Source organism: Pseudoflavonifractor sp. MSJ-37 (assembly GCF_018917965.1).
Classification (GTDB): Bacteria; Bacillota; Clostridia; order Oscillospirales; family Oscillospiraceae; genus Pseudoflavonifractor_A.
In genome coordinates, this window is sequence record NZ_JAHLPP010000001.1 from 458688 (window position 1) to 516358 (window position 57671).

51 protein-coding genes, 2 tRNA genes and 1 other RNA gene (2 of these 54 cut by a window edge) are annotated in these 57671 nt (G+C 58.1%); 41 read left to right on the forward strand and 13 right to left on the reverse strand.

Translation table 11 applies throughout. The annotated features are described in order from the left end of the window. Window positions 1-829, forward strand: the 3' portion of a protein-coding gene (locus tag KQI12_RS02105) for an MFS transporter (protein WP_002584949.1). Its footprint begins 392 nt before the window's first position; 829 of the gene's 1221 nt are visible here — the last part of the coding sequence; the start codon falls outside the window, past its left edge; it ends in the stop codon at window positions 827-829. A gap of 80 nt (window positions 830-909) precedes the next feature. On the opposite strand, the gene KQI12_RS02110 is transcribed toward KQI12_RS02105, so the two are convergent. Together KQI12_RS02110 and KQI12_RS02115 are read right to left on the reverse strand one after the other, a co-directional pair. Further along, the gene (locus KQI12_RS02110) at window positions 910-1710 is read right to left on the reverse strand and encodes a helix-turn-helix domain-containing protein (RefSeq protein ID WP_002575858.1); all 801 of its coding nucleotides are present in this window, start codon (window positions 1708-1710) and stop codon (window positions 910-912) included. 78 nt (window positions 1711-1788) lie between these two features. Beyond that, window positions 1789-2052 (reverse strand): hypothetical protein, encoded by a 264-nt coding sequence (locus KQI12_RS02115; protein ID WP_002575859.1) that lies wholly within the window; start codon window positions 2050-2052, stop codon window positions 1789-1791. 228 nt (window positions 2053-2280) lie between these two features. On the opposite strand from KQI12_RS02115, the gene KQI12_RS02120 reads away from it, so the two are divergent. From KQI12_RS02120 to KQI12_RS02180, 13 genes are all read left to right on the forward strand, one after another. Next, window positions 2281-2694, forward strand: coding sequence for a cysteine-rich VLP domain-containing protein (locus tag KQI12_RS02120; protein WP_002575860.1), 414 nt, complete (start codon window positions 2281-2283; stop codon window positions 2692-2694). 111 nt (window positions 2695-2805) lie between these two features. Further along, window positions 2806-3201 carry a replication initiator protein A gene (locus tag KQI12_RS02125; protein WP_002575861.1) on the forward strand — a complete coding sequence of 132 codons (396 nt, stop codon included), beginning with the start codon at window positions 2806-2808 and terminating at the stop codon, window positions 3199-3201. 173 nt (window positions 3202-3374) lie between these two features. Then, window positions 3375-4319, forward strand: a complete 945-nt coding sequence (mobV, locus tag KQI12_RS02130) for a MobV family relaxase (protein ID WP_002575862.1) — start codon at window positions 3375-3377, stop codon at window positions 4317-4319. After that, entirely contained in the window at window positions 4303-4515 is a 213-nt protein-coding gene (locus KQI12_RS02135) for a hypothetical protein (RefSeq protein WP_002584948.1), read from the forward strand. Before mobV ends, KQI12_RS02135 begins: the two co-directional genes overlap by 17 nt. Window positions 4516-4609: 94 nt before the next feature. Next, complete coding sequence (locus KQI12_RS02140; protein ID WP_002575864.1) at window positions 4610-6121, forward strand: recombinase family protein; 1512 nt, start codon at window positions 4610-4612, stop codon at window positions 6119-6121. A gap of 132 nt (window positions 6122-6253) precedes the next feature. Then, the gene (locus KQI12_RS02145) at window positions 6254-6640 is read left to right on the forward strand and encodes a hypothetical protein (protein ID WP_253290772.1); all 387 of its coding nucleotides are present in this window, start codon (window positions 6254-6256) and stop codon (window positions 6638-6640) included. Between the two features lie 127 nt (window positions 6641-6767). Further along, window positions 6768-7127 carry a DUF3847 domain-containing protein gene (locus KQI12_RS02150; RefSeq protein WP_216570265.1) on the forward strand — a complete coding sequence of 120 codons (360 nt, stop codon included), beginning with the start codon at window positions 6768-6770 and terminating at the stop codon, window positions 7125-7127. Continuing rightward, window positions 7093-8589 carry a MobQ family relaxase gene (mobQ, locus tag KQI12_RS02155; protein ID WP_216570267.1) on the forward strand — a complete coding sequence of 499 codons (1497 nt, stop codon included), beginning with the start codon at window positions 7093-7095 and terminating at the stop codon, window positions 8587-8589. Before KQI12_RS02150 ends, mobQ begins: the two co-directional genes overlap by 35 nt. Continuing rightward, on the forward strand, window positions 8586-10457 hold the full coding sequence (locus KQI12_RS02160; protein ID WP_216570269.1) for an AAA family ATPase: 1872 nt from the start codon (window positions 8586-8588) through the stop codon (window positions 10455-10457). Before mobQ ends, KQI12_RS02160 begins: the two co-directional genes overlap by 4 nt. 142 nt (window positions 10458-10599) lie before the next feature. After that, window positions 10600-10758, forward strand: coding sequence for a transposon-encoded TnpW family protein (locus KQI12_RS02165; protein WP_102722452.1), 159 nt, complete (start codon window positions 10600-10602; stop codon window positions 10756-10758). Between the two features lie 80 nt (window positions 10759-10838). Beyond that, window positions 10839-11609: a VirD4-like conjugal transfer protein, CD1115 family gene (locus KQI12_RS02170; protein WP_371817925.1), complete on the forward strand. Its 771-nt coding sequence runs from the start codon at window positions 10839-10841 to the stop codon at window positions 11607-11609. A 17-nt stretch (window positions 11610-11626) separates the two neighbouring features. Further along, the gene (locus KQI12_RS02175; RefSeq protein ID WP_216570270.1) at window positions 11627-11965 is read left to right on the forward strand and encodes a glutamyl-tRNA amidotransferase; all 339 of its coding nucleotides are present in this window, start codon (window positions 11627-11629) and stop codon (window positions 11963-11965) included. A gap of 64 nt (window positions 11966-12029) precedes the next feature. Continuing rightward, a complete protein-coding gene (locus tag KQI12_RS02180) occupies window positions 12030-12866 on the forward strand; it encodes a hypothetical protein (protein ID WP_216570271.1) in 837 nt (278 codons plus the stop codon). A 32-nt stretch (window positions 12867-12898) separates the two neighbouring features. Here KQI12_RS02180 and KQI12_RS02185 read toward each other — a convergent pair whose 3' ends face one another. Continuing rightward, on the reverse strand, window positions 12899-13270 hold the full coding sequence (locus tag KQI12_RS02185; protein ID WP_216570272.1) for a hypothetical protein: 372 nt from the start codon (window positions 13268-13270) through the stop codon (window positions 12899-12901). Window positions 13271-13400: 130 nt separating this feature from the next. Between KQI12_RS02185 and KQI12_RS02190 the strand changes: the two genes are divergently transcribed. The 6 genes from KQI12_RS02190 to vapD all read left to right on the forward strand — a co-directional run bounded on the left by KQI12_RS02190 (window position 13401) and on the right by vapD (window position 18771). Further along, window positions 13401-13745, forward strand: coding sequence for a PrgI family protein (locus KQI12_RS02190; RefSeq protein ID WP_216570273.1), 345 nt, complete (start codon window positions 13401-13403; stop codon window positions 13743-13745). Then, window positions 13738-16068 carry a VirB4-like conjugal transfer ATPase, CD1110 family gene (locus KQI12_RS02195; RefSeq protein WP_216570274.1) on the forward strand — a complete coding sequence of 777 codons (2331 nt, stop codon included), beginning with the start codon at window positions 13738-13740 and terminating at the stop codon, window positions 16066-16068. The genes KQI12_RS02190 and KQI12_RS02195 overlap by 8 nt, the downstream gene beginning before the upstream one ends. Before the next feature lie 51 nt (window positions 16069-16119). Then, window positions 16120-16884, forward strand: a complete 765-nt coding sequence (locus KQI12_RS02200; protein ID WP_216570275.1) for a hypothetical protein — start codon at window positions 16120-16122, stop codon at window positions 16882-16884. Continuing rightward, window positions 16884-18002 (forward strand): C40 family peptidase, encoded by a 1119-nt coding sequence (locus KQI12_RS02205; RefSeq protein ID WP_216570276.1) that lies wholly within the window; start codon window positions 16884-16886, stop codon window positions 18000-18002. Before KQI12_RS02200 ends, KQI12_RS02205 begins: the two co-directional genes overlap by 1 nt. A 98-nt stretch (window positions 18003-18100) precedes the next feature. Continuing rightward, entirely contained in the window at window positions 18101-18436 is a 336-nt protein-coding gene (locus KQI12_RS02210; RefSeq protein WP_216570278.1) for a hypothetical protein, read from the forward strand. Beyond that, window positions 18436-18771 (forward strand): VapD family protein, encoded by a 336-nt coding sequence (gene vapD, locus KQI12_RS02215; RefSeq protein WP_216570279.1) that lies wholly within the window; start codon window positions 18436-18438, stop codon window positions 18769-18771. Before KQI12_RS02210 ends, vapD begins: the two co-directional genes overlap by 1 nt. Before the next feature lie 127 nt (window positions 18772-18898). On the opposite strand, the gene KQI12_RS12415 is transcribed toward vapD, so the two are convergent. Together KQI12_RS12415 and KQI12_RS02225 are read right to left on the reverse strand one after the other, a co-directional pair. Continuing rightward, window positions 18899-18967: a helix-turn-helix domain-containing protein gene (locus tag KQI12_RS12415; RefSeq protein WP_253290838.1), complete on the reverse strand. Its 69-nt coding sequence runs from the start codon at window positions 18965-18967 to the stop codon at window positions 18899-18901. A 276-nt stretch (window positions 18968-19243) separates the two neighbouring features. Further along, a complete protein-coding gene (locus tag KQI12_RS02225) occupies window positions 19244-19516 on the reverse strand; it encodes a helix-turn-helix domain-containing protein (protein WP_216570280.1) in 273 nt (90 codons plus the stop codon). Between the two features lie 60 nt (window positions 19517-19576). Here KQI12_RS02225 and KQI12_RS02230 point away from each other — a divergent pair, with 60 nt between their 5' ends. The 6 genes from KQI12_RS02230 to KQI12_RS02255 all read left to right on the forward strand — a co-directional run bounded on the left by KQI12_RS02230 (window position 19577) and on the right by KQI12_RS02255 (window position 32364). Then, on the forward strand, window positions 19577-19729 hold the full coding sequence (locus tag KQI12_RS02230; RefSeq protein ID WP_216571508.1) for a hypothetical protein: 153 nt from the start codon (window positions 19577-19579) through the stop codon (window positions 19727-19729). Further along, on the forward strand, window positions 19707-20222 hold the full coding sequence (locus KQI12_RS02235) for an SLOG family protein (RefSeq protein WP_216570281.1): 516 nt from the start codon (window positions 19707-19709) through the stop codon (window positions 20220-20222). The genes KQI12_RS02230 and KQI12_RS02235 overlap by 23 nt, the downstream gene beginning before the upstream one ends. Before the next feature lie 183 nt (window positions 20223-20405). Further along, window positions 20406-22769, forward strand: coding sequence for a LuxR C-terminal-related transcriptional regulator (locus KQI12_RS02240; RefSeq protein ID WP_216570282.1), 2364 nt, complete (start codon window positions 20406-20408; stop codon window positions 22767-22769). A 62-nt stretch (window positions 22770-22831) separates the two neighbouring features. After that, window positions 22832-29224, forward strand: coding sequence for an S-layer homology domain-containing protein (locus tag KQI12_RS02245; protein ID WP_216570283.1), 6393 nt, complete (start codon window positions 22832-22834; stop codon window positions 29222-29224). Between the two features lie 453 nt (window positions 29225-29677). Beyond that, complete coding sequence (locus KQI12_RS02250) at window positions 29678-30052, forward strand: sporulation initiation factor Spo0A C-terminal domain-containing protein (RefSeq protein WP_216570284.1); 375 nt, start codon at window positions 29678-29680, stop codon at window positions 30050-30052. A 659-nt stretch (window positions 30053-30711) separates the two neighbouring features. Beyond that, window positions 30712-32364, forward strand: coding sequence for a recombinase family protein (locus KQI12_RS02255; protein WP_253290773.1), 1653 nt, complete (start codon window positions 30712-30714; stop codon window positions 32362-32364). Window positions 32365-32390: 26 nt separating this feature from the next. Here KQI12_RS02255 and KQI12_RS02260 read toward each other — a convergent pair. Continuing rightward, window positions 32391-32466, reverse strand: a tRNA-Ala gene (locus tag KQI12_RS02260). 294 nt (window positions 32467-32760) lie between these two features. Between KQI12_RS02260 and ffs the strand changes: the two genes are divergently transcribed. From ffs to KQI12_RS02310, 10 genes are all read left to right on the forward strand, one after another. Beyond that, an RNA gene (ffs, locus tag KQI12_RS02265) (signal recognition particle sRNA large type) lies at window positions 32761-33026 on the forward strand. Window positions 33027-33134: 108 nt separating this feature from the next. Next, window positions 33135-35042: a DNA polymerase III subunit gamma/tau gene (dnaX, locus tag KQI12_RS02270; protein WP_216570286.1), complete on the forward strand. Its 1908-nt coding sequence runs from the start codon at window positions 33135-33137 to the stop codon at window positions 35040-35042. Between the two features lie 61 nt (window positions 35043-35103). After that, a complete protein-coding gene (locus tag KQI12_RS02275) occupies window positions 35104-35451 on the forward strand; it encodes a YbaB/EbfC family nucleoid-associated protein (RefSeq protein ID WP_216570288.1) in 348 nt (115 codons plus the stop codon). 138 nt (window positions 35452-35589) lie between these two features. Further along, window positions 35590-36279: a YoaK family protein gene (locus tag KQI12_RS02280; protein WP_216570290.1), complete on the forward strand. Its 690-nt coding sequence runs from the start codon at window positions 35590-35592 to the stop codon at window positions 36277-36279. A gap of 42 nt (window positions 36280-36321) precedes the next feature. Beyond that, window positions 36322-37449: a DUF362 domain-containing protein gene (locus KQI12_RS02285; RefSeq protein WP_216570292.1), complete on the forward strand. Its 1128-nt coding sequence runs from the start codon at window positions 36322-36324 to the stop codon at window positions 37447-37449. A 91-nt stretch (window positions 37450-37540) separates the two neighbouring features. Further along, entirely contained in the window at window positions 37541-38191 is a 651-nt protein-coding gene (gene deoC / locus KQI12_RS02290) for a deoxyribose-phosphate aldolase (protein WP_216570293.1), read from the forward strand. Window positions 38192-38425: 234 nt separating this feature from the next. After that, a complete protein-coding gene (locus KQI12_RS02295) occupies window positions 38426-39592 on the forward strand; it encodes a BMP family protein (RefSeq protein WP_253290774.1) in 1167 nt (388 codons plus the stop codon). 204 nt (window positions 39593-39796) lie between these two features. Further along, window positions 39797-41332, forward strand: coding sequence for an ABC transporter ATP-binding protein (locus tag KQI12_RS02300; RefSeq protein ID WP_305849784.1), 1536 nt, complete (start codon window positions 39797-39799; stop codon window positions 41330-41332). Next, window positions 41325-42533, forward strand: coding sequence for an ABC transporter permease (locus KQI12_RS02305; RefSeq protein WP_371817928.1), 1209 nt, complete (start codon window positions 41325-41327; stop codon window positions 42531-42533). Before KQI12_RS02300 ends, KQI12_RS02305 begins: the two co-directional genes overlap by 8 nt. Beyond that, window positions 42533-43447: an ABC transporter permease gene (locus tag KQI12_RS02310; protein WP_216570294.1), complete on the forward strand. Its 915-nt coding sequence runs from the start codon at window positions 42533-42535 to the stop codon at window positions 43445-43447. Before KQI12_RS02305 ends, KQI12_RS02310 begins: the two co-directional genes overlap by 1 nt. 101 nt (window positions 43448-43548) lie before the next feature. Here the strand turns inward: KQI12_RS02310 and KQI12_RS02315 are convergent, their stop codons facing one another. The 4 genes from KQI12_RS02315 to KQI12_RS02335 form a co-directional block, all read right to left on the reverse strand. Continuing rightward, entirely contained in the window at window positions 43549-44910 is a 1362-nt protein-coding gene (locus KQI12_RS02315) for an MATE family efflux transporter (protein WP_216570295.1), read from the reverse strand. Between the two features lie 140 nt (window positions 44911-45050). Continuing rightward, the gene (locus KQI12_RS02325; RefSeq protein ID WP_253290775.1) at window positions 45051-47900 is read right to left on the reverse strand and encodes a heavy metal translocating P-type ATPase; all 2850 of its coding nucleotides are present in this window, start codon (window positions 47898-47900) and stop codon (window positions 45051-45053) included. A gap of 39 nt (window positions 47901-47939) precedes the next feature. Then, on the reverse strand, window positions 47940-48203 hold the full coding sequence (locus KQI12_RS02330) for a metal-sensing transcriptional repressor (RefSeq protein ID WP_216570296.1): 264 nt from the start codon (window positions 48201-48203) through the stop codon (window positions 47940-47942). 175 nt (window positions 48204-48378) lie between these two features. Continuing rightward, entirely contained in the window at window positions 48379-49314 is a 936-nt protein-coding gene (locus tag KQI12_RS02335) for an alpha/beta hydrolase (protein ID WP_216570297.1), read from the reverse strand. 165 nt (window positions 49315-49479) lie between these two features. Here KQI12_RS02335 and pepT point away from each other — a divergent pair, with 165 nt between their 5' ends. Continuing rightward, on the forward strand, window positions 49480-50700 hold the full coding sequence (gene pepT / locus KQI12_RS02340; protein WP_216570299.1) for a peptidase T: 1221 nt from the start codon (window positions 49480-49482) through the stop codon (window positions 50698-50700). 82 nt (window positions 50701-50782) lie between these two features. On the opposite strand, the gene KQI12_RS02345 is transcribed toward pepT, so the two are convergent. Both KQI12_RS02345 and udp read right to left on the reverse strand, forming a co-directional pair. Next, window positions 50783-51304: a GNAT family N-acetyltransferase gene (locus KQI12_RS02345; RefSeq protein WP_216570301.1), complete on the reverse strand. Its 522-nt coding sequence runs from the start codon at window positions 51302-51304 to the stop codon at window positions 50783-50785. A 35-nt stretch (window positions 51305-51339) separates the two neighbouring features. After that, window positions 51340-52116 carry a uridine phosphorylase gene (gene udp / locus KQI12_RS02350; RefSeq protein WP_216570303.1) on the reverse strand — a complete coding sequence of 259 codons (777 nt, stop codon included), beginning with the start codon at window positions 52114-52116 and terminating at the stop codon, window positions 51340-51342. Between the two features lie 199 nt (window positions 52117-52315). Here udp and KQI12_RS02355 point away from each other — a divergent pair, with 199 nt between their 5' ends. The 4 genes from KQI12_RS02355 to KQI12_RS02370 all read left to right on the forward strand — a co-directional run bounded on the left by KQI12_RS02355 (window position 52316) and on the right by KQI12_RS02370 (window position 57030). Next, a complete protein-coding gene (locus tag KQI12_RS02355) occupies window positions 52316-53017 on the forward strand; it encodes a hypothetical protein (RefSeq protein ID WP_216570305.1) in 702 nt (233 codons plus the stop codon). Window positions 53018-53307: 290 nt separating this feature from the next. Further along, complete coding sequence (locus KQI12_RS02360; RefSeq protein WP_216570307.1) at window positions 53308-55437, forward strand: sodium-translocating pyrophosphatase; 2130 nt, start codon at window positions 53308-53310, stop codon at window positions 55435-55437. 127 nt (window positions 55438-55564) lie between these two features. Then, on the forward strand, window positions 55565-56809 hold the full coding sequence (locus KQI12_RS02365; protein ID WP_216570309.1) for an adenosylhomocysteinase: 1245 nt from the start codon (window positions 55565-55567) through the stop codon (window positions 56807-56809). Between the two features lie 144 nt (window positions 56810-56953). Next, window positions 56954-57030, forward strand: a tRNA-Arg gene (locus KQI12_RS02370). A gap of 130 nt (window positions 57031-57160) precedes the next feature. On the opposite strand, the gene KQI12_RS02375 is transcribed toward KQI12_RS02370, so the two are convergent. Next, a protein-coding gene (locus KQI12_RS02375; RefSeq protein WP_216570311.1) for a SulP family inorganic anion transporter crosses the window boundary here: on the reverse strand, window positions 57161-57671 show its final stretch. The gene runs 1133 nt beyond the window's last position; 511 of the gene's 1644 nt are visible here — the last part of the coding sequence; its start codon lies off the right edge, out of view; it ends in the stop codon at window positions 57161-57163.

The following is a 57671-nucleotide window of genomic DNA, read 5'->3' on the forward strand; positions in this document are numbered from 1 at the left end:
TGTGCCAAAAGAGGAACTTACAAAATGCGCTGGTTACACGCAGACCATGCAAGCAGTAAGTGCGATTATCAGTCCAGCTGCCGCAGCGTTTTTATATGCTGTTTGGCCTCTTAATGCAATTATATTGTTAGATATTGTGGGTGCAATCCTTGCCTGTGTGACTGTTGCGATTTCGTCCATACCAACGCCTGAACTATGTCCAGAAACGAAAAGACAACAGTTTTTACAGGATATGAAAGAGGGGTATGTGGTATTAAAGCAAAACAGGGGCCTCTTTGCTCTGCTCTGGATTGGTGTAATTTATATGTTCTTTTATATGCCAATCAGTACGCTTTTTCCTCTCATCTGTATGTCATACTTCAAAGGAACACCGGCCCATGCCTCTGCCGCTGAAATTGCTTTTGCGGTTGGTATGCTGCTTGGCGGAGTCATTCTGAGCATTTGGGGCGGTTTTAAGAAACGGCGGTACACCATCGGTCTTTCCGTTCTCCTGATGGGCGTTAGCAATATGCTCTCCGGGCTTTTGCCGCCAGACGCATTTCTTGTCTTTGTTGTGTGCTGTACTGTTATGGGAATTTCCGCTCCATTTTACGGTGTGCAAAATGCGATTTTTCAAGAAACGGTCAAACCAGAATATCTGGGGAGAGTTTTTTCTCTACTGACAAGCGCCGCTTCCCTCGCCATGCCGTTTGGCCTTGTCATTTCCGGGCCTCTGGCGGAGCGGCTGGGAGTTGAGAAATGGTTTGTCATTTGCGGAATTGGCATTATCATCGTTGCGCTTGCCGTATTTTTACTACCCGGTTTGAGAGAGATTGACAATACGCAATAATCAACTGCACCTTTTTCTATTACTAAACAAAATGCCTGGATGGTGGTTCTGAAAAACCAGAACCGCCGTTCAGGCATTTTTTATCTTCGTCCTCTCTGCGGTTTTGGATTCTTCAGCAAGTCGGATTTTTCCGCAATCTTTTTCAGCCACTTCCGTTCTTCTACTGACAGCTTCCTAAAATTCAGCTTGAGCCGTTTGCAGATAAACGCCAAGTACGCTTGTTCCGTGTCGCTGTCCTGGCTGACGATTTCACCAGCAGTTTCCAGCATTTCTTTTAGCGGGTTATCCTCTGGGACGCTGAAAAAATCGTCCTTGTGTGTTTCCCGCAGAGCAAGGGCAATCCCGTTTATGTCCCGTTGTATCACATAGCGGCAAAACTCGTCCTCATCAATATGGGCGGTGATAAGCTGTCTTAACTGCGTATCACTCATGCCAGGATTATGCTTTTTTATAACAGTTGCGCTCATCGTGTCCACTATGGCGTTTGCACCCTGCGCCTGTTTCAGTGCCGTTCCGTTCACATAGATTTCAAGGTCAGCCATCAGCCGGGGGAAATCCGGGTGCGCCGCCAGCTCACACAGCAGGGTATTGTCTATCCTCCCGCTTTTCAGCAGGTCAATCATTTCATCACTCAAACGCAGGTCTGCAAGATCGGCGTTTGGGTGATTTTTCATTTCAGACAGCCCCAGCAGATAATCAGCGGTCACACCGTAAAACTTCGCCAGCCGGATAAGGGCATAGTGGCTGATGTCCTTGAAGTCTTCCGTTTCGTAACTGCCCAGCGCAGACTTGGAAAGCCCGGTCTGCTCCGCAAGCTGCCCCAGCGTCAAGCCACGCTCCACACGTAGGTCTTTTAATCGCTCTTGTATGGATAAAGACATATTCACCCTCCTTGCTAGCTCAACGAAAGAGAAGCCGTTATGCTATGTACTATGCTCATAGCATAACGGCATAGGCATTTACAGTTTTATTTTACCATTTGCTACATCTTCACGAAATTTATCAACAAGCTTCGCTGTCAGCTTGGATTTACCGTAGTGTTCAAGTACAAAAGTACGATAACTTTTTCCATCTACAAGCACATCACTTTTTCTGGTCAACAACCAATTTCCGTTACCTCCTCCCTGTTCTCTAATATTCCAGTCTTTCCCATATCTTTTATAGATTTCATCTTTTTTACCTTGAACAGACATTGATTCGCTTGGAATATAAACAATTTGCATAATAGCTCCTCCTTTATTTTGTGCAAGAAGACCAGAAACCTGAATTTGTCTTTTATCTTTTTTTGATTATATCACAAATCCGAGAGCGTGGAAATAGGGAGTTTTTCAGGCTGATTTCCTACCTCTTGGATATACGGCACAGGCGGTCAAAAAGGTGTAGACTTGGGATAGTTCATCGATGGACAAGCACCTTGGAAACAGAACACGCCAAAGAAAACGGAGGGACGCATGAGCAAAAGACCCTATCAACACCTGCCGCCGCTGGAACACAGGCCGGACGGCTCCCCCTACCGCATAACCCCGCCCCAGAAGAGACGAGCCAGCGGCCTGATACGCCGGGAGTGCTGCAACTGCGAGGACGGAAACTGCCTTGCGCTGGACGATGGCGACACCTGCGCCTGTCCGCAGATGATTTCGTTCTCCGTCTGCTGCAAGTGGTTCCGCTGGGCGGTCTTGCCGCTGGACAGGACGCTGGAAGCGGAGATTTACCGGGACAGGGACTTGAAACGCTGTGCGGAGTGCGGCGGTGTGTTCGTCCCGAAGTCCAACCGGGGCAAATACTGCCCGGACTGCGCCGCCAGAGTTCACAGGCGGCAGAAAACAGAAAGTGAACGGAAAAGGAGGTCTGCTGTGGACAGTTAAGAGCGGGAAAAGCCTTGATTTGCAAGGCTCCGCAAGCCCTCAACCGGGGCGGCTGGTATCATTTATCATTCGCCCCGGAAAACGGGCCTCTAACCGTCCACAAAACACGCTATGACAAACACGATTTATATTCACCAGCCGGAAAAGGCGTTCAGTTTCACCCGGCTCCCCAATTTCCTTTTTGAAGCACCCACATTCCAGCCCTTGAGCAACGAAGCGAAGGTGCTGTATGCCTTTGTCCTGCGCCGGGCGGAGTTGTCCCGGAAGAACGGCTGGGCGGACGAGTACGGGCGGGTCTACCTGTACTACCCCATCTGCGAGGTGGTCGCTTTGCTCCGCTGCGGGCGGCAGAAAGCGGTCAACACCCTGCGGGAGTTGCAGTATGCGGGGCTGGTGGAAATCCAGAAACAGGGCTGTGGAAAACCCAACCGCATTTACCCGAAATCCTATGAAGCGGTTCCAAACACCGACTTCAAGAAATCCGGTTATGGTACGCCGGAGGGCTGAAAACCGTACTTGGCGAGTACGAAAATCAATCCTCTTGAAGTACGGAAATCTGACGGTATATAGAAATACAGAGATTAAAACCATCTATTTACATTCATTCCATTCCAATCCTATCAGAGATATTTTCGGCGGGAAAACCCGCCGGAAAGGAATGGAATGGGGAAAGGAGTTCAATGGCACAACACGCAATTTTGCGATTTGAGAAGCACAAGGGCCACCCGGCGGGGCCGCTGGAAGCCCACCATGAACGGAAAAAGGAGCAGTACGCCAGCAACCCGGACATTGACACCAGCCGGAGCAAGTACAATTTCCACATCGTCAAGCCGGATGGCCGCTACTACCATTTCATTCAGAGCCGCATCGAGCAGGCCAGATGCCGCACCCGCAAGGACAGCACTCGGTTTGTGGACACGCTGATTACCGCCAGCCCGGAGTTTTTCAAGGGCAAGTCCCCAAAGGAGATAGCGGCCTACTTCCAGAGGGCGGCGGACTTCCTCATTGACCGGGTGGGCCGGGAGAACATCGTTTCGGCTATGGTACACATGGATGAAAAAACGCCCCATCTGCACTTGGTCTTTGTGCCGCTGACAAAGGACAACCGCCTGTGCGCCAAAGAAATTATCGGCAACCGGGCCAATCTGACGAAGTGGCAGGACGATTTTCACGCCTGTATGGTGGAGCAGTACCCCGACCTGGAGCGTGGGGAAAGCGCCAGCAAGACGGGCCGGAAGCATATCCCCACCCGGCTGTTCAAACAGGCGGTCAACCTCTCCAAACAGGCGAGGGCCATTGAAGCGGTTCTCTCCGGCATTACCCCGCTGAACGCCGGAAAGAAGAAAGAGGAAGCCCTCTCCATGCTGAAAAAGTGGTTTCCGCAGATGGAGAACTTCTCCGGGCAACTGAAAAAATACAAGGTCACAATCAATGACTTGTTAGCGGAAAATGAAAAGCTGGAAGTCAGGGCAAAGGCCAGCGAAAAAGGCAAGATGAATGACACGATGGAACGGGCGAAGTTAAAAAGCGAACTGGACGATATGCGGCGGCTGGTTGACCGTATCCCGCCGGAGATTTTAGCGGAACTGAAACGGCAACAGCGGCAGCATGGAAAGGAAAGGTGATCTTATAAGTAATATCAGATACAAAAAGGAAATCGAAATCGTGACTTTTCAGGGAAAGGAAATCACACTGGAAAATCTCTCCCCGGTGTTCACGCCGGAACAGGAAGCAGCCAAACGCCGGGAACTGGAACAGCAGCTTTATGAGGTGTTCCGCAAGTACGCCGACAAGCGGGAGAGTGAGGAAGCCGGGACATAAGGTTTTCCAAACCCATCATTGATTTGCGGGGCTGCTGGCGGTATAATAGAACTGTCAGCAGCTCCGTTTCTTTTTTAAGAAAAGGAGCGACAATATGAACAATCGGATAGACGCAATCTATGCAAGACAATCGGTAGACAAAAAGGACAGCATTTCCATTGAAAGCCAGATTGAATTTTGCAAATACGAGTTGAAAGGCGGTAACTGCAAGGAATACACAGACAAAGGGTACAGCGGCAAGAACACAGACCGTCCGAAGTTTCAAGAACTGGTGCGGGACATCAAGCGGGGCTTGATTGCAAAGGTCGTGGTTTACAAGCTCGACCGTATCAGCCGTTCCATTCTGGACTTTGCCAACATGATGGAGCTGTTCCAGCAGTACAATGTGGAGTTTGTGTCCTCTACGGAAAAGTTTGATACCTCCACGCCGATGGGACGGGCCATGCTGAATATCTGTATCGTGTTCGCCCAGCTTGAACGGGAAACGATACAGAAGCGGGTAACGGACGCTTACTACTCCCGCAGTCAGCGGGGCTTTAAGATGGGCGGGAAAGCCCCTTACGGCTTCCATACGGAGCCTATCAAGATGGACGGTATCAACACAAAGAAGCTGGTGGTAAACCCGGAGGAAGCGGCCAATATCCGGCTGATGTTTGAGATGTACGCCCAGCCCACAACTTCCTACGGGGACATTACCCGGTACTTTGCCGAACAGGGGATTTTGTTCCATGGCAAAGAGCTGATACGCCCCACGCTGGCGCAGATGTTACGCAATCCTGTCTATGTGCAGGCAGACCTTGATGTGTACGAATTTTTCAAAAGTCAAGGTACAGTCATTGTCAATGACGTTGCCGATTTTACGGGCATGAACGGCTGCTATCTGTATCAAGGGCGAGATGTAAAGGCCAGCAAGAAAAACGACTTAAAAGACCAAATGCTGGTACTGGCTCCCCATGAGGGTATCGTCCCCTCCGACACCTGGCTGACCTGCCGCAAGAAGCTGATGAACAACATGAAAATCCAGTCTGCCCGGAAAGCCACCCACACATGGCTGGCAGGAAAAATCAAGTGCGGGAATTGCGGGTATGCTCTTATGAGTATCTACAATCCCTCCGGCAAACAGTATCTCCGCTGCACGAAACGGCTGGACAATAAAAGCTGTCCTGGCTGTGGGAAAATCATCACTTCGGAACTGGAAGCGGTTGTTTATCAGCAGATGGTAAAGAAGCTGGCAAGCTACAAGACGCTGACAGGAAAAAAGAAAGCGGCAAAGGCAAACCCGAAAATCACCGCCCTGCAAGTGGAACTTGCCCATGTAGACAGCGAGATTGAAAAGCTGGTGGACAGTCTGACGGGGGCAAACAATGTCCTGTTCTCCTATGTGAATGTGAAGATAGCGGAACTGGACGGGCGCAAGCAGGAACTTCTGGCAAGGATAGCGGAGTTGACTGTGGAGGCCATCAGCCCGGAACAGGTCAGCCAGATTTCCGGCTACCTCGATACCTGGGAGAATGTATCTTTTGATGACAAGCGGCGTGTGGTGGATTTGATGATCACCACCATAGCCGCCACAAGCGACAGCTTGAACATCACATGGAAAATCTGACTGGCGGCACCCCTCCCGTCAGATACCTACCCTGTGTAGTCCCTTGTAAACTGTACTTTCCTTTATGCAAACAATGACATTGGTAAAACCGCAAACAGTTTAGAAGCAGACATTCGCCAATCTCAAAAAATTTTGGATGATTGGATTGTTGATGGAAGCATTTCCGACACAATGGCTGCATTTATTTCTTACCCACAGGACAAGACAGACCACACTTTTTCTGTCTATGTAAATCGCCCTGGCTTGTCTTTTGGATATTTCTTCCGTGGTGGTGGAGATATAGTTGAGGTTGATGATTACATTGCAGAGTTTGTTGTTGAGGGAAATAACGAAAGGGCATTTATCTCAATGAATACCCAAAATATTGTTCGACTTGAAGTAGATGATGGCAACGGCATTCAGGTGATTGATATTGATAGTGGCAAGCCTTTCGCCATTGTCCTGCCCCTCAATGTAGGAAACATCTGTTTCTATGATACGAATGGAAATGTTGTGGAATATCTTCGCCAACAACTTTGACCAACTTCAATTTACCGAACTGAACACAACAACTGAATACCGAAAAACTGACCGTTGACTGGTCGCAATCTGCGAAAAGTTGACGGTCTTTTTTTATCCCCATTTTCAAAAAAGGAGGTCACGAAAAATGGCAAAACCGAAAAACCTTGAACAGCTCCGAGCCGAAAAGGAACAGGTCGAGACACAGCTTGCACAGGAACAGCACAAGCTGGAGCGTCTGGAGAACAGAAAGAAGTATCTGGAGAAAGGCGAGAGACAAAAGCGCACCCACCGCCTTTGCAATCTGGGCGGCACGATTGAGAGCCTTGCCCCGGAGGTCAAAGATCTCACACGCACCGAAATGACGGAGCTGATGGAGTACATCTTTTCTCTGTCCGAAGTCCAGCGAGCCGTCCGTCACATGGCGATTACCCACATCAACCAAGCGAGCAGAGGAAAGGAGTTGAAAGCCGATGGCACTATTTCATCTGAGCGTCACGCAGACTAAGCGAAGCGCAGGACAGTCCGCTATCGCTTCTGCTGCCTACCGTGCCGGGGAGCGATTGTATAGCGAGTATTACGGCGAATACAGCGACTACACCAGAAAGGGCGGCGTGATCTGCTCTGACATTCTCTTGCCGTCCCATGCACCGCCAGAATACGCAGACCGCCAGACCCTATGGAACGCCGTGGAAAAAGCCGAGCGTGGAAAGAACGCCCAACTTGCATACAGCTTTGACATTGCCTTGCAGAATGAATTTTCCCTTGAGGAAAACATCGCTCTTGCAAGGCAATTTTTATTGGAGAACTTTGTGAGCCGGGGCATGGTGGTTGACTTCGCCGTACACCAGCCAGACCGGGAGGACGGCGGCATACCAAACCCGCATTTTCATGTGCTTTGCCCCATCCGTCCCATCGAGCAGAACGGCAAATGGGGACTAAAGCAACGCCGGGTGTACGAACTGGACGAGGACGGCAACCGTATTCGAGACGCAAACGGTAAGTATGTGTTCAATGCCGTTCCTACTACCGACTGGGGTAGTCCCGAAACGCTGGAACATTGGCGGCAGACATGGGCGGAACTATGCAACGCCAAGTTTGCGGAAAAAGGGCTTGATGTTCGTATCGACCACCGCAGCTATGAACGGCAAGGCGTGGATTTACTTCCCACTATCCATGAAGGCGCAACCGTCCGGGCAATGGAGAAGAAAGGTATCCGCACCGAGAAAGGCGAGTTCAACCGCTGGATCAAAGCCACCAACGCCGTGATCCGGGACATCAAGAAGAAAATCACTTCGCTTATGGGCTGGATAGCGGATATGAAAGCCGAGCTTGCCAAGCCACAGGCACCCGACCTTGTTTCTCTGCTGAACGCCTATTACACCCAGCGCAGAGCCGGGGCGTATTCGCAGAAAGGCAAGGTCAGCAATCTAAAGGAGATGAACGATACTTTCAATTATCTCCGGGCAAACGGCATTTACTCCCTTGAGGATTTGGAACGCCGTGTCAGCGAACACAGTGCTGCCACAGAGAGCTTGAAGAAAACGCTGGACGAACAGACCGCCCGAATGAAAGCAATTAAGCAGCTCTATGACAGCTCCGCTGCTTTCCAGAACTTGAAGCCTGTCTATGACGGCTTGCAGAAAATCAAGTTTGAGAAGCCCAGAGCCAAGTACAAGGCAGAGCATGAAGCGGAACTGATACAGTTCTACGCCGCCAGACGAAAGCTGACCGGGGAGTTCCCGGACGGCAAGGTGGATATGAAAAAGCTGACCGAAGAGTATGACGAGCTGGAACAGGCGCACGAAACCACCTATGGCGAGTTTAAGGCTGTCAGAGACGATTTACACCGTCTTTGGAAGGTCAAGTCATGTGTAGATACTGCCGCCCGATTTAACGAGCGTACAGAGGAACAAATGCACCAAAATCGACCCCAAACACGACACAAAAAGGAGGATATATCCCGATGAATTACACCCAAGCACAGATTGACCGGGCAAACGCCGTCAGTCTGGAAGATTTTCTCCGCACACAGGGAGAGACACTTATCAAAAGCGGACGGGAATACCGTTGGAAAGAACATGACAGCCTGACCGTCCGGGGAAACAAGTGGTTTCGCCACAGCCAGAGCAAGGGCGGCTATCCCATTGATTTTGTCATGGAGTTTTACGGCAAGTCCTTTCCCGAAGCAGTCCAGCTCTTAACCGGCGAAAGCGCCGAGGGACAGAGCGAAGCCAGCACAGCACCGCCCACAGCGTTCCACTTGCCCTTGCACAACCGAACAGCCGATAGAGCAATTCAATATCTTTGCGAAAGCCGAGGTCTCAACAAAACGCTTGTTGAGGCTTTTCTTCTTTCCGGGGATATTTACGAGGACGCAAAGCGGCACAATGTTGTGTTTGTCGGCAGAGACCGAAGCGGTACGCCGAGATACGCCCATGTGCGAGGAACGGCAGACACATTCAGACAGGATATTACCGGGTCTGACAAGTCCTATCCGTTCCGATACGAGGGAAACGGCAACCAGCTCTTTGTCTTTGAAGCACCGATTGACCTTTTGTCCTTTATCTGCCTTTATCCGCAGGACTGGCAGACAAGGAGCTACCTTGCCCTGGGCGGCGTTTCAGGCAAAGCCCTTGACCGTTTTCTTTCTGAACGCAAGGACACCCGAAAAGTGTTCCTCTGCCTTGACAGCGACACCGCAGGAAGTGAAGCCTGCACCCGGCTGGCACAGGACATTCCCGGCGAGATCGCCGTCATTCGCCTTGTCCCGGCAAGAAAAGACTGGAACGATGTTCTCCGTCAGCAAGGGGACATTCCCAGCCGCAAATTCATAGCCGAGACAATCACGCTGCGAGAGCTGCCCACCGCCCAGCCTGTCCCCATGCTCCGTATGGCAGATGTGGAGCTGACGAGCGTGGATTGGCTATGGTTTCCGTATATCCCCTTTGGAAAGCTGACGATTATACAGGGCAACCCCGGCGAGGGAAAGACCTACTTTGCCATGCGTCTTGCGGCGGCTTGCACCAACCGAAAGCCTTTGCCCGGTATGGAGACACTTGAACCTTTCAATATCATCTATCAGACCGCCGAGGACGGTCTGGGTGATACCGTCAAGCCCCGACTGATAGAAGCAGACGCAGACCTTGAACGAGTGCTTGTCATTGACGATAGGGACACACCGCTGACCCTTGCCGATGAGCGCATAGCAAGGGCAATCCGGGAGAACAACGCAAGGCTTGTTATCATTGACCCGGTACAGGCGTTTCTGGGCGCAGATGTGGACATGAACAGAGCAAACGAGGTGCGCCCGATATTCCGCAGTCTGGGAGACATTGCACAGGCTACCGGGTGCGCTATCGTGCTGATCGGACACCTCAACAAAGCCGCAGGAACGCAAAGCACCTACCGGGGATTAGGGTCTATCGACATTACGGCGGCAGTCCGCAGTCTGCTTTTTATCGGCAAGCTGAAGGACAGCCCCACAACGAGGGTGCTTATCCATGAGAAAAGCTCCCTTGCGCCGCCCGGACAGTCCCTTGCCTTTTCTCTGGGAGACGAGAAAGGCTTTGAATGGATAGGAGCTTATGACATTACCGCCGATGAACTGCTTGCCGGAACGGACACAGCCAAGGCAGAAAGCAAGACCGCACAGGCAGAAATGCTGATACTGGAACTGCTGGCAGACGGAAAGAAAATGCCGAGTGCAGAGCTGGAAAAAGCGGTCAATGACAGGGGCATATCCTCACGCACGATGAGGACAGCTAAAAGCCGTATTGGAGACAGGCTTGTGACCGAGAAAGACGGCACAGCATGGGTCTGCTATCTCCGAAGCTGACGCAGGAACACGGCAAGCATGGCAAAGACGGCAAGGTTTTTATAGATACCTTAATGTTGCCGCCTTGCCTTGTTCCCTCATACCGACCACCGCCCGATGATGAAAAGTCACCGGGCATTTTTCATTTACAGGAGGATTTTGAATGAACAATACCGCAACTAACAACACCCCTTGCCCGACTGTCAGAAAGCAGATCGGCAAGACCACCTATATCGTCCGTGTGCATTTCAGCCAGACCGCAAAAGAGACAATGGAGGACAAAATCAAGCGTCTGCTCCGTGAAGAAGTCCGCAGAATGTGACTTCTTTTTGAATTTGATGAAAAAGTCCTTGACTTTTTGTCTCTGGCAAGACCGCGAAGAGCATCCTGATCTCCGCGGCGGTGCGGCTGTCCGCGTTCATCCTGCCGGAGATACAGAACATCACAGCAAAAGACGATATGGAATTGGACAAGATGGGCGAGCGCAAGCAGGCCGTGTTTGCCATCATCCCGGACAACGACAGCACCTTCAACTACATCGTGGGTATGCTCTACACCTGCGCCTTTCAGAGCCTTTACTATCAGGCGGACAAGGTGCATCAGGGGGCGCTGCCCGTTCCCGTGCGGATGATGATGGACGAGTTTTGCAATGTCTCTCTCCCGGATGACTTCGGCAAGCTGCAAGCTACCATGCGAAGCCGCAACATCATGTCTACCATTGTTCTGCAAAATATCTCCGCGCTAAAAGCACTGTTCAAGGATGACTGGGAAGGACTGATTGGCAACGCGGATACGCTGCTGTATTTGGGCGGAAATGAAGTCAGCACCTTCAAGTACATCTCGGAGCTGTTGGGAAAGGAAACGCTGGATACCCGGACGCGCAGTGTATCGAAGGGGCGCAATGGCTCCGGCAGTGTGAACTATCAGCAGACCGGGCGTGAACTGATGACGCCCGATGAAGTGCGGGCGCTGGACAATGACCGCTGCATCCTGTTCATCCGCGGCGAGCTGCCGGTGATGGACAGAAAATATGACATTCTGAAGCACCCCGATCTGAAGCTGACAGAGGATGGCGGAGCCGCGCCGTATGTCCATTGTCCCGGTCTGGATTACGCATTGGAGGACTTCCCGCTGTCCACGGAACGCTGGGAGTCCATTGAGATCATTGAATAACATGAGGAGGAACAACCATGAAAAAGAAACGCATTTCGCTTGAGACTGACCGCCGGACGATCCGGGTAGGCCGCCGATATGGGGTGCTTGTCCTGACGGTGCTGGCCTGCGCCGCACTGACCTGTCCCGCGTTGGCCGCTGATGATCCGCTGACCATCGTGGGGAATTTGTCTGACTTCGTGTTTTCCATCATCAAGGCTTTGGGCGTTATCATTCTCGGCTGGGGCATCGTGCAGGTGGGCATGAGCATCCAGTCTCACGACGCCAGCCAGAGGACGCAGGGCTTTCTGTGCCTCTTTGGTGGCCTGATGATCGCCTTCGCCAAGGAGATTTTGACTGCCATCGGCGCAGTGTAACGGAAAAGGGGCAGGCCGTGGAGCCTGCCCCTCTTACTTCTTTGGAGAATTGAGGTGATAGAAATTGAATAACTGGATCGTTGGCACGCTGCAATCGGCTTTCGATACATGGAATGAAAAGCTGACGGAGATCTGGAGCCTTGTCACCACCACGCCGCAGGCATTCCGGGGCGGGGAGATCTGGAATACCATCGTCAGCATCAACGACGGTCTGAAAGCCTTTGGCTATGGCCTGCTGGTGCTGTTCTTTGCCATGAGCGTGTTCCGCTCTGCCGCCAGCTTTCGTGATTTGCAGCGTCCAGAGTTTGCCCTGCGGCATTTCATCCGCTTTCTGCTGGCCAAAGTTGCCGTAGGCAGTGCCATGGAACTGATGACCTCTGTGTTCGCTGTCTGCGGCGGCGTGGTGCAGACCATCATGAGCAGTATCGGCGGCATGAGCGCCGCCAGTGTGACGCTGCCGCAGGAGATCATCGACGCCATTGAGGAGGTGGGCTTCTTGCAATCCGTTCCGCTGTGGCTCGTCACATTTTTTGGCAGCCTGCTCATTACGGCGCTGTCCTTTGTTCTGATTATGACGGTCTACGGGCGCTTCTTCCGCCTGTATATGTTCACGGCACTGGCTCCGCTGCCGCTGGCATCCTTCGCGGGCGAAGATACAAGTTTTATGGGGAAAGCCTTTCTGAAAAGCTACATCGGCGTCTGCATGGAGGGTGCTGTCGTGGTGCTGGCCTGTCTGATTTTTTCGGCATTTGCCTCCAGCGGCGCACCCATAGCAGACACCTCTCTGCCCGTTGTTACGATGAGCTGGCAATATGTAGCGCAGACCATATTCAATATGCTGGTGCTGGTGGGCCTTGTGAAAGGTGCGGAGCGCATCGCAAAGGAGATGTTCGGATTATAAGACAAGAAAAAGCGGGCCGCAGCCCGCTTTTTTCATTTCTCATATTCCGCGATGGGGACTCCGTTTTTCACCTGAAAGCCGGAGATGGTACGCCCCTCCACAGCTGCGCGGTGCAGCTCGTCCAAGATCAACCTTTCGGCCAATCGAGCCTTCTGCGTCTCCTGCAACCATTCTACCAGCGGACGCAGCCAGCAGGACAGCGCAAGCAGGCCGAACAGAGACAGCACCCCATAGAACACAAATGGGTGTGCTGCCGCCCATTGCGGATACACGCGCCCGACACAGAGCCAGATCAAGACGGGCAGCAGTTGCAGGCGCAGGAGCAGTGTGAAGATGAGCCGGACGGAAAAAATCAGCAGCGCGATGGCGGCGAAACCAAGAAGTACCTGAGATAAGATCGTCATAGGAAAACCCTCCTTTATTTGGTACTTCTATTATCTCATGCCCCAAAAATCGTGTCAAAAAATCGAAAAATAATTATTTTCAGAGAAATGCGGCTCAATTTGAGACACATTTCGACAGGAGGCTATATCCATGGAGATCAAGATACCAAAAGAAGTCCGCCAACACAGCGAGACGATTTTCTTTGGCCTGTCCACCCGGCAGTTCATCTGTGCGGTGCTGGCTGTTGCGGCGGCCATTGGCACCTATTTTCTGACGAAAGGGACGCTCGGCAGGGAGACGACCAGCTGGGTGTGCATCCTCGCAGCTGCGCCGTTGGCGGCTGCCGGGTTCTTCCGATACAACGGGTTGACCCTTGAGCAGTTTGCGTGGGCATTCATCAAGTCGCAGGTCTTGTGTGCAAGGCCGCGGGTGTTCCGCTCTGAAAATCTGTACTGCAAAGTAATGAACAGAAAGGAGAGAGACATTTATGATTAAGACACTCCTTGCCGCAGACCGCAGTGAGCGGGAACACTTCCGCATCCCCCGCAGCGTCCAGCAGTCCATCCCCGTTCAGAAGATCTATCGGGACGGCATCTGGCAGGTGGGCGGCGGTAAATACAGCCGCACATGGCGGTTTGCGGACATTAACTACGCGCTGGCCTCCCATGAGGATCAGCGGGATATGTTCTCTGCTTACTGCGGTGTACTGAACAGTCTGCCCACAGACGCCACTACGAAGATTACCATCAACAACCGGCGGCTGAATGGCGCGGACTTTCAGCGCAGTATTCTGATGCGGGAGCGTGGGAATGATTTGGATCGCTACCGCAGAGAGTACAACCGGGTCGTGACCGACAAGGCATCCGAGAGCAATGACCTGATCCAGGATAAGTACATCACCGTGTCCGTTGCGCGGAAGAGCATCGAGGAGTCCCGCACCTTCTTCCACCGGGTCGATACCGACCTTGGCAAGAACTTCGGCAGGCTGGAGAGCGGTGCGCGTCCGCTGGATAATCAGGAGCGTCTGCGTATCTTTCACGATTTCTTCCGCCCCGGTGAGGAGGAGCAGTTCCACTTTGATCTGAACGATGCCATGCGGAAGGAGCACGATTTCCGAGACTATATCTGCCCGGATGGACTGTGCTTCAAGGCAGACCATTTTGAGATGGGCAGTAAGGTGGGCCGCGTCCTGTTTCTGCGGGACTATGCCAGCTACATCAAGGATGAGATGATCGCCAAGCTCTCTGACTTCCCGCGCAACCTGATGCTGTCCATCGACATTTTGCCGATCCCCACGGATGAGGCCATCCGTGAGGTACAGAGCCGCATTCTCGGCATCGAATCGGATATTGCCCGGTGGCAGCAGCGGCAGAACAGCCGGAACAATTTTACTGCCAGCATCCCTTATGAACTGGAACAGCTGCGGGCGGAGACAAAGGAATTTTTGGACGATCTGAGCACCCGTGACCAGCGCATGATCTTCGCCAATGTCACTATCGTCCACATGGCGGACACACTGGAGCAGCTGAACGCCGACACGGAGGCACTGCAAGCGATTGGGTTGGAGCAGGCTTGCCAGTTCTCTGTTCTCCGCTATCAGCAGGAGGACGGACTGAACACTGCCTTGCCCTATGGCCTGCGGCGCATCAAAACGACCCGCACCCTGACAACCGAATCCACTGCTGTTTTGATGCCGTTCCGCGTGCAGGAGATACAGGATGCGGGCGGCATTTATTATGGTGTCAACGCAGTCAGCCGAAATCTGCTGATCTGCAACCGAAAGAAGCTGCTGAACCCGCACGGTTTTGTGCTGGGCGTTTCCGGCAGCGGCAAGTCCTTCAGCATGAAAGAGGCCATCACCTTTATCGCCCTCTCCACCAACGATGACATTATTATGATCGACGCGGAACGGGAGTACAGAGAACTGACGCGGGCGCTGCAAGGCGCAGTGCTGGAAATTTCCCCGTCCAGTCCCCATCATATCAATCCGCTGGAGATCAACCGCGGCTACGGCGCCGGGGAAAACCCAGTGGCCATGAAGTCGGAACTGATGATGAGCATTTGCGAGCAGCAGATGGGCATCGGACAGCTTGGGGCGTTCCATAAATCCATCATTGACCGCTGCACCGCCAATATCTATCACGATTTCATCAAGAGCGGCGGAGAAGGCAGGATTCCAACTCTCCCAGACTGGCGCAACGAGGTCAAGCGGCAGCCGGAGCGTGAAGCGCAGGAGTTGGCCCTTGCGTCTGAGCTGTTCGTGGAGGGCAGTCTCAATATGTTTGCCCACGAAACCAATTTTGACATTGACAATCGTATCGTCTGCTTCGACCTTTATGAGATGGGCGAACAGCTCAAACCCACAGCCCTGAATGTCGTTCTGGAGACGATCCAGAACCGCGTGGCAGCAAACCGTCTGGCCGGGAAATACACATGGGTCTTTGTGGATGAGGTGTATCTGTTCTTCAAGTATCACTACTCCGCACAGTTCTTGTATAAGTGCTGGAAGCGCTTTCGCAAGTATGCGGTAGCTATGACCGCCGCCACGCAGAATATCGAGGAATGCCTGCGCTCGGAAACGGCGCGCTTGATGCTGGCCAACAGTGAGTTTCTGATTCTGCTGAACCAAGCGGCCACCGACCGGGCTGAGCTTGCGAAGCTGCTGCATATTTCGGAAACGCAGATGAGCCATGTGACAAATGTGGAGGCAGGTCACGGCCTTATGCGGATCGGCAGTTCCATCATTCCCTTCATCAACGAATTTCCGCGGGACAGCGAACTGTACCGCCTGATGAGTACCACGCCGGGGGACAAATGAGGACTGTCGAAATTCGTCTCAAATTGAGCCACATTAAGGGGGTGAGCTGATTTGCCGGAGTTCAAGGAAAAGCCCAAAATGGGACAGCCGAAAAGCAAGCGTTCCGCCATGCTCGATCCCCGGCATCGGGCAGTGCTGCTGAAAGAAAAGTACCGTCAGCAGATGGAGCGGCAGGATACCGACGCGGAAAATGCTGAGACACAGGCGGTCGGCCGCGTGGAATCCGCTGCGGAATGGGCAGCCGAGGAGCTGCGGGAGCGTGTGCCGCAGGCACCGAAGAAAAAGCTGCCGGTCAAGGAAAGACCTTCGACCTATGATGAGGCCGGGCATGAAACGGAGTCACCGTCAGAGCGGCGGGAAAAGACGCCTGCGGAGCGTGCTGCTCAGAACGGCACCGGCACGGAGCAGGCGGTTGACCACCGCGTGCCAGCAGAGAAGCAGCAGTTTGAGGCCCGTCGTCAATTCGTGGTGGACAAGCAGGAAAAGAAGTGGAGGGCAGAGCGACAGGCTCCACCCTCCACCGCAGACCCATTTGCGGTCTATGACGCAGACTGGGAGCCTGTATCTCCGTCGCGCTCAGAAGCGCAGAGCAAAAGTCCATTCAAAGAGCGCAGGCCGCGCTCTTTGCAGAGATATGGCGGCAAGAGCAAAACGGAAAAGCCGCCCAATGCGCCCAAGGTCAGACGCACCTTTTCCAAGGCGGCAAAGCCTGTACCGTCAGCCGTAAAACCTTCCCAGCAGGCGCTTCAGCAAAGGATAGTGCAGACGAAAAAACTGCAAAGACGGCGTTTGAGGCGTTCAAGCGTACTGCCGTGATGGTACGCCGTGCGGCTGCCACGCTGATTTCTGCTGTGACCGGCTTGATCGGCGGCACAACGCTTTTGCTTGCGCTTGCGATCATCATTGTTATCGCAGCTGTGGCCAGCTCGCCCTTCGGCCTGTTTTTCGCCGCGGAGCGCAATGCTCCGAATACCGTGTCGGTGGCAGAGGCTGTAACGCAAGTCAATATTGCCTACAACACTCGCTTGGAGGAATTGCAGACCGGGAACTATGACAGCATCCAGATCCACGGACAGGCCCCGGACTGGCCGGAGGTGCTGGCCGTGTTTGCCGCAAAAACCGCAGGAGCAGACGATGGCGTGGATGTGGCCACACTGGACGCTGACCGGGTAAGCCGTCTGACTGCGGTGTTCTGGGACATGACCGAGATCACAACGGAAGTGGAAACGATAGAGCATTCTGGAAGTGGAGATGATGATGGCTGGACGGAGTACATTTTGCACATCACCATCACGCCAAAAACAGCGGATGATATGCGGACGGCCTATGCCTTCACCCGTTATCAAAACGATGCTCTGGACGAGCTACTGGCTGACCGGGCGGCGCTGGCTTCACTGGCCTCCAGTCTGACGATCACCAATGCGGCTGCGGCGGAAGTCCTTCAGAACCTCCCGGATGACCTCTCACCGGAGCGTCGCGCCGTGGTGCAGAACGCGCTGACGCTCTACGGCAAGGTCTCCTACTTTTGGGGCGGCAAGAGCCTTGTTCTCGGCTGGGATTCCCGCTGGGGACAGCTGCGGCAGGTCACGGCGGCGGGCAGCTCCACCACCGGCACCTACCGGCCCTACGGGTTGGACTGCTCTGGCTTTGTCGATTGGGCCTTTTACAATGCCACAGGCGGAAGCTATATCATCGGACATGGCGGCGGGGCCACCATGCAGCACTCGTATTGCACTGATATTTCATGGTCGGATGCCCAGCCCGGTGACTTGGTGTTTTACCCGGACAATTCCCATGTTGGCATTATCTGCGGCCGGGACGAGGATGGCAGTCTGTTGGTGATCCACTGCGCCAGCGGTGCTAATAATGTGGTCATTACCGGCACAAGTGGTTTCATTTCCGTTGCGCGGCCGGATTACTTTTCAGATAATTGACTTTTTTCGACGGAGAAATACATTGCAAATCGAGGGGGTATCCTATATACTATGAATATAAAAGGAACAACATTTTTCAGCCGACGGGAGGAGATACCATGCTGAAGCTGGAAATCAAATTTAACGATGCACAGATGCGGGCGGAACATAAGTATGCCCCGGAGGCTATTTATGCCGCGCTGGACAAATCCTTTGCCAAGTACAATTTCCGCAGAGAAACGCTCTCTGATGGGACGATCTGCTATTACGGAAACGGGATGCCTCGTGACTATGGTACGTTTGGCCGGCTCATCACCACCCTGAAGGACAAGGAATGGTTTATGGCCTACCTTGTCAAATGGCTTTGGTACAATAGTGATGACGGTGAAAATGAGACGGACTTCATCGTGGAGGATGTTCTCTATCACTATGCCCACCGTGAGAGTGCTGCATAATGGCGAGGAAAGAAGCCAAGCGTTTTAAGGCTCTCTACTTTGATTTGCGGATCAAAGACTTGGAGGAATACTACTCCAAAACCCGGCCAAAGGGCGCTTACGAATTGATAAAAAAGTTCCTGACGAAACGGAATTTTTCCCATGAACAGTATTCCGGCTACCATTCCCGCTACAAAACAACGGATTTGGAGATATTCGATCTGATTCACGATATGAGCGATACTTTCCCGTGGCTCCAGCACTGCGTCAATCACTTTGAAGTGACCAACGTGGGGACTAACCATGATCTCATGGGGCTGTTCGTTGAAGAAGTCGAAGATCCCGTCAGTCTGTGATTGCTGTCGAAATCGTCTTGAATCGAGACACATTATTTCAGGCCCACACTGCCGTATTCGGTAGTGTGGGCCTGTTTTTATTTTGCTCTAAAACAATAGCGGCTGCCAACGAAAATGCCGGTAACCGCTACTTGAAGGATACAACATCGTTCGGAGTACAGCCAATGATTTTGCACAGCTTCTCCAAGGTAAGCATGGTGATGTTTCCGTTCTTTTTGAGAGAATCCAGCGTGTGATTATCAATCGCTCTGCAAAAGCGGGTACTGTGTCACATTATGTCTCTTCATGGTGGCCCGTAATCAACGATCTCCCTCACCACATTTCCTGTCTGATAAAGCAATTATATGTGGTATTTTGAGAAAACCATATCGTGATTATACCCATAATACGGTAGGATTGGGAGTGAGCAGGCGTGGGAGAGCGGACGGAAACCGTCGAAAAATGCGTCTCGATTTGAGACGCATTTCAGGCGCTATTTTGATTTTAAGATTCTGTCCGGGAATACAGAAGCATTGATGAGGTCAGCAGGATCAACTTCCAACGCATCAGCAATATCGAAGAACACATCCAAAGAAAAGCCGTGTGCCATATTCGGCGCTTCGATCGTGCTGATAAGGGAACGGCTGACACCGGCCTTTTCTGCCAATTTCTCCTGTGATAGACCACGCATTTTGCGAAGGGCTGCGATAGCAATTCCCAGCTGTATGAATCGGTCACGATTTTTGAAGGATACTTCTTTACCCATACAGCGTCCCACCTTTCTGATGATAAGAAAATTATACAAGTTGCAAAAGACGTTTTCTGTATGCGTCAGAAAGCTATTGCTTTAATTAGTAAGCAATATTATATTATAGGAGAGCATTTGCTGAAATATGTGAGATGGAGAGTGAGCGGTGAGAATGAAGTATCGTTGCGCAGTGATTGGCCAGCCGCCTATGCGGTTTCCGTGGGGATTTGACGAAGAAGATAGCCGCTGCTGCCGCATGAAGCTGGAAATGGCACAGCACATTCTGGAACTGTGTCAGTGCGGTGTAACGGAGTTTCAGGTGGCCTGCGACCCCGGCGTAGGACTGTATGCCGCGGAGGTTGTGAACGCACTGCGGGAGAATGGCTCTACCATTCGGCTGGTTTGTGTCCTGCCCCATGAGGAGCAGGCGACCAAGTGGACGCCGCAGCTCCGGGAGCGGTATTTCAATATGCTCTCCACCAGCGCGGAACTGGATTGCATCGACTGCCATGAACAGCCTAACGCACAGCTTCTGGCCTATCAGCGGATCATCAAGCAATCAACCGTGGTGTTGGCCGTCTATGATCCCGACCTTGCGGATGGGAGCGCCGAGGACAGGGCCGTGACCTATGCCCTTGTACTGGGCAGGCCAGTCATGCTGATCCATCCCGAAACTCTGAAAATAAAGCGGCTGAATATGCCAACAGAGAAGGAGGATAAATAGGCTACCCTGCCGCACGGAACGGTCTCATACTTTGGAACGATTTACATTTCCGTCAGGGGTTGTATAATAAACTGGAATGATTATAAATCGTGTCGAAAGAGGTATTGACAGGGGGGCGCGCCCCCCTGTCCCGTAGGGGCACCCTACGGGACAATTCCACTCTGATATGGGGGAGGGAAACGCTTGCAGAACAACATCATCGTAAAACCTTCCACAGAGCAGCAGTTTGACCGTTTTCTGCGGCAGGGCCGCGCACTCTTTTTCAGCGCACCCTGCGGCTTTGGGAAAACGGCGGTGGCGGAGGCGCTGCTCTCCGGCCGGGAGGTATTGCGCCTGTCGGCGGACAGCGCGGATTTCAGCCTGCCGTCTGCGGAGGCTGACTGGCAGATCTTACTGCTGGACGATTTGCAGGATATGCAGGAGGAGCAGGACTGGAATGCCCTGTGCGAGCTGATCCGCGCCTGCCCTGAGCGCCGCTTCGTCCTGCTCTCCCGGGGCGCACCGCCAGGCTGTCTCATGGCCTTTCAATACACGGGGCTGATGACGGTGCTGGAGGCCGACGACCTGCTCTTTGATGCGGACGATGTGCGGCGGCTACTCCAGCTTTACGGCGTGGAGGCGGCAGACAGTGAGATCGACGGAATTTTGAAAGAATCCGTGGGCTATCCGCTGGGCGTAGCCATCACCGCCCGGTGTATGTCTCCGGGCAAGCCGTGGACGCCGGAGTTGGTGGCGCGGGTGTACCGGGAGGTGTTTCTCTACTTTGAGACCGCCATCTACCGGCGCTTTGACCTGCCGGTGCGGCGCTTCCTGTTGGAGCTGGCCCCCTTTGAAAGTTTTGACCTGGAAATGGCGCGGATGGTCAGCGGCGATCCCCGTGCCGGCGACCTGCTGGACTGGCTGCTGCGCTATACCACCATGTTCCGCTGCGACGACCGCCAGCACTATCACTTCTGGTCCGGTTTCCGGGAGTTCCTTCTCTGGGAGATGGAGCGGGAATACACAGAGGAAAAGCGCCGCGCGCTGCTCAGCCGGGGCGGGCTCTACTACGAGCTGAAGGAGGACTATGCCCACGCGCTGGAATGCTACACCAGCGGCGGCGACCATTCCAAGGTCTCCGAGCTGCTGGTGCGCAACGCCGAGCTGCACCCCGGCATGGGCCACTATGCCGAGATGGAAAAATACTACCGCAGTCTGCCGGAGGCGGAAATTCTCGCCTCCCCCTCGCTGATGCAGGGCGTGAGTATGCTCTGCGCGCTGGCGATGGACTACGAAGGCTCGGAGCGCTGGTATGGCGAGCTGCAAGCATTTGCCGAGCGCTGCGGCAGACAGGACGCCGCCGGAAAGCAGGCCCGCAGCCGCCTTGCGTGGCTGGACATCTCCCTGCCCCAGCGGGGCGTGAACGGTCTGACGGAAACCATCCCCGCCGTGTTCCGGCTGCTGATGAACAAGGAAGTGACGCTGCCGTCCTTCTCCGTCACCAGCGCGCTGCCGAGCATCATGAACGGCGGTAAGGACTTTTCCGAATGGAGCAAAAAGGACGACCTGCTCTATAAGACCCTCCGTCTCCCCGTGGAGGCGGTGCTGGGGCGGGACGGCGTGGGTCTTGCGGACTGCGCCATCGCCGAGAGTAAGTTTGAAAAGGGCGAGGACGTGGCCGGGCGGATGCTGTCCCTTCTCCCGCAGCTGAACGAGGTGCGCAACCGCGGCGCGCCGGACATGGAGTTCGCCATCAGCGGTCTGCTTGCCCGCAGCCAGCTGGCAAACGGACAGCCCGCCGACGCGCGGCGCACCATTAAGGTGCTCCGTGAATGCTTTGCCGAGCGCGGTTTGACACGCTTTCTGCCCAATATGGACGCCATGCTCTGCCGCATTGACCTGCAAACCGGCGACCTTGATGCAGCGGACGCGTGGTACAGGGAAAAAGCCCCGCGCGAACCCACGCGCCTGAACGTCATGCGGCGCTACCAGTATCTCACCCAGGCCATGGTGGAGCTGGCGGACGGCAGACCGGACGCGGCGCAGCTGACGCTTGCCCCGCTAGAGCCGTACATCCAAAACTGCGCCCGCATCATCGACGGGATTCACCTGAACGTTTTGACGGCCATTGCCCTGCACCGCAAGCGGGACGAGGGGTGGCGCGAGCGATTGACGGTGGCGCTGGACGCGGCGGCGGAGTACCGCTTCATCCGCACCGTCAGCGTATACGGCACGGCGGTGCTGCCGCTGCTGGAGGCACTGGACTGGGACGGCAACAAAGCATGGCGCAAGCGGCTGATGGCGGCGGTGCGGACGCAGGCGGCGTTCTACCCGCATTTTCTCGAACCCCGCCTTGCCCCCGGTGAGGAGCTGACGCCCACGGAGCTGCAAATTCTCCATCTGCTCTGCGCGGACAAGTCCAACGCCGAGATCGCACAGATCATGGATGTGAAGCTGCCGACCGTGAAGACCCACGTCAGCCACATTCTCGACAAGCTGGATGTGAAGCGCCGGGCGGAGGCCAAAACCGCCGCGAAAAAGCTGCATCTGGTACCGGAAGAGTTATAAAAACAACGTCCGGCGGACGCCGGATTCGACATAAACGCAAACTGATTTTAAGGAGGAAAGATATGAAAAAACGAGTATTGAGTATGCTCATGGCGCTGGTGCTGTGTCTGACGCTCCTGCCCACGGCGGCGCTGGCGGACGAGCTGGGGCCTGTGGACGGCACGTCCACCGTGGAAACGGCGGGCGCTGACGCGGAAGCGGAAGCCAAGGCGAAGGCCGGCGCGGAAGCCGTGGCCACCGTGCAGGCGATGATCGACGCCCTGCCCGATGCGCTGACGGAGGAAAACGCAGGGGACGTTTCCGCAATGCTGGGCAAGATTGATGCGGCAATGGCTGCACTCGGGGACGAAGAACGCGCCGCGCTGAATCTGACGCAGTATCAGGCGGTGATCGCGGCGTTGGCGGCACTCGCTGCGGCGCAGGGGGAGATCGCGCTGTATGCGGATGAGAACAATAAGCCAAAAGGTGAGGGTACAAAGGCGAATCCTTATCAAATCACGTCAAACAAGGAGCTGGAATGGTTTCGCGATACGGTGAATGCGGGGGAAACGGGGATTTGCGCGGAGCTGATGGATGATCTCAATTTTAAGGATGAGACTGGGTGGACATGGACGCCGATCGTCAAAGACGCAGGCAAGGCGTACACCGGCACATTCAATGGCAATGGCTACAAGATTAAGATGGATTATGCGGTTGCGCCTGACGGTATGACAGCGGGCTGGGGGCTGTTCGGGTCTATTGGAAATGACGGCAAGGTGCAGGATTTGGATATATATCTCACCAACTTCGGGTGGAAGGGAAATGCATTTTCTATTTCTGAAAGCGGTATGCTGGCAGCCTACAATTCCGGCACCATTGAACGTTGCACGGCAATGAGTGGCAAAATCAATGTGAGCAACGGCGTTGGCTTGCTCGTGTATCAGAATAATGGTACGATACAGGATTGCTGGACCAAACATGGAACAGTTGTGGGTGGGGGAAACCTCATTGGCGGCGTTGCCTACACAAATAATGGACATATTAAAAATTGCTTCTTCAATAGCAGTTATAACAGTGATTACTTGAATAATCATACCATTGCATTTGAAAAAGGCAAGAGCGGCAGCATTGAAAACTGCTATTTTATATTAGGTCGCAAACACACGGATAACACCGTGGGTGTTACGGGTGTGGAGCAGGCGGATGCGAATAGCGGTAAGCTGACGGTGAAGCTCAATAATAATGGCAATGAAAGGGGTAGTGAAGTAGATCCTTGGCGCATAGGCAGCGGCAGTACAAATCGGTATCCCAGCTTGAAAAAGACCGATTATCGGGTAAGCCTAAAAGAAAACGGCGGTTATAACATAGGAGACAAGCCGCATATGCATGGCAATGTGGAGTTTACGAAGGTGACGGCACTGTCGGAAATCAAAAAGGACGGCAACTACTACATTAGCGGCGCAATTGCGCTTAACAGCACATGGGAGGTTGATAAAAAAATTCTCCTTTGCTTGGACGGGCAGACAATTACGGCAGCTTCCGGCGTTGATCCTGCGATAAAGATCGTACGCGGCGGCAGCCTGACGCTGGTGGATGGGAGCAAGACCGGCGGCGGAAAGATCACAGGCGGCGCAACAGGCGTTATGCTCGATGGCGGCGCATTCACCATGCAGGGCGGCGAAATCAGTGGGAATACGGTAGGCGTGGATGTTAAGAGCGGCGACCTTACGCTCGGCGGCAAGGCGCAGGTTGCCGGCAATGACAAGAACATTCTGCTGGCGGCAAATCAGAAGATTCACTTTGATTCGCTTGACCCATCCGCGAAATTCGGCATTTCTGTGGCAGGGCAGGAGAGCTTGAGTGACCGCGTTGCCGTGACGGATACGACAGGCGGGCAGTATTTTGCGCAGCTTGTAGCGGATGGGTTCAAGAATGATGGCTCGGGCTTTGAGCTTTATCTGAATAACGATGGCAATACGGTTATGCTGGGTAAGCAGAGCGTCCATACGCATTGCATCTGCGGCGGGGGAAATGCCAATCTGGGGCATACATCGCATTCGGACGTGATATTCCAGCCTTGGACAGAAACGGATAAACTGCCTACTTCCGGCAATTACTACCTGACCAGAAATGTGACCTTGACAGGTAATGCCGGTCTGAAAGACGCCAACGTCTGCCTGAACGGCTATACCGTGACGCTTTCCGATGTTGGACGCATTAACCCATCCGGCACCACGCAATTGACAGACTGTAGTGTGAATGGGAAACTGGAATCTTATCCCGGTAAAGCCAATGGTGGTGTAACAATATCGGGTGGCAGCAAGTTCTATCTCTATGGCGGTACGCTCAATGGCGTCAAAGTAGAGATTGGTCAGACCGGCGGCGGTACGTTCAACATGTATGGCGGCAAGATCACAGGGAATACAAAGGGAACTGTTGTCGGACAGGATAGCCAGCAGATTTATATCAATATGTACGGCGGCGAGATCAGCGGCAACCATATTGATGGTCAATACGGCGGCGGTGTGTTCGTTGGCAACGGCAATCAATTTAAGATGTACGGCGGCAAGATCCAGAACAACAGCGCAGTAGATGGCGGCGGCGTGTATATTGCGCCTAAAGGCCCTACTTATCAAGCCGGAACAATGACGATCCGTGGCGATGCCGTTATTCAGGACAACAAAGCCAACGGTGTCACAAACAATGTCAGCCTGCCTAAAGGCAGTACCATCAAGATCGATGGACAGATGAATGAGAGTGCGCAGATCGGCGTGACCACGAAAGCCGGACCTTCGGCGGGGACTGTTACTATCGCTACGGCGACGGACACGGGCTGGGTTGCCGCGAAGAATTTCACCAGCGATAACTCCGCGTACCATGTTGGCTTGGTGAATGACGGCAAGACCGTACAGCTGCAGGTGCATTCGCATCAGTGGGCGTATAGCGTCAGTCCGGATGGTACTACTATCACGGCGAAGTGTACGGCGGGAAATTGCGATTTGGAGAACGGCAATGGCGGCAGCGTGACCATCAAGGCCCCCGATAAAAGCACTTTGACCTATACCGGCCAAGGACATCCCGCCAAGCTTGATGGTCAGTTCACCACTGGTATTCCGACTCCTGCGATTACCTACATACAAACTGCACCGACGCAGCAGACGCTGGAATCCGGTGCCACGCCCACCAACGCGGGCACCTACACCGCCAGCATCACGCTGGACAATGCGACCGCCAGCGTGGAGTATACCATCGAAAAGGCCACGCCGCGCGTTTTGAGTTGGATGGGATACCCGCGCGGATGGACGTTTAGGGAAAATACCCCAATCGCCGATCCGACGGAGCTGACGATTGCAAACGGTACATTCAGGGATATTACACGGTTCGAATGGTACAATGCCTCGAAAAATGCCGATGATACCTATACCGAAGGAACAAAGCTGGACGGCAATCCAACGGATGCGGGCGACTACATAATCAAGGCTGTATTTGAGGAAAGCAATAACGTCTATGCGGCTGCCGATGCGCTTGGACTGACCATCAGAAAGGCTGAGCACGCCAACAACGGCAGAAGCATTGAGGTACCGCTGACCGTGTATCCGGCATCGGGAGAGTACATATATGAAGTGGATATCGCCAAGGCGCTGGAAAATATTCCGCATGGCGGCGGCTTAGAGCTGAATACGGCATATGGCGGAATCTCTACAAACTTGACCCTTGTAAAACAGACTAAATGGGACAACGGCAAGCTGAAAGTTACCATGAAGCCGTTGGCGAGCATCACGGGAACAACGCTGGGTAGCATCACGGTCATTCTGACCAGCAAGAACTATACGGTTGTTCCGGTAGTTGTGAACATTACGCTCCAGCCCAAGCGGGAAGTGCAGGATATTTCCGTCAGCATGGACAACTGGACCTACGGCGAGAAAGCAAAAACGCCACAGTACCCTGTGATGGCGGGTGCAGAGGCAACAGTCACCTATGCCGCTCAAGGCAGCAGCGATTTCAGCACAACTGTTCCCACCAACGCGGGCAACTACACCGTGAAGGTGCAGTATGAGGCTGCCATCATGATCCACACCGGCACGGCGAATTTCACCATCGCCCCCAAGACGCTGACGAAGGATGATCTGACCTATTCCGGCCCGATCTCCAAGGTCTATGACGGCAACACCAATGCTCCCAGCGGCCTTACCGTTTCTGTAAAGCCCGGTTCTCTGGTGGGCAGCGATACCCTCGCCGTCAGCGGCACGCTGAAATACAACAGCGCCAATGTCAACGAGGCAAAACAAATTATCTTTACCCCGACTGCCATCACCACCGGCAACTATGCGTTGGCAGCCACCGAGATGCTGACGATCACCGGGGCAACCATCACTCAGGCCGATCAGGCCCCGCTGACCGTGACCTCCACCGCCGCAACCTACGGCGCAGACCTGGCGCTGACAGTTTCCGGCGGAACCGGCGACGGCGCGGTAAGCTATACCGTGACGAACGGCACCGGCGAAGCAACGATCGTTGACGGCAGCACGCTGCATCCCACGAAGGCGGGACAGGTGTCTGTCACCGCAACCAAAGCGGGCGGCGATAACTACAAGGATGTTACCAGCCCCGTAGCGGCAATCACCATCGCTAAGGCGAGTTATGGAGGCAAGGGCATTCCCGTTTCCGCGAAGATCGGCAGCACAAAAACGGTGGATCTGACAGCGTGGATCGTGCCGGGCGGCAGCTTGAGCTATTTGCGTAAGGACGATAATTTCTCTGTTGTTGAAAACCCCTCTCTTGATGGCAGCATTTTCTCCTTCACCGTTCGAAATTCCGAAGGTGTAGTGGAGAAAGTAGCATACGCCTACTGTCAAGTCTCCAGCGACAACTATGCGGACTACGTCCTTACCATAAAAATAACGGCCAACGCCAAGAACAAGCAGACCGGCTTCAAGTTTGAGAACGGCAGCGTGACCAAGACCTACGGCGATGAGGACTTCACCCTCGCCGCCACCGGTGAGGTCAAGGGCAGCATCGTCACCTACGAGAGCAATGCGCCTGCGGTTGCCGAGGTGGACAGCGCAACCGGCAAGGTCACCATCAAAGGCGCGGGCACGGCGGTCATCACCGCCAAGGCGTCCGCCACGGAGGATTATGACGAGGCGGCGGCGACCTGCACCCTGACGGTGGAGAAGAAGCCGATCGCCATTCCTGCGGCGGATGCCACGGTCTACACCTACAACGGCACGGAGCAGACCTACGCTCTGGCGGAGGATGGCGCTTACACCATCACCGGCAACAAGCAGACTAACGCCAACGAGACAGGCTATGCTGTCACCGTGGCCTTGAAGGACACCGCCAATACCCAGTGGGCGGACGGAACGACCGCAAATAAGACCTATACGTTTGTCATCGGCAAGGCGGTCATCACCGTCAAGGCCAAGGATCAGACCGCCTATGTGGGCGACAAGGCTCCCGCACTGGGAGAGGACAGCTACACCGTTTCCGGTCTGGTGGGCGAGGAGAAGCTGACGACCCAGCCGACGGTGAAGTACGTCGACGCGGACGGCAAGGAGAGCGCCCCCGACATGAACAAGACCGGCGAGGTCAATATCCTTGCCAGCGGCGCGGCGGCCTCTGACAACTACACCATCCGCTATGAGAACGGCAAGCTGACCGTCAGCACCCGCCCCTCCAGCGGCAGCAGCTCCAACAATTCCAGCTATACCGTTTCCGTGGATAAGACCGAGAACGGCGCCATTACCGTTTCTCCCAAGTCTGCCTCCAAGGGAGACACCGTGACCATCACCGTGAAGCCTGACAAGGGTTATGAACTGGATACCCTCAAGGTTCTGGATAAGAACGGCGACAAGGTAAAGCTCACAGAGAAGAACGGCAAGTACACCTTCACCATGCCTGCGGGCAAGGTCACGGTCAAGGGCAGCTTCGTGGAAGAAGACCCGGAACAGATTTTCGCAGATGTTCCCGTGGACGCTTACTACTATGAAGCTGTCAAGTGGGCGGTGGAAAAGGACATCACGGGCGGCATTGGCAATGGCCTGTTCGCTCCAAAACTGAACTGCACCCGCGCCCAGATCGTGACTTTCCTGTGGCGTGCGGCCGGTTCTCCCGAACCGAAGAGTGCGAACAGTTTTGCAGATGTTTCTGCCGACAGCTACTATGCCAAGGCGGTGGCGTGGGCCGTTGAGAACGGCATCACCGGCGGCACCGGTAACGGCAAGTTCAGTCCCAACGCCACCTGCACCCGTGAGCAGGCTGTGGTGTTCCTCTACCGCGCTTCCAGCAGCCCCGCAGTCAGCGGCGGCAGCGCCTTCAGCGATGTGGCGGCCAGCGCCTACTATGCTGACGCAGTTGCGTGGGCAGAGAAGAACGGCGTGACCGGCGGCATCGGCGGCGGTCTGTTCGGTTCCGGCAGCGACTGCACAAGAGCGCAGATCGTGACTTTCCTGTATCGAACCTATCAAGGAAAGTAAAAAACAGGGCGGCAACGGGCCGTCATCAAAGAATTTATAACAGAGCCCGCAAGGCGGCTCCTTCACGGAGTCTTCTTGCGGGTTTCTTATATGTAAACCGGTCATAAAGTTGCAAATACCGACATTTACGGACGTTAAACGGCTTTATTTGTAGACCATTGTAGAACGATCACATGACACAAAGCTGCACATATCGTGTATGATCGAGTTACGGAGGATACGGATGTTTACAAAGATTTTCGAACTTGCCATCGCACACCCGGCACTCTCCCACTATCCCGCTTTTGCGGCTGAAACAGAATATCAGGGTATTCCTAACGGCTGGATGAAAAACTGTTAAATCCAGCACATAGCATAGGTCTTACGCAAAAAAGACCTGCCACTGGCCGAGAGGCCCGCCTATGCTGCCCTTTCGCTGTTTTGATCTTCAAATATCACATAGGAGGGGTAACAATGCCTTTGGTTTATTATGTGCCTGAATATGAGCGGGACGCAGAACAGATCCCGTTGGACGCCGAGCGTTTGCTGCGCCTGCTTGGCGTTACTGGGAAGCTGTCCGGTTTCCGCTATGCAGTCTATATGGTTGAACAGGTTCGAGATCAGCCGGACAATGTGTTGCTTATTACGAAGCGCCTTTACAAGCAGACGGCGGATCATTTCAACACCACGCCGAGTTGTGTGGAGCGCAATCTCCGCACGCTGATCCAGAGCTGCTGGAACCAGCTCGACCATGACTTTCTGAATGTGATCGCTGGAACGCAGCTGCGCCAGCCGCCGACCAATTCTCAGTTCATCGACATGATGGCCGCCGCTTACCTGCGAAACTGATCTTCGCGGAGAAAGGCGGCGCTCTGCCGCCTTTCTCTTTTCTACTTACGGAAATATGGCTCAATTTGAGACATATTTCGACACGGTTGCCATTCGGCACAGACACATCAAAGGGTGTGCCTATGCGGGCTGGCGACAGCCTATGTTCACTGTCCATAAGCAGTAAACTGTTTGCACCTTGAGAAGTGAATGACCGTCCAAATCGGATATGGTTTTCGGTGAAGCAGTGCATTTGCGTGCCAAGAAAATCAAAACGCCGCTGAAAGTTGTGCAGGGGTAGGAACGGATTTGGGGAGAACGGCCTCCTTATCAAGACCATATCTGCATGAGGGTATGGTCTTGCAATTTTTACAATACAGAGGAATGGATCGTGAATCAGAAGCAGTGTTCAGAATGCGTATCGACGCACGAAACGGCGCAAACGCAGACGATCTTTGTAGATGGCTGCAAGGTTACAGTCCGGTATTCCGGCCATGAAAACCCCGATGCCATCCGCGGAATCAAGGAAATCCTTCTCACAAATATTGCGAAAAAGGCGTAAAATTTTGCACTATTTGATGAAATATGAGATAATAATGGTGTAGAGATGCACCTTGAAAATTGAAACAAGGCCATATACACCGTTCCAAAGATTGTTAAGAACAACAGGAGTGATGTATATGTTAGAAAACTTGATGGCTGATTTGCGGCGTGTTTATTGCCTGTACCGTGTTTCAACGCTGGGACAGGTCGAGAAAGATGATATTCCTATGCAGAAGCAGTATTGCCGCGAGTTCGTCGGGCAGCATCCCGGCTGGGAAATCGTCAAGGAATTTTCGGAAAAAGGTGTTTCCGGGTTTAAGGTCTCAGCGAAAGACCGGGATGCCATTCAGGAAATTCAGCGTGACGCCTTGCAGAACAAATTCGATATTCTGCTGGTATTTATGTTTGACCGACTGGGGCGCAGAGAGGACGAAACGCCTTTTGTTGTGGAGTGGTTTGTCAAAAACGGTATTGAGGTGTGGAGCGCCAAGGAAGGACAGCAGCGGTTTGATACCCATGTGGACAAGCTGCTGAATTACATCCGTTACTGGCAGGCATCCGGTGAAAGCATCAAAACCTCTGTCCGCACCAAGACCCGAATGGAGCAGCTGACGCAGGAAGGTCATTTTACCGGCGGCGGTGTTCCGTTTGGTTATCGTTTGGAGCATAAAGGACGCACCAATAAGCGAAATCAGGATGTGGGCGATCTTGTGATCGACCCGGACGAAGCAGAAATCGTGAAACTGATTTTTCAGAAATATCTCTGCGAAGGATATGGAGCGCAGCGCCTTTGCCGGTATCTTGCCGAACAGGGTATTACAAACCGAAAAGGACGCAACATACCGACTACTTCGATCAACCGCATCATCAAGAATCCCATTTACACTGGAGTCATCCGAAATGGAGAAAGCCAATCAGAGGTGCTGCCAGAGCTTCAGATCATTGACACTGAGACTTATGAACGGGCGCAGCAAATGATGGAGAAGCGTGTGACACATCACGGCGATGTACCGCTCAACACCAAGGGACGGTCTTTGCTGGTAGGCAATGTCTACTGCGGACACTGCGGAGGCCGCCTGACGCTGACCACCAGCGGACGAAAGCGTGTCCGAAAAGATGGGACTATCACGCGGGAAACGAGAGCAAGGTATCAATGCCATTACAATGTCAGGCATCCCGGCGAATGCGATGGCCAATCTGGATATGGCGTAGAAAAGCTGGATAAATTGGTAGACCAAATCATTCGTATCCAGCTTGGGCGCATTCAAAACGCACCCTCACAGGAACTAATTGCAAAACAACAAGCGCAAGAAGTCGAATTGGTCAAGTCCAGGCTAAACCTCTTAAATGAGCAGTATCGGCAGAAGCAGCGGGAGTATCAAGACCTGCGCGCTGAGACGATCAAGGTCATCCAAGGCACCAGCCGCTTGAATGCAGACCTGCTGAACAGCCTTGTCAGCGAGACTACGGAACAAATCAAACAGCTGGCGGCACAAATTCAGACCACCACAGCCGAGTTGGAAGAAACCGTACAGACGGCCAGCCAAGTGTTGCGGGAATATGACCAGCTGATAAGCTGGGCCGAGATGTATGACCACTGCACCTTTGAGGCAAAGAAAATGATCGTAGCCAAGTTTGTCAAGGCCGTTCGTGTGCGGCGTGATTATGAGATCGACATAGAGTTCAATGTGTCGTTTGAGGAATTTCAAGCATTGTATCTGGAGGGGGAGCCGGAAGAGGCAAAAAGACCCGGAACAAATACAATTCTGGCGATGGAAACAAAAAAATAAGGCAAGCATGACGCTTGCCTTATTGCTGGTGGACCCAAAGGGATTCGAACCCTCGACCTCTCGGATGCGAACCGAACGCTCTCCCAGCTGAGCTATGGGCCCGTGTATGAAGTTTTTGGTGATGTGAACTGTTTGCCCGCAACTGAGTTGGACTACCGGAAAAGAGGTGCTATAACCGAACCGCTTCTCCTCCCAGCTACGCTACAGGCCCATATCGTACCGGGACTGGACAGCCCCGACCAGACGACATCGACTATTATAGCATGATCTCGGAAAAAGTAAAGAGGTTTTTTGAAAAAATTGCAAAGCGATATTGCCAACCGGGGCAAAATGATGTATGATTACAAATACGAGCTTTCCGAGCGCACAGACGCCTGCGTCTGGCCCGCGGCAAGGCCGCACTAGTCGGGGAGGCAGCGGTGCCCTGTACCTGCGATCCGCTACAGCAGGGATGAATCCCGGCCCCCGGAACCTTCACTTTGCCGTCTGACCCTGGTAAGTGGTGATGATGGATCGGTCCCGCGCAACGGAGCCCCGTGAATCGTGTCAGGTGGGGAACCAAGCAGCACTAAGCGGAATGCTTCGTGTGCCGTGGGAGTCCCGCTCCTGAGCTGGCTGCCTTGGTAACGGGTAGAGTGGAGGTAACAAAGGCCGGTGTGCGGTCTTGCCATGTGTCAGATGAACGGGCAAGGAGGAGCGAGGTCACGGGTCACGACCCGCATCCTCTGCTCCTTTTTTCTTTTATGTGGAAACGCAGTGAGGTGACAGTCATGTACCAGGCTCTCTATCGGAAGTGGCGGCCCCGCACCTTCGACGATGTGGTGGGGCAGAGCCATATCACCGACACCCTCAAGCGCCAGGTGGCCACGGGGCGCCTCTCCCACGCCTACCTCTTCACGGGCACCCGGGGGACCGGAAAGACCTCCTGCGCCAAGATCTTGGCCCGGGCGGTGAACTGTGAACATCCGGTGGACGGCAACCCCTGCAACCGATGCCCTTCCTGCCTGGGGATCGAGAACGGCTCCATCCTGGATGTGCTGGAGTTGGATGCCGCCTCCAACAACGGCGTGGACCAGGTCCGTGCCCTCCGGGACGAGGCGGTCTATACCCCCGCCGCCGTACGCAGGCGGGTCTACATCATCGACGAGGTCCATATGCTCTCTACCGCGGCCTTCAACGCCCTGCTGAAGATCCTGGAGGAGCCGCCGGACCACCTCATGTTCATCCTGGCCACTACGGAGCTGAACAAAGTCCTGCCCACGATCCGGTCCCGGTGCCAGCAGTTCGCCTTCAAGCGGATCGCGGCGGGAGATATCGCACGGCGGCTGAGTCATGTGGCGGAGCAGGAGGGCATCCAGCTGTCTCCGGACGGCGCGGTCCTCCTGGCCCGGCTGGCCGACGGCGGCCTGCGGGACGCCCTGTCCCTCCTGGACCAGTGCATGGTGCCGGATGGTATGATCGGCGAAGCGGAGATCCTGGACGCCCTGGGCATGGCGGGCGATCTGGAGACCGCCGCCCTCATGGAGCAGATCGCGGCGGGGGACACCGCCGCCGCGCTGGAGACGCTGGCCCGGCTGTACCGCGCTGGAAAGGACGTGGGCGGCCTGCTGGGCGAGCTGGCCGGTCTGGCCCGGGATCTGCTGGTCCGCAGGACGGCCCCGCGGGGAGGTACGGCTCTCCTGACCGGCGGGTATGATGAGACGACTATGCGCCGCCTCTCCGAGCGGCTGGATGCCCAGCGGCTCATGCAGATGCTGAGCCTGCTTCAGAGCACCATCGCCGGACTGGGCCAGAGCCCGGACCGGCGGACCGCCGCAGAGCTCTGCCTCATCCGGCTGAGCGATGTGACGCTGGATGCCAGTCCGGCGGGCCTCAGCGCCCGTCTGGCCCGTCTGGAGGAGCAGTTGGCCGGCGGCGTCCCTGCCTTGTCTGCCGTTCCGGTACCGGCGGCCCAGGTTCCGACGGCTCCCGTGGAGACCGTCCCCGTCCAGCCGGCCCGGCAGTCCCAGAGGGCCCGGCGTCCGGTCTCCCGTCCTGCGCCGGCGCCTGTGGAGCCGAAGCAGACGCCGATGACGGCGGACCGCGCGCCCTTCCCTACGGATGCGGATGTCCCGCCCTGGGAGGAGGAGCGTCCCCCTCTGCCGGAGGAGCCCGGCGGACCGGTACGGGACGAGCCGCCGTCCCAGCCGGTCCGTCCGGCAGAGCGGCCCAGAGCGGCGGCGCAAGTCCGTCCGGCATCGGCTCCGGCCCGGAAGGAAGCCCCGGTGGAGGCATCTCCGGCCCAGGCTTCCGGCGGGAGCGGAGATCTCTGGCCTGCGGTCATCGCCGCGGCCCGGAGCATCGGCGGTCCCGGCTTCGCGGCCTTTCTTCCACAGCTGACGGATCCGGCCAAGGTAGAGGGACGCCTGGACGGGGACCACATCGTGCTCTGGTGCGCGGATGAGATGACTAAAGGGCTGATGAGCCTGCCGCAGGTAGGCGCGTCGTTGACCAAAGCGGCCTCCGGTGTGACGGGGCGGACGATCCAGTGCGTGGTGAAGGAGGGCAAGGCGCCGCCGGAGGAGACGGCCGCCGTCCCGGCATCGGTCCCGGCTCCGTCAGAGACGGCTCCGGACCATGACGCGCTGGACGATCTGCTGGCGGCGGGCGAGCGGTACGACTCCATCATCATCAAATAGGAAATAGAAGGACATCATCGAAATACAGCGGCCGCGCAGACGGCCCAAGGAGGAAATGACCATGGCAAAAGGATTTGGCGGCCGTCCCGGGATGGGCGGCATGGGCGGCATCAACATGAATATGATCAAGCAGGCCCAGAAGATGCAGGCGGATATGCAGCGGATGCAGGCGGAGCTTCAGGAGAAGGAGTATACGGTCAAGGCCGGCGGCGGCATGGTAGAGGCCACCGTGACCGGCAAGCATGAGCTGAAGGCCCTCACCATCGACCCTGAGGCAGTGGACCCTGACGATGTGGAGATGCTCCAGGACATGATCATGGCGGCGGTGAACGAGGCCATGCGGAGCGCGGAGAGCGATATGGCTTCCTCCATGCAGAGCATCACCGGCAGTCTGGGCCTGTCCTTTTGACCGGACAGACCAACAGCGAGACAGACCCCAGCGATACGCGGGAGCGGGCCGGAAGGCCCGCTCTTTTGTGTGGCGCGGCGCTTGAGACTGTGGTATGATACGATTGGGAGGACGTACCGGGGCTGAGGAGGAGACACGATGGACAAACGAGAGAAGCAGATGTCAGAGACCTTCCGGATGGGGGCGGTCCTGGCGCTGGCGGGCGGGTCCTTGGACGCCTATTCCTATACAGTACGGGGCAAGGTGTTCGCCAACGCGGAGACGGGCAATATGGTCCTGCTGGGCATCCACCTGTTCCGGGGGGAGTGGTACACCGCCTTGACCTATCTGGTGCCGGTGCTGGCGTTCGCCCTGGGCGTGATCGTGGCCGAGTGTATCCGGAGCCGGTATAAGGGCCGGCCCGGCATCCACTGGAGGCAGTTCAGCGTGCTGGCGGAGATGTGCATCGTAGCGGCGGTGGCCTTCCTGCCCCAGTCGTGGAACATGGCGGCCAACGTGGCGGTGGCCTTCGTCTGCGCGGTACAGGTGGAGAGCTTCCGAAAGGTCAACGGCAACGCCTTCGCGACCACCATGTGTACCGGCAACCTGCGGAGCGGCACAGAGAAGCTCTACCACTATCTGCGGACCCGGGACCCGGAGCTCCGGCAGAAGGCAGTGCAGTATTACGGCATCATCCTGTGCTTCATCCTCGGAGCTGCCGTGGGCGCCCAGGTGAGCGCGCACCTGATGGAACGGGCGGCCTTGGTGCCCGGGGCGCTCCTGCTGGCGGCGTTCCTGATGATGTTTCGAAAGGAAGAGGAGGCCCTGCTGGAGAACAGGGCCGACTGACCGGAGACCGGGAGAAACCAGATGGAAAAGGAGAATGCGACCATGGAAAAGGCCAAGGTATATTTCAGCGACCTGCGGACGAAGGAAGGGAACGGACTGCTCCAGAAGCTGGAGCGGCTGATCCGCGCCGCCGGGATCGGGGACATCGACTTCCACAAAAAGCTGGTGGCGATCAAGCTCCACTTCGGCGAGCCCGGCAACCTGTCCTTCCTGCGGCCCAACTACGCCAAGGTGGTGGCCGACGTGGTGAAGAGCCTGGGCGGCGTACCGTTCCTCACCGACTGCAACACTCTGTATGTGGGACGGCGGAAGAACGCGCTGGAGCATATGGACGCCGCCTATGAGAACGGCTTCTCGCCCTTCAGCACCGGATGCCAGATCATCATCGGCGACGGCCTCAAGGGCACCGACGATGTGGAGGTCCCCGTGGAGGGCGGCACCTATGTGACGCGGGCCAAGATCGGCCGGGCCATCATGGATGCCGACGTGTTCATCTCCCTGACCCATTTCAAGGGCCACGAGGCCACCGGCTTCGGCGGAACTTTGAAGAACATCGGCATGGGATGCGGCAGCCGGGCGGGCAAGATGGAACAGCACAACGCCGGCAAGCCTGAGGTCCGGGCCAAGAAGTGCGTGGGCTGTCACCAGTGTGTGAAGCAGTGCGGTCAGAACGCCATCTCCTACGGGGAGGACCGGAAGGCCGTCATCGATCCGGACAAATGCGTGGGTTGCGGCCGGTGCATCGGCGCCTGTAACTTCGACGCGATCGTCAATCGGAACAGCTGTGCCAACGACGAGCTCAATGCCAAGATCGCCGAGTACACCAAGGCCGTGGTGGCGGGCCGACCCCAGTTCCATATCAGCCTGGTGGTGGACGTGTCCCCCTTCTGCGACTGCCATGGGGAGAACGATGTGCCCATCCTGCCCGATGTTGGCATGTTCGCCTCCTTCGACCCGGTAGCTCTGGATCAGGCCTGTGCCGATGCCTGCATGGCCCAGCAGCCCATCCCCGGCTCCCGGCTGGACGAGAACATGCACGCCGAGGGGTTCTGCGACCACCACGACCACTTCATCAACAACTTCCCGGAGACGGACTGGAGGACCTGCCTCTCCCACGCGGAGGCGATCGGCATCGGCACCCGCTCCTACGAGCTGATCCGGGTGAAGTGACCCCGCCGGGAGACATTGACTTTCCCGGGAAACTGACGTATAGTGGAACACGCTGCCCGGCAGGACCGGGCCCAGAAAGGAATGGAACAGCATGGATATCGACCACATCCTCACCCTCTGCGACCATACGCTCCTGAAGCAGGAGGCCACTTGGGACCAGATCCGCACGATCTGTGATGACGGCAGAGCCTGCCGGTGCGCCTCTGTGTGCATCCCCGCTTCTTATGTGAAGCAGGCCTCCGACTATGTGGGTGACGGCCTGAAGATCTGCACGGTCATCGGCTTCCCCAACGGCTACTCCACCACCGCCGTGAAGGTGTTCGAGACCGAGGATGCCATCCGGAACGGTGCCGATGAGATCGACATGGTCATCAACGTGGGCTGGGTCAAGGATCAGCGCTGGGACGATCTGCTGGCCGAGATGAAAGCCATCAAGGCTTCCTGCCAGGGCCGGATCCTGAAGGTCATCGTAGAGGCCTGCCTCCTGACCGAGGCGGAGAAGATCAAGATGTGCCAGCTGGTCACTGAGGCCGGTGCGGACTACATCAAGACCTCCACCGGCTTCTCCACCGGCGGAGCCGCTGTGGCAGACGTGGCCCTGTTCAAGGCCCACATCGGCCCCGATGTGAAGATCAAAGCCGCCGGAGGCATCCACTCCTTCGAGGAGGCGCAGGCCATGATCGACGCCGGTGCCAGCCGCATCGGCGCCAGCGCGCTGGTGAAGCTGGTCAAGCAGGGCTGACTTTGGATCCGTGAACTTCACGGGAAATGAAATCAGGAAAAAAGAGGGCTTTTCTGGAAAAACAGAGAAGCTCTCTTTACTTCTGTAACATTTTATTAATGATATCACACAGAAATGAAAAATGAGGTTGCGCTTTCGACTGTCATGTTATATAATCAGGCTGTATATCGAGATCATCGGCACGCTTATCGCCGATGGGCATCCCCTCAGCATCAGAAAGGAAGGTAGATCACATTGAAGAACCTCAATAAGATCACTGCTCTGCTCCTGTCCGCCGGCATGGTCGGCAGCCTGGCCGCCTGCGGCGGCGGCAATGCCGCCCAGTCCGCGGCTCCCGCCGGTTCCGCCGCTCCCTCGGACGGCGGCGATGCCGCTGTCGTCTCCAAGGTGGCTCTGGTCACCGATGTGGGCACCATCGACGATGAGTCCTTCAATCAGGCCTGCTGGCAGGGCGTCGAGGAGTGGAGCAAGGCCAACGGTGTGGACTATACTTACTATCAGCCCACCGAGGACTCCACGGATGCCCGTCTGGTGTCCATCACCCAGGCGGTGAACGAGGGCGCCAACGTCATCGTCATGCCCGGCTACCTGTTCGGCGAGGCTCTGGCCACCGCGCAGGACCAGTTCCCCGATGTGAAGTTCATCGCTGTGGACGTGGGCTCCGGCGACCTGGGCACCGATGCCGCCGCCAACAGCGTCTGCATCACCTTCGCCGAGGAGCAGGCCGGCTATCTGGCCGGCTACGCCGCTGTGGCGGACGGCTACACCAAGCTGGGCTATCTGGGCGGCATGGCTGTGCCCGCTGTCCAGCGCTATGGCTACGGCTATGTGCAGGGCGCTGATGCCGCGGCGCAGGCTCTGGACAAGGACATCCAGATCAACTACACCTACGGCGGCCAGTTCTTCGGCGACGCCACCATCACCGCCAAGATGGAGGGCTGGTACCAGAACGGCACGGAGATCGTCTTCGCCTGCGGCGGCGGCATCTACACCTCTGCGGTCGAGGCCGCGGTCCAGTACGACGGCATGGTCATCGGCGTGGACGTGGACCAGCATCCCGTGGGCGAGGCCAAGAACGAGGATGGCTCTGCCAAGTACTCCTACAACCCCTTCCTGACCTCTGCCATGAAGGGCCTGCAGGCCACCACCGAGACCGCTCTGGACGACCTGAACAACGGCAACTGGGACAACTACGGCGGTAAATTCCTGACCATGTCTCTGGCCGAGGGCGACTATGTGGGTCTGCCCACCGATGACGCCTCCTGGTGCTTCAAGACCTTCACCAAGGACGAGTATCAGACCCTGGTGGACGGCATCAAGGACGGCAGCATCGCCATCAGCAACGACATCTCCGCCATGCCTCAGGTGTCCGAGCACACCACCGTCAACGAGATCGGCTAAACAGCTGGCCGAACGGGCTCTAACAGTGCGTTAGCGCAGGGGCGCATCGTCTCAAGCGGACGGTGCGCCCCTTTTTATGTCCAGATGGTGGATCATCGTGAAAAAGAAGGTTCCCATTTTGAAACGGATAGTATATAATAACAGGAGACAGCCAGCCATGGGACAGCCAGCGGCCCTATGGACAAAAGCGGAGGAAGTGATCCTTTGGACGAATATGTCATCGAAATGCTCCACATCACGAAGGAATTTCCGGGCATCAAGGCCAATGATGATGTGACGCTGCAGTTGAAGAAGGGCGAGATCCATGCCCTCCTGGGGGAGAACGGCGCCGGCAAATCCACCCTGATGAGCGTCCTCTTCGGCCTCTATCAGCCGGAGAAGGGCACCATCAAGAAGAACGGCAAGGTCGTGGAGATCCGCAACCCCAACGACGCCAACGACCTGCATATCGGCATGGTCCATCAGCACTTCAAGCTGGTGGAGGTGTTCTCTGTCCTGGACAACATCATCCTGGGCGTGGAGCCCTGCAAGGGCGGCATCCTCCAGAAAGCGGAGGCCCGCAAAAAGCTGGTGGAGCTCTCTGAGCGCTACGGCCTGAAGGTGGACCCTGACGCCAAGATCGAGGATATCTCCGTGGGCATGCAGCAGCGGGTCGAGATCCTGAAGATGCTCTACCGGGACAATGAGATCCTGATCTTCGACGAGCCCACCGCCGTCCTGACCCCTCAGGAGATCGACGAGCTCATGGAGATCATGCGGAGCTTCGCCAAAGAGGGGAAGAGCATCCTCTTCATCACCCATAAGCTCAACGAGATCATGGCGGTGGCCGACCGGTGTACCGTCCTGCGCAAGGGCAAGTACATGGGCACCGTCGACATCGCGGACACCACGAAGGAGGAGCTGTCCCGGATGATGGTGGGCCGCAATGTGGAGTTCTCCGTCCATAAGGAGCCGGCCAAGCCCGGTGACGTGATCCTGGACGTGGAGCACGTCACCGTGCCCTCCAAGCTCCATAAGAACGACGCGGTGAAGGACGTGTCCTTCCAGGTCCGGGCGGGCGAGATCGTCTGCCTGGCCGGCATCGAGGGCAACGGCCAGACTGAGCTGGTCTACGCCCTGACCGGTCTGGTCCAGCAGAGCGGCGGTACGTTCCGGCTCTGCGGCAAGGACATCAGCAGGGCCAGTGTCCGGGAGCGCTCCAAGAGCGGCATGAGCCACATCCCCGAGGACCGGCACAAGCACGGCCTGGTGCTGGACTACACGCTGGAGGAGAACCTGGTGCTCCAGCGCTACTGGGAGCCGGAGTTCCAGCACGGCGGCTTCATCCGGTCCGGCCCTGTGCGGGAGTATGCCGACCGCCTGATCGGCCAGTACGACATCCGCTCCGGACAGGGGCCGGTGACGGTGGTCCGCTCCATGTCGGGCGGCAACCAGCAGAAGGCCATCATCGCCCGTGAGATCGACAAGGACCCGGATCTGCTGGTGGCGGTCCAGCCCACCCGCGGTCTGGACGTGGGCGCCATCGAGTACATCCACCGCCAGATCGTGGCCGAGCGGGACAAGGGCAAGGCCGTCCTGCTGGTCTCGCTGGAGCTGGACGAGGTCATGGACCTGTCCGACCGGATCCTGGTCATGTACGAGGGCGAGATCGTGGGCGAGTTCGACCCCAAGCAGACCAACGTGCAGGAGCTGGGCCTCTATATGGCCGGCGCACGGAAGGAGGACACCGATCGTGAGTGAGAACAAAAAGACCCTGCGCGCCAAGCGGGGGAGCGGGATGGCTCTGCTGGCCTCTCTGCTGTGCATCCTGATCGGTCTGGTCATCGGCTTCCTCTGCCTGGTGATCCTGAGCTGGGTGAACGCGGCCAAGGGCGGGGACGCCGTGGACTTCGGCGCGGTCCTGTCCAATGCCTGGAGCTCCGGCTTCAAGCCCATCCTCATGGGCGGCTTCTTCATGCGGCCCATCGGCATCGGCCGTGAGATCGCCTCCGCCGCGCCCCTGATCATGACGGGCCTCTCAGTCGGCTTCGCCTTCAAGACCGGCCTGTTCAACATCGGCGCCGCCGGACAGTACACCGTGGGCGCCTTCGGCGCGATCTTTGCGGCCTCCATGCTCCATCTGCCCTGGTGGGCCTGCCTGATCTGTTCCGCCCTGTTCGGCGCGGTCTGGGGCGCGATCCCCGGCCTGTTCAAGGCGTACCTGAACATCAACGAGGTCATCACCGCCATCATGTTCAACTGGATCGGCCTGTATGCCGTCAACACCATCATGTACGGCGGCGGCTCCAGCCCCATGTATGACGTCAAGACCACCAAGACTTGGTCTCTCCGCAACACCTTCCCGGACGCGGTGATCCCCGACTTCGGCCTGGGCACCTTCTTCAAGAACCGCTCCACGACCATCGCCATCTTCTTGGCCATCCTGGTGGCGGTGATCGTCTACATCGTGGTGGACAAGACCACCTTCGGCTATGAACTGAAGGCCTGCGGCATCAACAAGGACGCCGCCAAGTATGCCGGCATCAACGAGAAACGGAACATCGTCCTCTCCATGGTCATCGCCGGCGCTCTGGCGGGCTTCGGTGCGGGCCTGTACTATCTGTCCGGCGTGGCGGAGTGGTCTCCCATGAACTCCACCGCCCTGCCGGGCATCGGCTTCGACGGCATCTCCGTGGCCCTGCTGGCCTCCTCGAACCCGATCGGCATCATCTTCTCCGCGCTGTTCATCTCTCACATCAGCACGGGCGGCGGCTTCATGAACGCCAGCGTCTTCCCGCCTGAGGTGGCCGACGTGATCTCCGGCGTCATCATCTATCTGTGCGCCTTCGCCCTGCTCTTCCGTGGCGCTCTGGGCCGTGTGTTCAAGAGCAAGGACGACACCAATGTGAACGCGGAGCCCGCGCCTGCGGCTGCGGAGCCGAAAAAGGAGGGTGAGGCGTAATGCTGCTTCTGATTAAATATACCCTGCTGTACACCATGGTCCTGATGCTGGTGGCCCTGGGCGGCATGTTCTCAGAGCACTCCGGCATCATCAACATCGCTCTGGAGGGCATCATGGTGGTGGGCGGCCTGGCCGGCATCATCGCCATGAAGGTCTTGGGCGGCAGTCCCGCCGCGGTGGTGGTGATCCTGTCCGTGCTGATCGCCGGCCTGTCCGGCATGATCTACGCCTGCCTGCTGGCGTTCGCCTCGGTGAACCTGAAGGCAGACCAGACCATCGGCGGCACCGCCCTGAACGTGCTGGCCACGGCGCTGGCCATGGTCATCGCCAAGCAGGTCAACGGCAGTCAGTCCGCCAAGCTGGACTACTCCAACAGCGCCTTCCTGTTCAAGATCGGCCCTCTGGACGTGAGCATCTTCCTGGTCCTGGGTCTGGCCATCCTCGTGGCGTCCTATGTGGTGCTGTACAAGACCCGCTTCGGCCTGCGTCTGTGTGCCTGCGGTGAGCATCCTCAGGCGGCGGACTCTGTGGGCATCAACGTCTACAAGATGCGCTGGGCCGGCGTCATCATCTCCGGTGTGCTGGGCGGACTGGGCGGCTTCGCCTACATCGTGCCCTCCGTGCAGAGCTGGAACTTCGAGGTCGGCGTGGCCGGTATGGGCTTCCTGGCCCTGGCCGTCATGATCTTCGGCCAGTGGAAGCCCCACCGGATCTTCCTGGCGGCGATTTTCTTCGCCTTCTTCCGCGCCCTGGCCAACATCGCGGACTCCACGTTCCTGTCCGTGCTGGCCTGGCCCAAGGAGGTCTACAACATGATGCCCTTCATCGCCTCCATGGTGATCCTGGCCTTCACCTCCAAGAACTCCCGTGCCCCCAAGGCCGAGGGCATCCCCTACGACAAGGGTCAGCGCTGAGCGCCGGCCCCCATCCAGATCGAAAAGCGATCCCCCATCCGGAAGCTCCGGATGGGGGATCGCTTCGTCTATTCGTCTATGGGATCGTTCGGCCGATCCAGTCAGATGAGCTGGATCTTCTTCCAGCCGCCCCGGCAGAAGCGGATCACGAAGACCAGGGAGCGGACGCCCCAGTCGATGATCATGGCGATCCACACGCCCAGAAGGCCCATGCTGAAGCCCCAGCTACAGGAGAGGACATAGCTGAAGGCGATGCGGAACAGGAACATAGACATCAGAGACACCGCCATGGTGAACACGGCGTCGCCGGCGGCCCGCAGGGCATTGGGGAGCGTGAAGGCCAGGGGCCAGATCAGGAGGTAGAACACCATGCACCAGCGCAGGCACAGAGCGGCCATCGCGGCGGCCTCCGGAGTGAGCTGGAAGATGGAGCAGACCTGCTCGGAAAACAGGAACATGAGGACGGACATGGTGCCCATGGCGGCGTAGACGATGCCCACCAGACGCCAAGCGTAGGAGACGGCCTGCTCTGGCTGACGGGCGCCCATGCACTGTCCCACCACGGTGATCATGGCCAGGCCGACTGCCTGACCGGGGACGCAGACCACGCCGGCGACGCTGTTGGCGATGGCGTTGGCGGCCACAGCGTTGGTCCCGAAGGTGGTGATCAGGCTGAGCACCACCAGCTTGCCCGCCTGGAAGAGGCCGTTCTCCAGACCGTTGGGGATGCCGATGGTGAGGATCCGGCCCACCATGTCCCGCCGGATCCGGACCTGGAACAAGCCCTCGATCTTCAGCAGATTGTCGTGGTGCTGGAGGAGGTAGAGGATGAACACCGCCGCCACGATCCGGGAGACCAGCGTGCCGATGCCCGCGCCCAGCGCGCCCATATGACAGCCGTAGATGAGCGCCGCGTTCACCGCCACGTTGACCAGGTTCACGATCAGGGAGTTGAACATGGACACCTTGCTGTTGCCCATGGAGCGGAACAGGGCGGCTCCGGCATTGTAGAGGGAGATGAAGGGGTAGGCCATGGCTGTGGCCAGGAAGTAGACCAGAGCGCTGTCCATGACATCGGACTCGATGTTGCCGAACAGGAGGGAGAGGATGTGCTGACGGAAGCACAGGGCTCCGGCCATGAGCACCAGCGCCAGACCGAACACCGTGTAGAGGAGCTGCTTGGCGGCGGTGCGGGCGTCCTCTACGTCCTGCCGTCCCAGATACTGAGAGCAGATCACCGCGCCGCCGGTGGAGAGGGCGGAGAAGATCTGGATGATGAGCTGGTTGATGTTGTCCACCAGCGAGACGCCGGAGACGGCGGCCTGTCCGGCGGTGGTCACCATGACGGTGTCCATCATGCCCACGCTCATGAGCAGGAACTGCTCGATCACCAGCGGGACGATCAGCCGGGTCAGGGCCTCCCGGCGGAACAGGGGCCGGGGAGCGGTCACGGAATCGGCCATGGGGATACCTCCTTCATATGGATGGGATAAGCATTTGTTCATTATAGCACAGGCTGGGAGACTGACAAGATGCGATCTGCCCAAAGACAGCTGAAACGCCGCCGGATCAGAGGTCCGGCGGCGTTTCGGGGGAGTGGGGATCAGGCGATGCTGGTGACCTGATACCCGGCGTCCGTGACGGCCTTGGTGAGCGCCTCATCGGACACGGAGGAGGAGAGCTGGACCGTGGCGGACTTGCCCTCCAGATCCATGGTCACGGCGGAGACGCCGTCGATGGCGGAGAGGGCCTTCTCCACCCGTCCGGTGCAGTGAGAGCACATCATGCCCTCGATGATCAGCTTCTTGGTCATAGAGGATCCTTCCTTTCCTTGGGCTCCGGGCACGAGGCTCCGGATGCCGGTGACTTCATAGCCCGCGTCGGTGACGGCCCTGGTGAGGACCTCATCGGACACAGGAGCGGACAGCCGGACCGCGGCGGACTTGTGTTCCAAGTCTACGGTCACGGCGGAGACGCCGTCGATGGCGGAGAGAGCCTTCTCCACCCGCCCGGTGCAGTGGGCGCACATCATGCCCTCGATGGACAGGAGACGGCCGGGGGCCTCTCCAGCTGCGGCAGGAGCCGCGGGGGAGGCGGAGACGGGCTGGCGGGGCACGGCCGTGTGGACGGCGGGCGTGGAGGTCCCCGCGGAGGCCTCCGGCAGCTTGGGCTGGAAGAGGCGCAGGCGCAGGGCGTTGGTGACCACGCACACAGAGCTCATGCTCATGGCGGCGGAGGCGAACATGGGGTTGAGCATCACGTGGATCAGGGGATACCACACGCCGGCCGCCAGAGGGATGCCGATCACGTTGTAGAAGAAGGCCCAGAACAGGTTCTGCTTGATGTTGCGGATCACGGCCTTGGAGAGCTGGACGGCGGAGACCGCGTCCATCAGGTCGCTCTTCATGAGCACGATGTCGGCGGACTCGATGGCCACATCGGTGCCGGCGCCGATGGCCAGGCCCACATCGGCCCGGGCCAGGGCGGGAGCGTCGTTGATGCCGTCGCCTACCATGGCGACCCGCTTGCCCTGGCTCTGGAGCGCGGCGATCTGCCGCTCCTTGTCCTGAGGCAGGACCTGGGCGATGATGTCATCTACGCCGAGGCCCTTGCCGACCGCTTGGGCAGTGCGCTCATTGTCGCCGGTGAGCATGACCACCCGGATGCCCAGGGCGTGGAACCCGGCCACCGCGGCGGCGCTGGTGGGCTTGGCGGTGTCAGCCACGGCGATGATGCCCATGAGGGCCCCGTCCTTAGCGAAGAACAGTGGGGTCTTGCCCTGCTGGGCCAGCGCGTCGGCCCGGGCTTCCGCGTCGGCCAGGGGGACGCCGGACTCCGAGAGGAGCGCCGTGTTGCCCGCCAGGAACCGGGCGCCCTGGATGTCGCCCCGGATGCCCTTGCCGTGGATGGCGGAGAAGTCGGTGACGGGGGCCAGCGGGATGCCGGACTCCTCGGCGGCGGAGACGATAGCGGAGGCCAGCGGGTGCTCCGAGGGCTTCTCCAGCGAAGCGGCCACGCAGAGGAGTTCCGCCTCTTCGGTACCGTTCAGCGGGATCAGGTCGGTGACGCGGGGCTTGCCCTCGGTGAGGGTGCCGGTCTTGTCCAGCACCACGGTGTCGATGGTGTGGAGGGTCTCCAGCGCCTCGGCGGACTTGATGAGGATGCCGTTCTCAGCGCCCTTTCCGGTGCCGACCATGATGGCGACCGGGGTGGCCAGGCCAAGCGCGCAGGGGCAGGAGATCACCAGCACGGCCACGCCGGCGGTGAGGGCCCGGCCCGGGTCGCCGGTGACCACGGTCCACACGGCGGCAGTGACCAGGGCGATGCAGATGACGGTGGGGACGAACACGCCGGCCACCCGGTCGGCCAGCTTGGCGATGGGGGCTTTGGAGGCGGAGGCCTCCTCCACCAGACGGATCATCTGGGCCAGGGTGGTGTCCTCGCCCACCCGGGTGGCCTCGAAGGTGAAGGTGCCGGACTTGTTGATGGAGGCGGCGGCCACCTTGGACCCGGCGGATTTCTCCACCGGGATCGGCTCGCCGGTGAGGGCGGACTCATCCACGGAGGACCAGCCGTCCACCACCACACCGTCCACAGGGATGCGGCCGCCGGGCCTGACCACGATCTGGTCGCCTACGGCCACCTCGTCCACGGGGACCTCCACCTCCTGGCCGTCCCGGAGGACGGTGGCGGTCTTGGGAGCCAGGTCCATCAGACGGGAGATCGCCTCGCCGGTCTTGCCCCGGGAACGGGTCTCCAGATACTTGCCCAGAGTGATGAGGGTGAGGATCATGCCGGCGGACTCGAAGTACAGGTCCATAGACCACTTCATGACCCGGGCGTGGTCCATCTCGCCGTCGATCATGTGTCCAAGGCCGAACGCGATCTGATAGAGGGCCACCAGACCGTAGACCACGGCGGCGGTGGAGCCCAGCGCGATCAGAGAGTCCATATTGGGGGCCCGGTGCCACAGGGTCTTGAAGCCCACCTTGTAATACTTGTCGTTCACATACATGATCGGCAGGACCAGCAGGAACTGGGTGAGGGCGAAGATCATCGCGTTGTCCATCCCCAGGAAGATGGGGGGGAGGGGCCAGCCCATCATGTGGCCCATGGACAGGTAGAACAGGGGGATCAGGAAGCAGAAGGAGAAGATGAGCCGGAACTTCATGTGCTTCAGCTCTTCAGCCATGGCCTCGGAGGCGGCTTTCTGCCCGGCCTGGGGGTCCGCCTTGGCGGCGGCGCCGGGGAGGGACGCGCCGTAGCCCGACTCGGTGACGGCGTGGATGATGCCGCTGGGCTGGACCACGGACTCGTCGTAGTCCACCAGCATGGAGTTGGTCATCAGGCTGACGCTGACGGAGGAGACGCCCTCCACCTTGCGGACGGCCTTTTCCACATGGGCGGAGCAGGCGGTACACGTCATGCCGGTGACGTTGAACTTTTGTCTCATAGAGACCTCATGTCCTTTCGTGGAAAGATACGGTCAGGATCACTTCAATATCCTGCCCAATGTATCGACGAATTCGTCGATCTTCTGCTGACGTTCCTGATCGTTGGCGGCGTGCTTGACGCAGTGCTCCAGATGGGCGGTCAGGATCTCCTTGTTGACCCGGTCCAGCATGGCCTCGACGGCCATGACCTGGGTGGAGATGTCGATGCAGTAGCGGTCCTCCTCCACCATGCGGACGATCCCATCCAACTGGCCGCGGGCGGTCTTGAGCAGGCGCAGGATCTTGTCATGGTCTGCCATCATAGGGCAGTCCTCCTTTTTGAAACTCCAAACGATTCTCAATACCCCCCGGGGGGGAGGGGTATAGATGGATGATAGCATGACGGGACCGAGATGTCAACCGGAAGTTTCCGAGCAGGGAAATAAAAAGTCCCCGCGGACCCGGTGAGAGGATCCGCGGGGACGGGAGAAGGACGGTTCAGGCGGGGAGATGCTGTTCCAGCCAGGCGAGCACGTCGGCGTAGACCTGCTCCTTGTTGAGTTCCTGGAGCATCTCGTGGCGGCCGCCGGGGTAGAGGAGGACGGTCACGTCCTCCACACCGGCCTCCCGGAAGAGGCGGGCGGCCCTGCGCACGCCCCGGCCCCGGCCGCCCACCGGGTCCTGGTCCCCGGAGAGGAAGAGGATCGGCGTGTGGGGATCCATCCGGGCGATCCGGGCGGGGGAGGAGAGGAAGCGGATGCCGCCCAGCATATCCCGGAACATCCCGACCGTGGGGACGAACTGGCAGAGCGGGTCGGCATTGTAGGCCTCCACCGCATCCGGGTCCCGGCTGAGCCAGGTGTTGGGAGTATGGTCGGGCCGGAATTGGGCGTTGTAGGCGCCCAGAGACAGAGCGGTCACCAGACCGCTCCGGCTGCCGGTGCCCCGGAGGGCGCTGAGCAGGCCGGAGAGCCCCCGGCCGAAGTCCACCAGCAGAGCGTTCTCCTGCCCGGTGCCGGAGAGGATGCATCCGTCCACGAAGCCCGGCCAGCGGATCAGGCAGGTCCGGGCCACGAAGGAGCCCATGGAGTGGCCCAGCAGGAAGTGGGGGAGACCGGGATACCGGGCCTCGATCCGCTTGGACAGGAGGCGGGTGTCCAGAGCCAGATGGTCCCAGCCGTCCCTGGGGCCGAAGGAGCCGTACTCCTCCGGGCCGGAGGCGGTATGGCCGTGGCCCAGGTGGTCGTGTCCGAACACGGCGAAGCCGTGCTCCGTCAGCCAGCGGGCGAAGGGGGCGTACCGCCCCATATGCTCGGAGATGCCGTGGACCAGCTGGACCGTGGCACGAGGAGCCGTCTCCGGCAGCCAGGCCCGGCACTGGATCATGTGGACGCCGTCACTGGAACGGAAGGAGTCGGTCTGGAAGATCGGCATAGCACTGTCACTCCTTTTGTGATATAATAAAAGACAGGACTGCGGCCGCGGACGGCGGCCATGCGGGACAAGATATAGGAACATGCCGGCCGGAGACGGATCCCGTCCCAGTCGGATGGGCCCAGGGACATCGCCAGGGCCAGGACCCGAAAGGAAGTGCGGCATATGGATGTGATCGAACGCTTTTTGAAGTATATCTCCTATGATACCCAGTCAGACGAGGACAGCGGTACTGTTCCCACCACGGAGAAGCAGAGGCTCCTGGGACAGGAGCTGGCGGCGGAGCTGTCCCAGATGGGGCTCCAGAACGCCCATATGACGGAGCAGGGCTATGTCTACGCTTGGCTCCCCGCCACGCCCGGCTGTGAGGGCATCCCCTGCATGGGCCTCATCGCCCACATGGACACCTCTCCCGATGCCTCCGGGGCCGGAGTCAAGGCCCGGATCGTCCGCTACGAGGGGGGCGATATCGTCCTCGATGAGGAGCAGGGCATCGTCATGCGGGCCGCAGAGTTCGAGAGCCTGTCCAAATATGTGGGGAAGGACCTGATCGTCACCGACGGCACCACATTGTTGGGGGCGGACGATAAGGCCGGCGTGGCCGAGATCGTCTCCGCCATGGCCCATCTGGCCGCCCATCCGGAGATCCCACACGGCCGCATCGCCGTGGGCTTCACCCCGGACGAGGAGGTGGGGGCCGGAGCTGACCACTTCGATATCGAGGGCTTCGGCGCGGCGGTGGCCTACACGGTGGACGGCGGCGAGCTGGGCGAGCTGGAATATGAGAACTTCAATGCCGCTGGGGCCAGGGTGATCGTCCACGGCGTGAACATCCACCCCGGCTCCGCCAAGAACAAGATGAAGAACGCCCTGCTGATCGGCCACGAGTTCGTCTCCCTCCTGCCCGCGGCGGAGACCCCCGCCCACACGGAGGGCTATGAGGGCTTCTATCATCTGAGCGATATGGCGGGCAATGAGACCCGGACGGAGCTCCGCTATATCATCCGGGACCATGACCGGGCCCGGTTCGAGGCCCGGAAGGCCGTGATGGAGCGGAACGCCGCCTACCTGAACGACAAGTACGGCGCGGGCACTGTGGAGCTGGAGCTCCGGGACCAGTATTACAATATGCGGGAGAAGATCGAGCCCCATATGTACCTGATCCTCAAGGCCCGGGCGGCCATGGAGGACTGCGGCGTCACACCGGTGGAGGTGCCCATCCGGGGCGGCACCGACGGCGCCCGGCTGTCCTACGAGGGCCTGCCCTGTCCCAACCTCTGCACCGGCGGCGTGAACTTCCACGGCGTCTATGAATATATCCCCACCTACGCGCTGGAGAAGATGGTGGAGGTCCTGGTCCGTCTGGTCACCGCCGAGCGGGCCTGACCCGGCCGCCGCATACGCATATCGGGATAGAACGAAGGCCCGCCGCTGGACAGCTCGTCCGCGGCGGGCCTTTTCGTCCGGATCAGCCGATCGCCTTCTCGAAGCAGACCAGAGTCTCATCGATCACGCCCTCGAAGCGGAAGGGGGCGCTGCCGGCCAGATGATAGCCCAGCTTCTCATAGAACTTCTTGGCGGGCTCGTTGTGCTCCCAGGTATCCAGTCGGACCGCCTTGCAGCCCATGCCGGCGGCCAGGCCCTCGGCGAAGGCGACGAAGCTCCGTCCAAGGCCGCGGCCGGCGATCACCGGGTGGACCACCAACGTGTGGATCACCAGCACCTGGTTTTTCCGGGCAGGGATGGTCCAGGGGATCTTGGCGTACTCCGGGGGCTGGATCTGATCCAAGTTGGCGGCGGCGGCCACGTCGCCGCCCTGGATGTCCACATAGAAGGTCCCGGCTTTCCCGGCCTTCACCGCCGTCTCCCGGGTGGGATAGAGGCCCCGTTTCCAATTGGTGCAGACAGTGCCCTGCTCCTCCCGGCGGAGGATGGCGTCATAGATATCGACCACGCTGTCGAGGTCGCTGGGGATGGCTTTGCGGATCATTGGAAACACTTCCTTCGTAATGTCTGGATGGGGGTTCAGCCTCTGGCCTTAGCCCGATCGGCCAGGATCAGCTTCTTCACGGCCTCGATGCCCACGTCCAGAGCGGCGGTCAGGTCATGACTCTCCTCCTGATCCAGACCGGCTTTCTCCCGCTCCTGGTTCCAGATCACGTGGAAGCAGGAGCCGCACCGGACGCCCAGGGCGGCAGCGCAGCAGAAGAGGGCGGCGGACTCCATCTCGGAGGCCAGGACGCCCAGCCGTTTCCAGGCCTCCCACTTGTGCAGGAGCTCATAGGACACGGGCATCCGGTCGGGATCGTGCTGGCCGTAGAAGGAGTCCTTGCACTGGACCACGCCGGCGTGCCAGGGCTTGCCCAGGTCTTTGGCGGCGGCCACCAGGGCATCCTGGACCTCATAGTCGGACACGGCGGGGAACTCGATGGGAGCGTACTCCCGGCTGGCGCCCTCATGGCGGACGGCGCCGGTGGCGATGACCACATCGTCGCTCTTCACCTTCAGGGCGATGCCGCCGCAGGTGCCCACCCGGATGAAGGTGTCCGCGCCGATCTTATGGAGCTCCTCCATGGCGATGACGGCGGAGGGGCCGCCGATGCCGGTGGAGCAGACACTGACCTTCTCACCCAGGAGGGTGCCGGTATAGGTGGTGTACTCCCGGTTGGACTGGACCTTCACGGGATCGTCGAAATAGGCGGCGATCTTCTCACACCGGCCCGGATCGCCGGGCAGGAGGCAGTACCGGCCTACATCGCCGGGACCGCACTGGATATGGAACTGCAGTTCATGCTCATGCATACTGGTTCACCTCATAGTCATGATATCGGAACGCTCCGGTATACCTCTATTATAATGCGGGCGGGGCGAAGCCGCAAGCCCGGAAAGTGAGGGGGCCGGATGCGCTCCGCTCAGATCGTAACCGATTTGTTGTTGCATCAGCGGGTATTTTCCGATAAAATAGCGCAGTCCAGAAGCAAATATGAGACGAGGTGTCCTGATGAAGAAAACAGCCGTCCTGATGGGCCTGTCAGCACTGTGCTGCTGTATCGGGATCGGACTGCTCACCCTCGGCGGCTTCTCCTTCGGAGCGGCTGCCCCCACCCGGAACACGATGCGCACCGCCGCGGCGACGGTGTTGACCAGCCGTGGGACCACTGCGGTCCGGGCCGTATCCCGCCCCAAGCTGGACGTGGAGGACGACGGGCTTCTGCTGGAGCAGGGACAGGCCGTCCTGACCGCGCTGGCAGAGGAGGACTTCTCCGCGCTGAGCCGCATGGTCCATCCCGCCCGGGGCGTGACGTGTACGCCCTACTCGACAGTGGATCCGGAGCATGACCTGTGCTTCCTGCCCGACCAGATCGCTAGGGCGGAGAAGGACGAGAGCGTCTATCTCTGGGGCTTCCGTGCCGGGAACGGCGGGGAGATCGGCCTGACCATCCCCGACTATTTCCGGCAGTATGTGTACGATGCCGACTATCTTCATGCCCCGGAGCAGTCGGTGGATGAAGTGCGTTCCTCCGGCAACGCGCTGGAGAACGTGGGCGAGGTCTTTGCCGGAGACCGGTTCATCGAGTACTATTTCCCAGGCATCGACCCGGGACGGGGCCAGTTCGACTGGTGCGCCCTCAAGCTGGTGTTCGCGCCCTATGGAGAGCGATGGTATCTGGTGGGCCTGATCCACAGCGAGTGGGTCGCCTGAGCGTACCGTGCTGAAGGACGGAGCGCTGTCTTCCTGTTCATCCCTTGCGTACGAACAGGCGGATGGCGCTCCCCTTTTTTTGCCAAAACGCTGGTGAGAATTGAATAAAAAGCGACAGAAAAAGCGGGAAAAACTATTCAAAAGGTAAAAATAAACTGCGAGGTATTATAAAAATGAAGGAAGAGGTTGCAAATCATGGGATAGATGCGATAGAATCATACGGTCCGAGGAAACGGAGACGGTCATCCTGCTGTCTCCCGGGAGGATCAATGAAATAAGGAGATGGGAAAATGAACAACGCACAGAACTTTTTCTGGATCGGGGCGTTGGGCGCGGCAATCGCGCTCCTCTTCGCGCTGATCCAGAGCCGGAAGGTGCTCCGGTTTTCTGAGGGCACGGAACTGATGCAGAAGATCGCGTCCTCGATCCGCAAGGGCGCCAACGCTTACCTGAAGCGCCAGTACACCACCGTGGCCAAGATCTTCGTGGTGGTGTTCGTGGTGCTGATCGTCTTGGTGGCCAGCCATCAGCTGGACAACTGGTTCATCCCCTTCGCGTTCCTGACCGGCGGCTGCTGGTCCGCTCTGGCGGGCTTCGTCGGCATGAAGATCGCCACCTCTTCCAATGCCCGTACCGCCCACGCAGCGCACGAGAGCCTGGACCGGGGCCTGAACGTGGCCTTTTCCTCCGGCGCGGTCATGGGCTTCACTGTGGTGGGCCTGGGCCTGCTGGACGTGTCCATCTGGTTCCACATCCTGCGCTATGTGGCCGGCTATGATGCCGTGAAGATCGCTCAGACCATGGTCATGTTCGGCATGGGCGCCTCCTTCATGGCGCTGTTCGCCCGTGTGGGCGGCGGCATCTTCACTAAGGCCGCCGACGTGGGCGCCGACCTGGTAGGCAAGGTGGAGGCCGGCATCCCTGAGGATGACCCCCGCAACCCTGCCACCATCGCAGACAACGTGGGCGACAACGTGGGCGACGTGGCCGGCATGGGCGCTGACCTGTACGAGTCCTATGTGGGCTCCATCCTGGCCACCTTCGCGCTGGGCGCCTCCGCCTATGCCGCGGACGGCCTGAGCTGGAACGCCATGCTCCTGCCCCTGTCCATCGCCGTGGTGGGCGTGATCTGCTCCGTGCTGGGCACCTTCCTGATCCGCACCAAAGAGGGCGCCACTCAGCGCGACCTGCTGGGCACCCTGCGGAAGGGCACCTACACGGCTGCCGCTCTGGCCGCCATCCTGGCCGCTCCGCTGACCTATATCATCCTCGACGGCCGGATGGGCGTCTATGTGGCCATCCTGGCCGGCCTGATCGCCGGCTGTGCCATCGGCTACTTCACCGAGTACTACACCTCTGACACCTACAAGCCCACTCAGGAGCTGGCCGATTCCACCGAGACCGGCGCCGCCACCACCATCATCGGCGGCATCTCTCTTGGCATGAAGTCCACCGCCGCTCCCGTGATCATCGTGGGCGTGGCCATCATCGTCTCCTTCCTGGCCGCCGGCGGCTCCCTGTCCACCTCTTCCGACGGCTATGCGGAGCTCTTCAACAAGGGCCTGTACGGCATCGGCATCGCCGCGGTGGGCATGCTGTCCACCCTGGGCATCACTCTGGCCACCGACGCCTATGGCCCCGTGGCCGACAACGCCGGCGGCATCGCCGAGATGAGCGGCCTGGGCGAAGAGGTCCGGGACCGCACCGACGCGCTGGACTCTCTGGGCAACACCACTGCCGCCACCGGAAAGGGCTTCGCCATCGGCTCCGCCGCCCTGACTGCTCTGGCTCTCCTCGTGTCCTATGTGGACGTGGTGAAGGGCAAGGTGGACGGCGCGATCGACCTGTCCCTGACCAACCCCGCCGTCCTGGTGGGCATCTTCGTGGGCGCCATGCTCACCTTCATCTTCGCCGCCCTGACCATGAGCGGCGTCCAGCGTGCTGCCGAGTCCATCGTGGTGGAGGTCCGCCGCCAGTTCCGCGAGATCGCCGGCATCATGGAGGGCAAGACCGATCCCGACTATGCCTCCTGCGTAGACCTGTGTACCCGCGGCGCTCTGCATGAGATGGTGGCCCCCTCTCTGCTGGCCATCGTGGTGCCCATCGTCACCGGCTGCGTCCTGGGCGTGGAGGGCGTCGTGGGCCTGCTGGGCGGCGTGACCGTCACCGGCTTCGCCATGGCCGTGTTCATGTCCAATGCCGGCGGCGCCTGGGACAACGCCAAGAAGTATATCGAGTCCGGCAAGCACGGCGGCAAGGGCTCTGACTGCCACAAGGCCGCCGTCATCGGCGACACCGTGGGCGATCCCTTCAAGGACACCTCCGGTCCTTCCCTGAATATCCTGATCAAGCTGGTGTCCACGGTCTCCATCGTGTTCTCCGGTCTGGTCCTGACCGTCAGCCAGTTCTTCCTGGGCTGATCTCACGGTCGAGCATCATGCTCCTGCCCCGCGGGCCGTTTTCGGTCCGCGGGGTTTTCTTTTGACGGAAACTCTGCTATAATGCGGAACGATGACGCTTTATATCTGATCTAGGAGGTACATCCCCATGAGCATCGTGAAAGATATGGCCCTGGCCGAGTCCGGCCGTCGGAAGATCCGGTGGGTGCGGGACTTCATGCCCGCCTTGGGCGGGATCGAGGCCCGCTTCGAGCGGGAGAAGCCCTTCGCCGGACTGCGGGTGGCGGTGTCCGTCCATCTGGAGGCCAAGACGGCCAACCTGGGCTATGTGCTCCAGAAGGGCGGCGCGGAGGTGCGGCTCACCGGCTCCAACCCCCTGTCCACTCAGGATGACGTGGCGGCCGGCCTGGCCTCCATGGGCGTGGAGACCTTCGGCATCCACGGGGCCTCCGCGGAGGAGTATGAGTCCCACCTGATCGAGACGCTGAGCTTCAAGCCCCATCTGGTGGTGGACGACGGCGGCGACCTGATCCACCTGCTGGGCGGCAAGTGCGCGGAGCTGGGCGCGGACCTGATCGGCGGCTGTGAGGAGACCACCACCGGCATCCTGCGCCTCCGGGCCCGGGAGCGGGAGGGCATCCTGCCCTGTGCCATGATGGCGGTGAACGACGCCAAAGCCAAGCACTATTACGACAACAAGTACGGCACCGGCCAGTCCGTGTGGGACGCCATCATGCACACGACCAACCTGGTGGTGGCCGGAAAGACCGTGGTGGTGGCCGGATACGGCTGGTGCGGCAAGGGCGTGGCTATGCGGGCCAGCGGCATGGGCGCCAACGTGATCGTCACGGAGGTGGACCCCTTCAAGGCGCTGGATGCCACCATGAACGGCTTCCGGGTCATGACGATGGACGAGGCCGCCCCTCTTGGCGACGTGTTCGTCACCGTCACCGGCTGCAAGGACGTGATCGTGGCCCGCCACTTCGAGAAGATGAAGGACAACGCGATCCTCACCAACGCGGGCCACTTCGACTGCGAGGTGGACGTGGCCGCTCTGGCGGACATGGCGGTGGAGCAGGAGCTGCGCCGGGAGTCCATCGTGGGCTATAAGCTCCCCAACGGCCGCACTCTGAACGTGATCGGCGAGGGCCGTCTGGTGAACCTGGCCGCCGGGAACGGCCACCCGGCGGAGATCATGGATATGTCCTTCTCTGTGCAGGCGCTGGCGCTGGAGTGGCTGGTGAAGCATAAGGACGAACTGGTGAAGAAGGTCTATCAGGTCCCGGACTCCATCGATGACGAGATCGGCCGGGTGAAGCTGGCCGCCATGGGCCTCCACATCGACGCGCTCACGGATGAGCAGAAAGAGTACCTCAACGGCTGGAAGGCCTGATCGGGCCTCCGTATCCATCCCGTCCCCGGTCCAAGGCCGGGGACGGGGCAAAAATCAAAGAATTTGGAAAAAAGGACTTGCATTTTGGGAGAAAGCGTGTTATCATAAATGAGCTGTCAGCGATGACCCATCGTGAGGCGGTATGCGGCTGTAGCTCAGCTGGATAGAGTGTTTGGCTACGAACCAAAAGGTCGGGGGTTCGAATCCCTTCAGCCGTACCAGGAACACCACAACGATCCGTTGTGGTGTTCCTTTTTGCTTCAATGTACGGATCCATATCTCCAGGCGGTAAAACGCGAGGCCGGCTCATCCAGAGCCGGCCTCGCGTTTTACATTTCATACCGCTGTGGTCTAGAGGAGGATCTCCTCATCCAGCAGGTCCAGGATCGCCTGGTCAGCGCTCCAGTAGTAAGCGCCCTCGCCCAGCAGATCAGTGATGCCGGCCCGGTCGAAATAGGCGCGCACAGAGTCCGCCATACCGCAGAAGGCGATGGTGCGGCCCGCGGCCTTCAAAGACTGGCACAGCTCCAGCAGGGCCTGGACGCCGGAGACATCCACACTGGGCATGCCCCGCAGGGAGAGGACCACATGATTGTAGCTGGGCATCTCCGCCATGCGGCGGTTGAACTCGTCCACCGCGCCGAAGAACAGGGGACCGGTCACATAGGCCACGCCGGCAGTCTCCAGGATGGGAGGCTTGCCCTCTACGGAGCGGAGCTTGTTGGCGTCGATCGCGGAGAAGTTCACATGGATCTGGCTGGAGTGGGCCATGTAAAGGATGGCGGAATAGACCACACCCAGAAGGATGGCCACCGTCAGGTCGAACACCACGGTGGCGATCATGGTGACCAGGAACTGGCTG

Excerpts from the sequence above, each read along its gene's own strand:
- KQI12_RS02110 (WP_002575858.1), bottom strand. The coding sequence starts at position 1,710 with ATGTCTTTATCCATACAAGAGCGATTAAAAGACCTACGTGTGGAGCGT.
- KQI12_RS02115 (WP_002575859.1), bottom strand. The coding sequence starts at position 2,052 with ATGCAAATTGTTTATATTCCAAGCGAATCAATGTCTGTTCAAGGTAAA.
- KQI12_RS02120 (WP_002575860.1), top strand. The coding sequence starts at position 2,281 with ATGAGCAAAAGACCCTATCAACACCTGCCGCCGCTGGAACACAGGCCG.
- KQI12_RS02125 (WP_002575861.1), top strand. The coding sequence starts at position 2,806 with ATGACAAACACGATTTATATTCACCAGCCGGAAAAGGCGTTCAGTTTC.
- mobV (WP_002575862.1), top strand. The coding sequence starts at position 3,375 with ATGGCACAACACGCAATTTTGCGATTTGAGAAGCACAAGGGCCACCCG.
- KQI12_RS02135 (WP_002584948.1), top strand. The coding sequence starts at position 4,303 with ATGGAAAGGAAAGGTGATCTTATAAGTAATATCAGATACAAAAAGGAA.
- KQI12_RS02140 (WP_002575864.1), top strand. The coding sequence starts at position 4,610 with ATGAACAATCGGATAGACGCAATCTATGCAAGACAATCGGTAGACAAA.
- KQI12_RS02150 (WP_216570265.1), top strand. The coding sequence starts at position 6,768 with ATGGCAAAACCGAAAAACCTTGAACAGCTCCGAGCCGAAAAGGAACAG.
- mobQ (WP_216570267.1), top strand. The coding sequence starts at position 7,093 with ATGGCACTATTTCATCTGAGCGTCACGCAGACTAAGCGAAGCGCAGGA.
- KQI12_RS02160 (WP_216570269.1), top strand. The coding sequence starts at position 8,586 with ATGAATTACACCCAAGCACAGATTGACCGGGCAAACGCCGTCAGTCTG.
- KQI12_RS02165 (WP_102722452.1), top strand. The coding sequence starts at position 10,600 with ATGAACAATACCGCAACTAACAACACCCCTTGCCCGACTGTCAGAAAG.
- KQI12_RS02175 (WP_216570270.1), top strand. The coding sequence starts at position 11,627 with ATGAAAAAGAAACGCATTTCGCTTGAGACTGACCGCCGGACGATCCGG.
- KQI12_RS02185 (WP_216570272.1), bottom strand. The coding sequence starts at position 13,270 with ATGACGATCTTATCTCAGGTACTTCTTGGTTTCGCCGCCATCGCGCTG.
- KQI12_RS02190 (WP_216570273.1), top strand. The coding sequence starts at position 13,401 with ATGGAGATCAAGATACCAAAAGAAGTCCGCCAACACAGCGAGACGATT.
- KQI12_RS02195 (WP_216570274.1), top strand. The coding sequence starts at position 13,738 with ATGATTAAGACACTCCTTGCCGCAGACCGCAGTGAGCGGGAACACTTC.
- KQI12_RS02205 (WP_216570276.1), top strand. The coding sequence starts at position 16,884 with ATGGTACGCCGTGCGGCTGCCACGCTGATTTCTGCTGTGACCGGCTTG.
- KQI12_RS02210 (WP_216570278.1), top strand. The coding sequence starts at position 18,101 with ATGCTGAAGCTGGAAATCAAATTTAACGATGCACAGATGCGGGCGGAA.
- vapD (WP_216570279.1), top strand. The coding sequence starts at position 18,436 with ATGGCGAGGAAAGAAGCCAAGCGTTTTAAGGCTCTCTACTTTGATTTG.
- KQI12_RS02225 (WP_216570280.1), bottom strand. The coding sequence starts at position 19,516 with ATGGGTAAAGAAGTATCCTTCAAAAATCGTGACCGATTCATACAGCTG.
- KQI12_RS02230 (WP_216571508.1), top strand. The coding sequence starts at position 19,577 with ATGCGTCAGAAAGCTATTGCTTTAATTAGTAAGCAATATTATATTATA.
- KQI12_RS02235 (WP_216570281.1), top strand. The coding sequence starts at position 19,707 with ATGCGGTTTCCGTGGGGATTTGACGAAGAAGATAGCCGCTGCTGCCGC.
- KQI12_RS02245 (WP_216570283.1), top strand. The coding sequence starts at position 22,832 with ATGAAAAAACGAGTATTGAGTATGCTCATGGCGCTGGTGCTGTGTCTG.
- KQI12_RS02250 (WP_216570284.1), top strand. The coding sequence starts at position 29,678 with ATGCCTTTGGTTTATTATGTGCCTGAATATGAGCGGGACGCAGAACAG.
- KQI12_RS02255 (WP_253290773.1), top strand. The coding sequence starts at position 30,712 with ATGTTAGAAAACTTGATGGCTGATTTGCGGCGTGTTTATTGCCTGTAC.
- dnaX (WP_216570286.1), top strand. The coding sequence starts at position 33,135 with ATGTACCAGGCTCTCTATCGGAAGTGGCGGCCCCGCACCTTCGACGAT.
- KQI12_RS02275 (WP_216570288.1), top strand. The coding sequence starts at position 35,104 with ATGGCAAAAGGATTTGGCGGCCGTCCCGGGATGGGCGGCATGGGCGGC.
- KQI12_RS02280 (WP_216570290.1), top strand. The coding sequence starts at position 35,590 with ATGGACAAACGAGAGAAGCAGATGTCAGAGACCTTCCGGATGGGGGCG.
- KQI12_RS02285 (WP_216570292.1), top strand. The coding sequence starts at position 36,322 with ATGGAAAAGGCCAAGGTATATTTCAGCGACCTGCGGACGAAGGAAGGG.
- deoC (WP_216570293.1), top strand. The coding sequence starts at position 37,541 with ATGGATATCGACCACATCCTCACCCTCTGCGACCATACGCTCCTGAAG.
- KQI12_RS02310 (WP_216570294.1), top strand. The coding sequence starts at position 42,533 with ATGCTGCTTCTGATTAAATATACCCTGCTGTACACCATGGTCCTGATG.
- KQI12_RS02315 (WP_216570295.1), bottom strand. The coding sequence starts at position 44,910 with ATGGCCGATTCCGTGACCGCTCCCCGGCCCCTGTTCCGCCGGGAGGCC.
- KQI12_RS02325 (WP_253290775.1), bottom strand. The coding sequence starts at position 47,900 with ATGAGACAAAAGTTCAACGTCACCGGCATGACGTGTACCGCCTGCTCC.
- KQI12_RS02330 (WP_216570296.1), bottom strand. The coding sequence starts at position 48,203 with ATGATGGCAGACCATGACAAGATCCTGCGCCTGCTCAAGACCGCCCGC.
- KQI12_RS02335 (WP_216570297.1), bottom strand. The coding sequence starts at position 49,314 with ATGCCGATCTTCCAGACCGACTCCTTCCGTTCCAGTGACGGCGTCCAC.
- pepT (WP_216570299.1), top strand. The coding sequence starts at position 49,480 with ATGGATGTGATCGAACGCTTTTTGAAGTATATCTCCTATGATACCCAG.
- KQI12_RS02345 (WP_216570301.1), bottom strand. The coding sequence starts at position 51,304 with ATGATCCGCAAAGCCATCCCCAGCGACCTCGACAGCGTGGTCGATATC.
- udp (WP_216570303.1), bottom strand. The coding sequence starts at position 52,116 with ATGCATGAGCATGAACTGCAGTTCCATATCCAGTGCGGTCCCGGCGAT.
- KQI12_RS02355 (WP_216570305.1), top strand. The coding sequence starts at position 52,316 with ATGAAGAAAACAGCCGTCCTGATGGGCCTGTCAGCACTGTGCTGCTGT.
- KQI12_RS02360 (WP_216570307.1), top strand. The coding sequence starts at position 53,308 with ATGAACAACGCACAGAACTTTTTCTGGATCGGGGCGTTGGGCGCGGCA.
- KQI12_RS02365 (WP_216570309.1), top strand. The coding sequence starts at position 55,565 with ATGAGCATCGTGAAAGATATGGCCCTGGCCGAGTCCGGCCGTCGGAAG.